This is a genomic window from Bacillus sp. R45 (genome assembly GCF_021729365.1).
GTDB classification, from domain to species: domain Bacteria; phylum Bacillota; class Bacilli; order Bacillales; family Bacillaceae; genus Bacillus; species Bacillus velezensis.
In genome coordinates, this window is record NZ_CP091421.1 from 633333 (window position 1) to 691003 (window position 57671).

Genomic DNA, 57671 nt, shown 5'->3' on the forward strand with positions numbered 1-57671 from the left:
GTGGTCAGAAACATTGCCGCCGGAAGCATGTCGAAACGTCTCGGCATCCCGGAAGGAACAGAGCTCCCGCAGCCGATTATCGAATTTTACTACAAGGATGACGCACTCGGAGATCCGCTCATCACAGAAGATCATATCCGGCTCTTAAAAGCGGCGGCTCCTGAGCATGTCGAAACGATCAAATCGATTACAAACCAGGTGAATCAAGAACTTCAGCATATTTTTGAAGACTGCGGCGTCAGATTAATAGATTTTAAGCTGGAATTCGGCTTAGACGCAGAGGGACGGGTGCTTTTAGCGGATGAAATTTCTCCTGACACGTGCCGTCTGTGGGACAAAGACACAAACGAAAAGCTCGATAAAGATTTGTTCAGACGGAATCTGGGAAGCTTAACCGACGCATATGAAGAGATTTTCAAAAGACTGGGAGGCATTTCATAATGTATAAAGTGAAAGTTTATGTCAGCTTAAAAGAAAGTGTGCTCGATCCTCAAGGAAGCGCGGTGCAGCATGCATTGCACAGCATGACCTACAATGAAGTGCAGGATGTGCGCATCGGAAAATACATGGAGCTGACGATCGAAAAATCTGACCGCGATCTTGACGCGCTCGTGAAAGAAATGTGTGAAAAGCTCCTTGCCAATACAGTCATTGAAGACTACCGATATGAAGTTGAGGAGGTTGTCGCACAGTGAAATTTGCGGTGATTGTGTTACCCGGCTCCAACTGTGATATTGATATGTTTCACGCCGTAAAGGACGAACTCGGCGAAGAAGTCGAGTATGTCTGGCACGAGGAAACAAGCCTTGACGGATTTGACGGCGTGCTCATCCCCGGCGGGTTTTCATACGGCGACTACTTGAGATGCGGCGCCATCGCCAGATTCGCAAACATCATGCCGGCCGTGAAAAAAGCGGCTGCCGAAGGAAAACCGGTTCTCGGCGTCTGCAACGGATTCCAGATTCTGCAGGAGCTCGGACTTCTGCCCGGCGCCATGAGACGCAACAAAGATTTAAAGTTCATCTGCCGCCCGGTTGAATTAATCGTACAGAACGGCGATACGTTATTCACATCTTCCTATGAAAAAGGACAATCGATTACGATTCCGGTTGCCCACGGCGAAGGCAATTTCTACTGTGATGACGAAACGCTTGAAAGATTAAAAGAAAACAATCAAATCGCCTTCACATACGGCGGCGATATTAACGGAAGCGTCAGCGGCATTGCCGGCGTCGTGAATGAGAAAGGCAACGTATTAGGCATGATGCCTCACCCTGAGCGCGCAGTCGATGAACTGCTCGGCAGCGCAGACGGTCTTACATTGTTCCGGTCTATCGTGAAAAATTGGAGGGAAACTCATGTCGCTACTGCTTGAACCAAGTAAAGAACAAATAAAAGAAGAGAAACTCTATCAGCAAATGGGTGTCAGTGATGACGAGTTCGCACTCATTGAATCTATTATCGGAAGATTGCCGAACTACACGGAAATCGGGATTTTTTCCGTGATGTGGTCAGAGCACTGCAGCTATAAAAACTCAAAACCGGTTTTACGCAAATTCCCGACTAGCGGCGAACGCGTGCTGCAGGGTCCCGGAGAAGGCGCGGGAATCGTTGACATCGGTGACAATCAGGCGGTCGTGTTCAAAATTGAATCTCATAACCACCCGTCAGCGCTTGAGCCATACCAAGGTGCTGCGACGGGAGTGGGCGGCATTATCCGTGACGTTTTCTCAATGGGCGCCCGTCCGATAGCTGTATTAAACTCTCTTCGATTTGGTGAACTCACTTCACCTCGTGTGAAGTACTTGTTTGAAGAAGTAGTGGCGGGAATCGCGGGATACGGAAACTGTATCGGTATTCCGACGGTCGGCGGAGAAGTGCAGTTTGACGCAAGCTATGAGGGCAATCCGCTTGTCAATGCAATGTGCGTCGGCTTGATTGATCATAAAGATATTAAAAAAGGCCAGGCGAAAGGTGTCGGCAACACGGTCATGTACGTCGGCGCTAAAACGGGCCGCGACGGCATACACGGCGCTACTTTCGCATCAGAAGAAATGTCAGATTCATCTGAAGAAAAACGTTCCGCGGTGCAGGTCGGCGATCCTTTCATGGAAAAACTTCTCCTGGAAGCATGCCTTGAAGTCATCCAATGCGACGCCTTAGTCGGCATTCAGGATATGGGGGCGGCCGGTCTGACAAGTTCGAGTGCTGAAATGGCAAGCAAAGCCGGCTCCGGCATTGAAATGAACCTTGATCTCATTCCGCAGCGGGAAACGGGTATGACCGCTTACGAAATGATGCTTTCCGAGTCTCAGGAACGCATGCTTCTCGTCATTGAACGCGGACGTGAACAGGAAATTGTCGATATTTTTGATAAATATGACCTTGAAGCGGTTTCCGTAGGTCATGTGACGGATGATAAAATGCTCCGCCTCCGCCATAACGGAGAGGTTGTTTGCGAACTTCCGGTCGACGCACTGGCGGAAGAAGCGCCTGTATACCACAAACCGTCAGCAGAACCCGCGTACTACCGCGAGTTTCAGGAAACAGAAGTTCCCGCGCCTAAAGTAAAAGATGGGACAGAGACGCTTTTTGCCCTGCTGCAGCAGCCGACAATTGCCAGCAAAGAGTGGGTGTATGATCAATATGACTACATGGTGCGCACAAATACGGTGGTCGCTCCGGGCTCTGACGCGGGAGTGCTCAGAATCCGCGGCACGAAAAAAGCGCTGGCGATGACGACGGATTGCAACGCCCGTTATTTATATCTTGATCCAGAAGAAGGCGGAAAAATCGCCGTTGCCGAAGCGGCGCGCAACATCGTATGCTCCGGCGCCGAACCGCTTGCGGTCACGGATAATCTGAATTTCGGAAACCCGGAAAAACCTGAAATTTTCTGGCAGATCGAAAAAGCGGCCGACGGCATCAGCGAGGCGTGCAACGTTCTCAGCACACCCGTCATCGGCGGTAACGTATCACTTTATAATGAATCGAACGGAACGGCCATCTACCCGACGCCTGTTATCGGCATGGTCGGCTTAATTGAAGATACCGCTCATATTACGACACAGCATTTCAAACAAGCGGGAGATCTTGTATACGTGATCGGCGAAACAAAACCTGAGTTTGCCGGAAGCGAACTGCAAAAAATGACAGAAGGCCGCATTTACGGCAAAGCGCCGCAAATCGATCTTGATATAGAGCTGTCACGCCAAAAAGCATTGCTTGACGCGATTAAAAAAGGCTTCGTTCAATCCGCGCATGACGTATCTGAAGGCGGCTTAGGCGTAGCGATTGCAGAAAGTGTCATGACGACGGAAAACCTTGGCGCCAACGTGACTGTTGAAGGGGAAGCGGCATTATTATTCTCTGAATCTCAATCACGCTTCGTCGTTTCGGTCAAAAAAGAACACCAAGCGGCGTTTGAAGCGGCTGCGGCAGATGCCATTCATATCGGTGAAGTGACAGGAGACGGACAGCTGACGATCCGAAGCCAAGAAGGACAACAATTGGTTCACGCGCAAACGAAAGAACTTGAGCGCGCGTGGAAAGGAGCTATTCCATGCTTGCTGAAATCAAAGGCCTGAATGAAGAATGCGGTGTGTTTGGCATCTGGGGACATGAAGAAGCCCCGCAAATTACGTATTACGGTCTCCACAGCCTCCAGCACAGAGGACAGGAAGGCGCGGGAATTGTCGCGACTGACGGCGAAAAACTGACGGCTCACAAAGGCCAAGGGCTGATCACTGAAGTATTTCAAAACGGCGAGCTCAGCAAAGTAAAGGGAAAAGGCGCGATCGGGCATGTTCGTTACGCAACGGCTGGAGGAGGCGGATATGAAAATGTTCAGCCGCTCCTGTTCCGTTCGCAAAACAACGGCAGCCTCGCGCTCGCCCATAACGGAAACTTGGTCAACGCCACACAGCTGAAGCAGCAGCTTGAAAACCAAGGGAGCATTTTTCAGACTTCCTCCGATACGGAAGTGCTGGCTCATCTGATTAAACGCAGCGGACACTTTTCGTTGAAGGATCAAATCAAAAATTCGCTATCTATGCTGAAAGGCGCTTATGCCTTTTTAATCATGACTGAAACAGAGATGATCGTAGCGCTTGACCCGAACGGACTCAGACCGCTGTCAATCGGCATCATGGGCGATGCTTATGTGGTCGCTTCAGAAACGTGCGCATTTGATGTTGTCGGCGCAACGTACCTTCGTGAGGTAGAGCCGGGCGAAATGCTGATCATCAACGATGAAGGCTTGAAATCAGAGCGTTTTTCCATGAATATCAACCGTTCCATCTGCAGCATGGAGTACATTTATTTCTCAAGACCTGACAGCAATATCGACGGCATTAACGTGCACAGCGCCCGGAAAAACCTCGGGAAAATGCTTGCCCGGGAGTCCGCGGTTGAAGCGGATGTCGTCACAGGCGTGCCTGATTCCAGTATTTCTGCGGCCATCGGCTATGCCGAGGCGACGGGCATCCCGTACGAACTCGGTCTCATTAAAAACCGTTATGTCGGCAGAACGTTTATCCAGCCGTCACAGGCTCTCCGTGAGCAAGGCGTCAGAATGAAGCTGTCCGCCGTCCGCGGTGTTGTCGAAGGAAAACGGGTCGTCATGGTTGATGATTCCATCGTGCGCGGGACGACAAGCCGCCGGATTGTCACAATGCTCAGAGAAGCGGGGGCGACAGAGGTGCACGTCAAGATCAGTTCACCGCCGATCGCTCATCCGTGCTTCTACGGTATCGACACATCAACCCATGAGGAGCTGATCGCTTCTTCTCATTCCGTGGAAGAAATCCGCCAGATCATCGGTGCCGACACGCTTTCTTTCTTAAGTGTAGACGGATTGTTAAAAGGAGTCGGCCGAAAATTTGAAGACACCAATTGCGGACAATGCCTCGCTTGTTTTACGGGCAAATATCCGACGGAAATTTATCAGGATACAGTGCTTCCTCACGTAAAAGAAGCGGTGCTGACAAAATAAAATGTGAAAATGACATAAAGGCAGCGGGAATTCAGGCTGCCTTTCTCTTTCTGCCTTTTTAGGAGAAACGAATTGACAAGGAGTGATAGGGATGTCTGATGCTTATAAAAATGCCGGAGTTGACATCGAAGCCGGATACGAAGCCGTCAAACGAATGAAAAAACACGTGGAGCGCACGAAAAGGCTCGGCGTTATGGGAAGCCTGGGCGGTTTTGGCGGAATGTTTGATCTGTCAGAGCTTCCGTATCAAAAGCCTGTTTTAATTTCCGGAACAGACGGTGTCGGCACCAAACTGAAACTCGCATTTTCAATGGATAAGCATGACACGATCGGCGTCGATGCGGTCGCGATGTGTGTAAACGATGTGCTTGCCCAGGGAGCGGAGCCGCTGTTTTTCCTTGATTATTTGGCGGTCGGCAAGGCCGATCCGGTGAAAATTGAGCAGATCGTTCAGGGTGTGGCGGACGGATGCGAGCAGTCAGGATCAGCGCTTATCGGCGGTGAGACGGCGGAAATGCCGGGGCTGTATACGTCTGATGAATACGATATTGCGGGCTTTTCAGTCGGCGTCGCGGAAAAAGACGAAATCGTCACCGGTGAACATATCGAAGAGGGGCATCTCTTAATCGGACTTACTTCAAGCGGCCTTCACAGCAACGGATTTTCCCTGGTGAGAAAAGTGCTTCTTGATGACGGCGGACTTGATTTGGATACTGTCTATGAACCGTTTGCGCGTCCTCTCGGAGAAGAATTGCTGGAACCGACGAGAATATACGTGAAGCCGGTGCTCAAGGCGGTGAAAAGCGGTAAGGTGGACGGCATGGCGCATGTGACAGGCGGAGGATTCATCGAGAATATCCCGCGGATGCTGCCGGACGGATTGAGCGCGGAAATTGATCACGGATCATGGCCGATCCCGCCGATTTTTCCGTTTCTGCAGGAGCACGGCAAGCTGAAAGAAGAAGAAATGTTCAATGTCTTTAATATGGGCATCGGTTTTGTCCTTGCCGTTAAAGAAGAAAACCTGACAGACGTCATCGGCACGCTTGAAGCTCAGGGCGAGAAGGCTTATCTGATCGGCCGGGTCAAGCGGGGCGAAGGCATTTCTTTCGGCGGTGCGGCTCTTTCATGAAAAAGTTTGCGGTATTTGCTTCAGGAAACGGATCGAACTTCGAGGCCATTGCCAAACGCATGAGAGAAGAGAAGTGGGATGCGGAGCTCTCGCTTCTCGTGACGGATAAGCCTCAGGCAAAGGCGGCGGAAAGGGCGGAGGCTTTACATATCCCGTCATTCGCCTTTGAACCGTCATCTTTTGAAAACAAAGCGGCCTTTGAACGGGCCATTATTGAACAGCTGCGCCTGCACGGGGCGGAATTAATCGTTCTCGCCGGCTATATGAGACTGATTGGAGATACGCTGCTTGAAGCATACGGAGGACGCATTATTAATATACATCCCTCGCTTCTTCCGGCATTCCCTGGGATTGACGCTGTCGGACAGGCGTATCGGGCCGGTGTGAAAGTGGCGGGCATTACCGTTCATTACGTCGACGAAGGCATGGACACCGGACCGATTATCGCGCAAAAAGCATTCGAAATACAGGAAAACGATACGCTTGAAGACATAGAGCATACAATACACGAGCTTGAGCACAAATGGTATCCGAGTGTTGTGAAACGGCTGCTGGGACTAAATAACAGAGGTGAAAAGGCATGACAATCAAACGCGCACTAATCAGTGTTTCTGATAAAACAAATCTCGTACCTTTCGTAAAGGAACTGACAGAGCTCGGCGTCGAAGTCATTTCGACCGGAGGAACAAAAAAACTTCTTCAGGAAAACGGTGTGGATGTCATCGGCATTTCAGAAGTGACCGGATTTCCTGAAATTATGGACGGACGGTTAAAAACACTCCATCCTAATATTCACGGCGGTCTGCTTGCCGTAAGAGACAATAAAGAGCATATGGCGCAGATCAATGAGCATGGCATTGCACCGATTGACCTTGTGGTCGTCAACCTTTATCCGTTTAAAGAAACGATTTCAAAAGAAGACGTAACATACGATGAAGCGATAGAAAACATTGATATCGGCGGTCCCGGCATGCTGCGCGCCGCATCGAAAAACCATCAGGATGTGACGGTCATCACAGATCCGGCCGATTACAGCTCCGTGCTCAATGAGATGAAAGAACACGGCGGCGTTTCGCTCAAAAGAAAACGCGAGCTTGCGGCCAAAGTATTCCGCCATACCGCGGCATACGACGCATTAATCGCTGATTACTTAACACGCGAGGCCGGTGAGAAAGACCCTGAGCAATTCACTGTTACTTTTGAGAAAAAACAGTCGCTCCGCTACGGTGAAAACCCTCACCAAGAGGCGGTTTTCTACCAAAGCGCACTTCCTGTCTCCGGTTCCATCGCGGCGGCAAAACAGCTTCACGGCAAAGAGCTTTCTTATAACAATATTAAGGACGCGGATGCGGCCGTTCAAATCGTCCGGGAATTTACAGAACCCGCAGCTGTTGCCGTTAAACATATGAATCCATGCGGAGTCGGTACGGGAGCTTCAATTGAGGAAGCATTCAATAAAGCGTATGAAGCTGATAAAACCTCCATTTTCGGCGGCATCATCGCGCTGAACCGTGAAGTTGATCAGGCAACGGCTGAAGCCCTTCACGGCATCTTTTTAGAAATCATTATCGCCCCTTCTTTCAGTGAAGAAGCGCTGAACGTGCTGACGGCGAAGAAAAACCTTCGTCTGCTCACGCTTGACGTGACCGCATCAGGAAAGAAAGAAAAACAGCTGACTTCCGTACAGGGCGGTCTTTTGATTCAAGATTTAGACGTCCATGGATTTGATGACGCCGACATCAGCATCCCGACAAAAAGAGAGCCGAGCGAGCAGGAATGGGAAGATTTGAAGCTGGCCTGGAAAGTCGTCAAACACGTGAAATCCAATGCGATCGTCCTTGCAAAAGACCATATGACGGTCGGTGTGGGCGCAGGACAGATGAATCGCGTCGGTTCAGCCAAAATCGCCATTGAGCAGGCCGGAGAAAAAGCAAAAGGCAGCGCGCTCGGATCAGACGCGTTTTTCCCGATGCCGGATACAGTCGAAGAAGCCGCAAAAGCCGGTGTCACGGCGATTATCCAGCCCGGCGGATCGGTCCGCGATGAAGATTCGATTAAAAAAGCGGATGAATACGGAATCGCCATGGTATTCACCGGCATCAGACATTTCAAACATTAAGGGGGGAACGAAGCGTGAATGTATTGATTATCGGAAAAGGCGGCAGAGAGCATACATTGGCTTGGAAAGCGGCGCAAAGCCCGCTTGTTGACACGGTGTACGCCGCGCCCGGAAATGACGGTATGACAGACTGCGCGACGCTGGTCAACATTGGAGAAAGCGATCATGCCGCACTCATTGCGTTTGCGAAAGAACATCATGTCGGCCTGACGATTATCGGCCCCGAAGTTCCTCTGATTGAAGGGATAGCCGACGAGTTTGAAAAAGCCGGACTGCTTGTTTTCGGACCGTCTGAAAAAGCGGCTATTATTGAAGGAAGCAAACAGTTTGCCAAGGATTTAATGAAAAAATACGGCATTCCGACGGCGGAGTATGAGACGTTTACTTCATTTGAAGAGGCGAAAGCATATGTACTGCAAAAAGGCGCGCCGATTGTCATTAAAGCGGACGGGCTTGCCGCCGGAAAAGGTGTCACGGTCGCGATGACGGAAGAAGAAGCGATTGAATGTCTGCACGATTTTCTTGAGGATGAGAAATTCGGGGAGGCGAGCGCATCTGTTGTCATTGAAGAGTTTCTCGCCGGCGAAGAATTTTCTTTAATGGCGTTTGTAAAAGGGGAGACCGTCTATCCGATGGTCATCGCTCAAGATCATAAACGCGCCTTCGATGGAGACAAAGGGCCGAATACGGGCGGAATGGGAGCCTACTCACCGGTGCCGCACATTTCCGATGATATCGTCAGAAGCGCAGTCGAAACGATTGTGAAGCCGGCGGCAAAAGCAATGGTGAAAGAGGGGCGCTCCTTCACGGGCGTGCTGTACGCGGGGCTGATTCTGACGGAAAACGGATCAAAGGTCATTGAATTCAACGCGCGCTTCGGAGATCCGGAAACACAGGTCGTCGTGCCGAGAATGGAATCTGACCTCATTCAGGTGCTCTTAGATCTTCTGCATGAGAAAGATGTTGACCTAAGATGGAAGGATACGGCCGCGGTCTGCGTTGTCCTGGCTTCTGAAGGCTATCCGGAAGGCTATGCGAAAGGGACGCCGATCGGCAGTTTGACGTCCGCTGAAGACGGGATCGCCGTTTTTCATGCCGGAACGAAAAAAGACGGCGGACAATTTGTTACGAACGGCGGCCGGGTCGCCAATGTCACGGCATTTGCTGAGACATTTGAAGCGGCGAGGGATAAAGTGTACAGCGCCGTTTCAGGGCTGACAAAACCCGGACTGTTTTACAGAAGCGATATCGGCGCCCGTGCGCTGAAAGCATCGCAGCGATAAAGAGGAAACCCCCGCGTCTTAAAAGATGCGGGTTTTCTTCTGAATGACGACTAAGATTGTCATGCAGTCTTGAATTCTGTCCCGGCTTTTGTGATGCCGGGATCGCCGGCAGATTCTTCTCATACTCGCGGGACAGGAGAAAAAAATAACAAGCCGAAACGGCTTGTTATTTTTCTTGCTGATGGATGTCATCCTGATTCATTCCGGCTTGGAACATATATGTCACCGGACAGAAGCGGAGGATGCCGGACGCCGCTTTCATCGCGCCCATCATCATACAGAAGAGATGCATCTTGCACCAAGGTTTTCTCGTGTATTTCGCTGAAGCGGCAGACAAAATGGTGAGGCCGCAAGTGATGCGCATAACGGCGTTTAATAAACTGATATTCGGTTTCATCATTTCAGCTCCCTTAGAAAAAGTTTTTCATTCATCTTCAATAATTTGTAACGTTTTAGCCGTGCGATAATTGTGCGGATGTGATACGATGGGTCTAATATAAGCGAAGGAGAGTATGTGAATGTCCGAGCGTACCTTTAACTGGAAAAATAAAGACATCAGATCACAGGCGGATGTTGTAGACTCAAAGCTGCTTCCAACGCTACTTTTACGGGATGCTCTCGTATTAAATCCTTTTTTAAAACAATGGCTGAAAAAGAACGTCTGGATTTACGGAGACCGAATTGTATATGTTGGTCATGAGCTTCCTGATGCAGCAGAGCACATTCATACCATAAATTGTGAAGGAAAATACATTGTGCCAGGTTACATTGAACCGCATACACATCCTTTTCAAATATATAATCCCCAAACGCTCGCCGAATATGTGTCTCAATTCGGAACAACGACGTTTGTTAATGATAACTTGTTTTTTCTTTTGCACAGCGGTAAAAAGAAAGCGCTTACTATATTGGAAGAACTAAAAAAACAGCCGGTGCAATATTTCTGGTGGTCCAGATATGATCTGCAGACTGAAGTGCTGAATGAGGACCAGCTCCTTTCTTTTGATGTCCGCAAGCAATGGATTGAGCATCCGGATGTCATTCAAGGCGGAGAATTGACCGGATGGCCGCGCCTCATGGACGGCGATGACTTGATGCTTCATTGCATGCAGGCGACAAAGAAACTGCGCAAGCGGATAGAAGGGCATTTTCCCGGAGCTTCTGAAAAAACACTGACGAAGATGAAACTGTTCGGGGCTGATTCTGACCACGAGGCGATGAATGGCGACGAGGTGATGAGACGGCTTGAATTGGGTTACTATGTTTCGCTCAGACATTCATCCATCCGCCCTGATTTGAGAACGATTTTGCAGGATCTCCATCAAAAAGGCTTCCGGCATTATGATCATTTCTTTTACACGACGGATGGAGCGACGCCGCATTTTTATAAAGGCGGCATGACGAATGAATTAATCAAAATCGCTTTGGAGGAAGGGGTTCCGGCGATTGACGCCTACAATATGGCCTCCTTTAATATCGCGAAATATTATCAGATGGATGACTTTCTCGGTGTGATCGGTCCGGGCCGGCTTGCTTCATTGAACATTCTCGATGACCCGATGAATCCGGACCCGGTCACGGTGATCTCCAAAGGCATCCTGCTGAGGGAAGACGGCCGAAATATGAATGCGTTTACAGAAACGGATTGGAAAAAGGGCGGTCTTGTCCCTCTTGAGCTTTCATATGATATGACGATGGATGATTTACAGTTTTCAATGCCGATGGGTGTGATAATGCGCAACGCCGTCATTATGGAGCCGTATATGATTGCGATTGATAATTCTGTTGACCAGCTTTCTTTTGATCATGATGAATGCTATCTCACGCTTCTCGATAAGCATGGAAAATGGCGGGTCAATACAATGCTGAAAGGTTTTGCCGATCGGGTGCAGGGCTTTGTCAGTTCCTACACGACAACCGGAGATATTATCGCTGCCGGAAAAAATAAAGAAGATATCCTGCTCGCTTTCTCACGGATGAAAGAAATCGGCGGCGGAATCGTGCTTGCCGAAAACGGGAAGATTCTTCATGAGATTCCCCTCGCTTTAAACGGTTCTGCATCCGCGGAGAATTATGAAGAAGTGCTTGAGAAAGAGCAAAAACTGAGGACGCTGCTGGAGGAGCGGGGCTACCGATTCTGCGATCCGATCTATACGCTGCTTTTTTTGCAGAGCACACACCTGCCTTATATCCGCATTACGCCGAGAGGAATATTCGACGTGATGAAAAAAACTGTACTCTTTCCATCGATAATGCGTTAAAATATAAAAGCAGGGAGCCGACATATGAAAAGATGGAAAACCGTTTGTATGCTTTGTTTTGCGTTTTTGCTGCTTGCCGCCTGCCGGCAGAACAATGCCGATCAGGTGCAGCCGAAAGAAGCGGAAGCTCCTTTAACGGGGCTGAAAACTGAGCAGAAGCTTGCAGAACGCCGTCCGATTGCAGTCGCAGTGAACAATCATCCGAAGGCGAGGCCCCAATCCGGGCTGTCAAAGGCGGATGTTGTCATCGAAGCGCTCGCGGAGGGCCGGATTACGCGGTTTCTCGCGATTTTTCAAAGTGAGATGCCGGAAACGGTCGGGCCTGTGCGGAGCGCGAGGGAATATTTTGTCACGCTCAGCAGCGGGTTTAACAGCATATTTGTCCATCATGGCTGGAGTCCCGGCGCTAAAAAGCAGCTGGAGTCCGGAACTTACGATTATATAAACGGTTTGAATTTCGACGGCAGCCTGTTTTGGAGAGCCGATTTCAGCAAGCCGCCCCACAATTCCTACACGTCTTATGACAATATCAGGAAGGCGGCGGAACAAAAAGGATACAAGCTGAACGGAAAAACAGAACCGCTCCCATTTCAGACATCAGATGCAAAACCCGGAAACGAAACCTACAATATTCGGATAGATTATGGAACACAAAATGTTACAAATCTTGTCGAATACGATTATGATAAAAAAGCTGATGCTTATACAAGAAGCTCTGATGGTGTGAAAGCGACAGACCGGGAGACCGGAAAGCCTTTAGCCATGCACAACATTTTTATTGTTGAAGCCGGCCATCGCATGACAGACAAAGATGGAAGGCGGGCCATCGATATTCAGTCAGGGGGGAAGGGCCTCCTGCTTCAGCACGGCGATGTTATGGAGTCAGACTGGGAATATAAAGACGGCCGTATTCTGCCCGTAAAAGGCGGTGAGATTCTTCCGTTTGTGCCAGGAAAGACATGGATTAATATCGTGCCTGATCTCGATGCAGCTTCCATTAGTAAAGGAGAAGGTGTTTGACGATGCAAATCGATAAATTACGCGGAAAAGAACTGGACCAGTTATTTTTATCTATTTTATCGCTGAAAGATCTGGAGGAATGCTATCGTTTCTTTGACGATCTTTGTACGATTAATGAAATCCAATCGCTGGCGCAGCGTTTGGAAGTGGCGAGAATGCTCCGCGAAGGAAATACGTATCACAAAATTGAAAGCGAAACGGGTGCTTCCACAGCGACGATTTCCCGGGTGAAGCGCTGCTTAAATTACGGTAACGACGCCTATGAAATGGCGCTTGACCGCGTAAACAAAGGAGAATCCTCCTCAGCTACGTAAAAAACCGCTCTGCCGATGACGGCAGGCGGTTTTTTTATGCGTGCTGATTCAAAAGGCCGGGAAGTTCCCTCAGGCTTCCGTCTTCCTCCCGGTATACGATGTGTTCAGCTGAGAAATGAATCGGCGAGCTGATACCCGCCGCCGCGGCAAGGTGAAACAGCCCTTCACGCAACGAGAGCACGTAGTTGCAGACGCGATGCTGTTTATCCTCGATACTGAGCGCGCGCTGAAGTTTTGGATCGGTTGTCGCTACTCCGACAGGACAATGATTGGTGTGGCATACTTGAGCGCGGATACAGCCGACTGAAAACATCATTCCCCGGGCAATATTGACAAAATCCGCGCCTAAGGCGAGGGCAACGGCAATCTTATCGGGAGTGAGCAGCTTTCCGGATGCGAAAATTTTCAGCCTATCTCTTATACCGTATGTCTTCAAAAGGCCGTCAACAAGGGGGAGACCGGTCAGAATCGGCAGGCCGACGGAATCCGCCAGCTCATGGAAAGAAGCTCCCGTTCCCCCTTCACTGCCGTCAATCGTAATAAAGTCGGGAAGTTTGCCTGATGAACTCATACAGGAAATAAGGTCTTCAAGGTCTTTGCGGCTGCCCGGGACAATTTTGATGCCGACCGGTTTTTCACCGACAGTTCTTAATTTCTCAATGAAATCAAGCATGTCCGGAACATTTGAGAACTCGTTGAAGCGGTTTGGACTGTCAATGGATTGTCCGGGCTGCACATTTCTGATGGCGGCAATTTCTTCGGTCACCTTTGAACCGTCAATATGACCGCCTCTAGCTTTCGCCCCTTGCGCAAGCTTTAATTCAAAGGCTTTAATCTGCTCGAGGCGGCTTTTTTTCTTAAATTCTTCCCATGAAAATTCTCCATCTTCAGTGCGCACGCCGAACAGCCCGGGGCCGATTTGGCAGATAATATCCGCGCCGCCTTTCAAGTGATACTCAGACAGGCCGCCTTCGCCTGTATTCATCCATGTGCCGCCGGCCTGGTGCAGCCCTTTTGACAGGGCGGTGATTGCCCGGTCGCCAAGTGAGCCGTAGCTCATCGCTGATTGTCCGATTAACCCTTTTACATAAAACGGTTTCTTGCATGTGTCGCGGCCGATCACTTGCACATCGTCCGGATGCAGGTAATAAGGGTCCGCTTTTGCTTTTTCGCGGTGTTCGCTGCGTTTCAGCAGGTTGTCTTTGTCAATCTTGTATACCATCGTGTCGATCTTCGGCGTCTGATCTGTGCGCAGCTCCTCCCTTTGTTTCGGGAAGAGGGCGTTACGGATATAATAGCCCGGCTGATCGAAATCCCGTTCTGAGCCGAAGCCCATCATTCTGCTTTTATACTTTCCCGACATGACCGTCTGTTCATATTCTCTCCGGGAAAACGGCTGTTCTTCGTTATCATTGCTGAATAAATACTGCCGCAGCTCAGGTCCGATTTTTTCAAATATATAGCGCAGTTTTCCCGCTGCGGGATAATTGCGCAGCACTGAATGTTCTTCCTGCTTTTCGTCTCTTATGTAAATCCAGAGAAACAATGCGGCGGGAACTAAAATAATAAAAATCAATATACAAATCAGTACGATAATGGCTTGTTCCATTGAGATCAGACTCCTTGCCTTTTTTCTCTTTGACATTCCACATTTTGTCTGTTTTCAAACATAGCCGTTTCCCGTCCGGCGGAGCGCAATCTTTTTTTGTGAATCAGGTGAATGACGTCTTTTTCCGTTTTTCCGGGCCAAACGAATTTGTTATAATGTTTAAATGGCAAGAAACGAATGGAGGAACGAAAACGCATGTACGATGTTAACGAGTGGAAGCATGTTTTTAAACTCGATCCGAATAAAGATTTACCGGATGAACAGCTGGAACGGCTTTGTGAATCAGGGACTGACGCCATTGTGATCGGAGGAAGCGACAATATCACCGAGGACAATGTGCTGAGACTGATGTCAAAGGTGCGGCGGTTTTTAGTGCCGTGCGTACTTGAGGTGTCGACGATTGATTCCATTGTGCCCGGGTTTGATCTTTATTTCATTCCGAGTGTGCTCAACAGCAAAAAGGCGGACTGGATTGTCGGCATGCATCATCAGGCGATGAAAGAATACGGAGAGCTCATGTCAATGGAGGAAATCGTGACGGAGGGCTACTGCATCGTCAACCCTGATTGTAAGGCGGCCGCTTTGACGGAGGCGGATACACATATAGAAACAGAAGATATTCTCGCCTATGCGCGGGTCGCGGAACATTTGCTTCATCTCCCGATTTTTTATCTGGAATACAGCGGGATGCTGGCGGACATAGAAACGGTGGAGAAAACGAAGGCTGTGCTGGACAAGTCCGTCCTGTTTTACGGAGGCGGCATTAAAGACGCGGAAACGGCGGAACGGTTCGGCCGTCATGCCGATGTCATCGTTGTCGGAAATGCCGTATATGAAGATTTTGATCAGGCGCTCAAAACGGTGGCGGCTGTAAAGACAAAGTAGCCAAGCGGACGAAATTGATTTATGATAGAACATATGTTTGATAGGCGGTGAACGGATATGAATTACATTAGCAATCAATTATTAAGCGGATTAAATCCCGTTCAGCAGGAAGCGGTCAAGACGACGGACGGTCCGCTGCTTCTGATGGCGGGCGCGGGAAGCGGAAAAACACGTGTGCTGACGCACAGAATCGCATACTTAATGGCGGAAAAACACGTGGCGCCATGGAACATTCTGGCGATTACATTTACAAATAAAGCCGCCAGAGAAATGAAGGAGCGGGTGGAGAGCATTCTCGGACCCGGCGCGGATGAAATCTGGATTTCCACCTTCCACAGCATGTGCGTGCGGATTCTGCGCAGGGATATTGACAGAATCGGCATCAACCGAAACTTCTCCATTCTTGATACGGCTGATCAGCTTTCCGTTATTAAAGGGATTTTGAAAGAGCGGAATATCGATCCGAAAAAGTTTGATCCGAGAAGTATTTTAGGCTCCATCAGCAGCGCAAAAAACGAGCTGATCGAACCTGAGGAATTCGCAAAAACGGCCGGCGGCTACTACGATCAGGTCACGAGTGACGTGTATACCGATTATCAGAAAAAACTGCTGAAAAACCAATCGCTCGATTTTGATGATTTAATCATGACGACGATTAAGCTTTTTGAGCGTGTGCCGGAAGTGCTTGAGTTTTATCAGCGCAAATTTCAGTACATTCACGTAGACGAGTATCAGGATACGAACAGGGCGCAATACCTCCTTGTGAAGCAGCTTGCGGCCCGTCTTGAAAATATCTGCGTCGTCGGTGACTCCGACCAGTCCATTTACAGATGGCGCGGAGCGGATATCGCGAATATCCTTTCCTTTGAAAAAGATTATCCGAGCGCAAACGTGATTCTGCTCGAGCAAAACTACCGCTCAACAAAGCGGATTCTGCAAGCGGCTAACGAAGTGATCAAAAACAACTCAAACCGCAAGCCGAAAAACCTGTGGACGGAAAATGACGAAGGCATCAAGCTTTCTTATTACAGCGGCGACAATGAATTCGGCGAAGGCCAATTCGTCGCGGGCAAAATTTATGAGCTGCACAGCTCGGGCCGGCGGAAGCTTTCCGATATCGCGATTTTATACCGGACAAACGCCCAGTCGCGCGTCATTGAGGAAACCCTTTTAAAATCCGGACTGAACTACAATATCGTCGGCGGAACCAAGTTCTACGACAGGAAAGAAATTAAAGACATTCTCGCATACCTGCGCCTTGTGTCAAACCCGGACGACGACATCAGTTTTACGCGGATCGTCAATGTGCCGAAGCGGGGCGTCGGCGCCACTTCGCTAGAAAAAATCGCTTCATATGCGGCGATGAACGGAATGTCAATGTTCCAGGCGATCAAACAGGTTGATTTCATCGGTGTCAGCGCGAAAGCGGCAAACGCGCTTGACGGCTTTGGCGCGATGATTGAAAATCTGACGAACATGCAGGATTACCTGTCCATTACGGAACTCACGGAAGAAATTCTCGAAAAAACGGAATACAGAGAAATGCTGAAGGCCGAAAAATCAATCGAAGCCCAAAGCCGCCTTGAAAATATCGACGAGTTTCTTTCCGTGACGAAAAACTTCGAACAAAAAAGCGAAGACAAGTCTCTCGTCGCGTTTCTGACTGATTTGGCGTTGATTGCGGATATTGACCAGCTCGACCAGAAGGAAGAGGAATCAGGCGGAAAGGATGCCGTCACTTTAATGACACTGCACGCCGCTAAGGGGCTTGAATTTCCTGTCGTGTTCTTAATGGGCATGGAAGAAGGCGTGTTCCCGCACAGCCGCTCCCTGATGGAAGAAGCCGAGATGGAAGAAGAACGCAGGCTCGCATATGTAGGCATTACGAGGGCGGAAGAAGAACTGTATTTAACGAATGCCAAAATGCGCACCTTATTCGGCCGCACCAATATGAATCCGGAATCCCGCTTTATCAGGGAAATACCTGGCGATTTATTGGAGAACCTAAATGAGAAGAAAACACCTCGCATGCAGCCGGGACGAAAAGTGCAGCCGAAACGCGGGCCCGTATCCCGTCCCGTTTCCTATGCGAACAAAACAGGCGGCGACTCGCTCAGCTGGGCGGTCGGCGATAAAGCGGGCCATAAAAAATGGGGCACCGGAACGGTTGTCAGCGTAAAAGGAGAAGGCGAAAGCACCGAGCTTGATATCGCATTCCCGAGCCCAGTCGGCGTGAAGCGTCTGCTTGCAGCTTTTGCGCCGATTGAAAAGCAGTAACCTGAAGAGGAAAGGAAGAACATGATGGACAAAGAAACAGCGAAACACCGGGCAGAAGAATTGCGCCGCACCATCGATCAGTACAGTTATGAATATTACACCTTAGATGAACCGAGTGTGCCGGATTCCGAGTACGACAGACTGATGCAGGAGCTGATTGCCATAGAGGAAGAGCACCCGGAGCTCAGAACGCCTGATTCGCCCACACAGCGGGTCGGGGGAGCGGTGCTTGAATCTTTTCAAAAGGTGCAGCACGGCACGCCGATGCTCAGTCTCGGCAACGCATTTAACGATGATGATCTCCGCGATTTTGACCGCCGCGTCCGTCAGGCTGTCGGTGACGGCGTCGCTTATAATGTGGAGCTGAAAATAGACGGTCTTGCTGTTTCTCTCCGTTATGAAGACGGCTATTTCGTCAGAGGCGCGACAAGAGGAGACGGAACGACGGGCGAAGATATCACCGAAAACTTAAAAACGATCCGCAACATTCCGCTGAAAATGAAACGTAATCTTTCCATAGAAGTGCGCGGAGAGGCGTACATGCCGAAACAGTCATTTGAAGCGCTCAATGAGGAAAGGCTGAAACATGAAGAGGAGCCGTTCGCCAATCCCCGGAACGCGGCTGCGGGCTCACTCAGACAGCTCGATCCGAAAATTGCAGCGAAACGAAATCTTGACATCTTCGTCTACAGTATAGCGGAGCTTGACGAGATGGGTGTGGAAACACAGAGTCAGGGCCTGGATTTTCTGGATGAGCTCGGTTTTAAAACAAACCAGGAACGGAAAAAATGCGACACGATAGATGAAGTCATTGAAATGATCGAAGAGCTGCAGGCGAAGCGGGCCGATCTCCCTTATGAAATTGACGGAATCGTCATCAAAGTCGATTCGCTCGACCAGCAGGAAGAACTCGGGTATACGGCAAAAAGCCCGCGCTGGGCGATTGCTTACAAATTCCCGGCTGAAGAGGTCGTGACAAAACTGCTCGATATCGAACTGAATGTCGGAAGAACGGGCGTTATTACGCCGACCGCCGTTCTGGAACCGGTAAAAGTCGCGGGAACGACGGTCTCAAGAGCATCCCTTCATAACGAAGATTTAATTAAAGAGAAGGATATCCGCATTCTCGATAAAGTGGTCGTCAAAAAAGCGGGCGACATCATCCCTGAGGTCGTCAATGTCTTAATTGAACAGCGGACCGGAGAAGAAAAAGAATTCAATATGCCGACCAGCTGCCCTGAGTGCGAAAGCGAACTTGTCCGCATTGAAGGGGAAGTCGCGCTGCGCTGCATCAATCCGGAATGTCCGGCGCAGATCAGAGAAGGCCTGATTCACTTTGTCTCACGCAACGCGATGAATATTGACGGACTCGGAGAACGTGTCATCACACAGCTTTTCCGTGAACATCTCGTCCGTAATGTCGCTGATTTGTATAAGCTGACGAAAGAACAAGTCATCCGGCTTGAGCGGATGGGGGAAAAATCAACTGACAATCTGATCAGCTCCATCCAAAAGTCGAAAGAGAATTCGCTGGAACGCCTGCTGTTCGGTCTCGGCATCCGTTTTATCGGCTCAAAAGCGGCCAAAACACTGGCCATGCATTTTGAAAGCCTGGAAAATCTGAAACAAGCCACGGAAGAAGAGCTGCTTGCGGTAGATGAAATCGGCGAAAAGATGGCCGATGCCGTTATCACCTATTTCCGCAAAGAGGAAATGCTTGAGCTTTTGAATGAACTTGAGGAACTCGGTGTGAACACACTCTACAAAGGCCCGAAAAAAGTAAAAGCGGAGGACAGCGACTCTTATTTTGCCGGCAAAACCATCGTGTTAACCGGAAAGCTTGAAGAGCTGTCCAGAAATGAAGCCAAGGCGCAGATTGAAGCGCTCGGCGGAAAGCTGACGGGATCTGTCAGCAAAAAAACAGACTTGCTGATTGCCGGAGAAGCGGCCGGAAGCAAGCTGACAAAAGCGCAGGAATTAAACATTGAAGTATGGAATGAAGCACAGCTATTGGGAGAGCTAAAGAAATAAGAGGAGTGTTTTCTATTGAAAAAGATGTTGGCATTGGCGGCGACGGCAACGGCGGCAGTACTCATGCTGTCGGCCTGTTCGCCGAGTTTCGGGGGAAAAAAAGAGGAAGAGATCACGCAGAAAACGGCAAAGTCTTCTGAAAAAGCGATCATACCGAAATATAATATCTCTGATTCCTACTATAAAATGGTGCTCCCGTTTAAGGCCGGAAAAGCGCGCGGCCTGACCGCGGACCGGCTGAACACGAGGCTGGACATCGATGAATTCGAGACTGGGCTGATGCGGCTCGCTCAAGACACGTTCCCGACGGATGACTATTTGTATCAGGAAGGCCAGTATTTAGATGAGGACACGGTTCTCAGCTGGCTTGACCGCAAAAAAGAGGGCAGTGATCTGAAAAAGGCGAAAAAGGCAGACGCCAATTTCCAGAATCTCGGCTTAAACCCGGTGCTGCCAAGCTCGGGATCAGCAAAAGAGAAAAACGAAAACAGCCCGATTTACTTAGCGTCCATGCTTGAGCAGGATTACTTAGTAAGAAAAGATAAAAATTCCATCCAGCTTGGCGGTGTCATGATCGGTCTCGCTCTCAACTCTGTATACTATTACCGCGAAAACACAGGTGATCCGCAGCAGGAAGTGGAGCTCAGCGACAAAACGATCCGCAGCCACGGCGAAGAAATCGCACAGGAAGTCGTTAACCGCCTTCGGAAAATGGATAACCTGAAAAATGTGCCGATTACCGTCGCCCTTTATAAACAAGCGCCGAAAACATCAATCGTACCGGGGAATTACATTGCGAAAACAGAAGTCAAGGCCGGCTCATCCACCATTTCAAACTGGGATGATGTCAAAGAAAAGTACGTCTTCTATCCGGCGGATACAGACACGGCAAAGAAATACCCTGATGATTCCGAAGTGTTTAAACGCTTCAAAAACGCCATCGACAGCTACTTCCCGAATTACACCGGAGTTGTCGGAACGGCAATGTACGAAAACGATGAAATGAGAAAAATGAAGATTGAAATCCCGATGCAATTTTACGGGAAAAGCGAAGTCATCGCCTTCACCCAATACTTAACAGGTGAGCTGATGGATTATTATTCAAAAGGCTCAGTTGATGTCGAAATTAACATTACCTCGTCTGACGGGCAGGAAGCGCTGATCGTCCGCAATGCGGGTGACAAAGAACCGACCGTCCATATTTACGATTAACCAAGATGCCCTTGTTCATTTCTGTATGAGCAAGGGTTTTTTAGTGTGAATATCGTTGGAGAGAGGAATGAGATATGTTAAGATATTTGTATAATTAGGAATTAACAGGAAAACACATTTCATTTCTGAGCGGATGTTACGAATCTGCTGTGAAAAAAGAAGGGCAGGAATGTTGATGAATGACATTTGCTGAGTACACACACCGCCTACAAATGTTATGAAAAGGGTGAATCAGCATGCATAAAGATATTAAAGCGATTTTTGAGGAAGATAAGGTGCTGGCTGAAGCCGGTGAAATATACGGATTTACCAAGTTTCAATTTATTGCGGACGCAGAGAACTACGTATATGAAATTGTGAAAGATAACGAACCGTATATCTTAAAAATTACGCATACGATCAGAAGAACGCCGGAATATATTCTCGGAGAAATGGAATGGCTTCATCATCTGGCAAAGGGAGGGCTTTCAGTAGCAAAGCCGATTCCTTCATTAAATGGCAAAGATGTCGAAGAAGTGCCCGACGGAAAAGGCGGAGCGTTTTTATTAAGAGTCTATGAAAAAGCGCCCGGACGCAAAGTGGAGGAATCAGACTGGAACGGAACTCTGTTTTACCAGCTTGGAAAGTACACGGGGAACATGCACCGGCTGACGAAAAGCTACCGTCTGAGCGATCCGGCATATAAAAGGCAGGAATGGGATGAAGAGGAGCAGCTGAAGCTGAGAAAATACGTGCCCGCAGATCAGCATCTCGTATTTGAGCGGGCGGATGCTCTAATGGAAAAACTGCGCCGTTTGCCGAAGAATCCTGAAAACTACGGCCTTGTGCACGCCGATCTGCATCATGGCAATTTTAATTGGGACAACGGAAAAATCACTGCATTTGATTTTGATGATATCGGCTACAATTGGTTTGTGAATGATATCAGTATTCTGCTGTACAACATGTTGTGGTATCCGGTCATCCCGTATGAAGACAACAAGGCCGCGTTTACGGGTGAATTCATGACTCACTTTATGAAAGGCTACAGGGAAGAAAATGACCTTGATTCCGCATGGTTTGAACACATCCCGGATTTCCTCCGGCTGCGCCATATGCTGATCTACGGATTATTGCATCAGGCGTTTGACCTCAATTCACTCGGGGACGAGGAACTCGGGATGCTGAAAGCCTTCAGGCGCGATATCGAAAATGAAACACCGATTACGGAGTATCAATTTTCTGCATTCGTATAAATAGAAAAACGCCGGCTGAATCCAGCCCGGCGTTTTTTATAACGTATCACATTTCACTCCGACGACGCCCTGAATTTCTTTAATATCATAATAGACGTCAGTGGTGTAGCGGTTTTTATGAACACTGACTTTCACTTCCATAATCGGAAATTCTTTTTCACCCAGGTCATCAATCCGGACGGAGTGAATGCGGAGCTGTTTGCTTTTCATTTCCTTTAAAATCTCGGTCATTTTGTCTTTATCGGAAAGAGACATTCTCACGCGGATATCCTTTTCCTTCAAGCGGTTGGGACCGATTTTTCTGATCAGCCACGGAAGAAATTCGACACTGATCAGGATAAACAAGAGGCTTGCGAACGCCTCTTTATAAAAGCCGGCGCCTGTAGCCAGACCCAGCCCGGCCGCGCCCCAGATGATAGCCGATGTCGTCAGGCCGGATATGACGTCATTGCTTTTACGCAGGATCACGCCCGCGCCGATAAAACCGACGCCGGAAATGATTTGGGCGGGAAGGCGGAGCGGATCCATCATGATACGGTAATATTTCGGGAAATGATATGCCGCATTAATGCTGACGATCGTCAGCATACAGGAGCTGACGGCGATGACGATACAGGTTTTCAGTCCGAGCGGTTTGTTTTTCAGTTCGCGTTCAAGACCGATGATCATGCCGATCAGCGTGGCAATGCCCAGCTTTAATAAAATGTCTGGTTCGATAGGCCAGCTCAATTTGCACAGCACCTCCGCAATTTTTCTTATAATAAATTGATATGATTTTCTCACAGTATTTATAGCAGGACAAGTGCGGAAGAAAAAAGCCGTCAGGGATAAAATCTGACGGCTTTTTGTCTATTTCTTGTTTTTCAAAAGAGCTTCCATCCGGCTGAACAGCTGATAAGAAGCATCGGCCGGTTTTTTGGTCAGCAGGCTGACGGCAATACCGGCAATCAGACTGAGGAAGAACCCTGGAATGATTTCGTATACCCCGGTTGAAGCGGCAAGCCCTGTCGTAATCCAGATTAAAACGGCCGCGGCCCCGGTAATCATCGCCGCAAGCGCTCCCCATTCATTCATCCGTTTCCAGTACAGACTGAGCAAGAGCGCCGGGCCGATAGCCGAACCGAAGCCTGCCCACGCATACCCGACCAGATCAAGAATGGTGCTGTTCGGATTCATGGATAGCAGGATGGCGATAACGGCCACGATCAATACCGAAAGGCGTCCGGTCATGACCAATTCTTTATCGCTCGCTTCCCGTCTGAAAAAGGCGCGGTATAAATCTTCCGTAATGGCGCTTGCCGTTACGAGAAGCTGTGAGGAAATGGAACTCATGATCGCCGCTAAAATGGCGGACAGCAAGAAGCCCGTAATCAGCGGATGGAACAAGATTTTAGAAAAAATAATGAAAATCGTTTCCGGATCTTTTACGGAGACCCCGAAGTGATGAGAATACGCAACCCCGATAATCCCGGTCAGCAATGAGCCGACAACTGAAATAAACATCCAGCTCATCCCGATTCTGCGGGCGGGTTTTAAATCTTTCACTTCTTTAATCGCCATAAATCGTACGATGATATGAGGCTGGCCGTAATAGCCGAGTCCCCATGCCAAATAAGAAATAATGCTAATGACGCTCGCGCCTTTAAAGATATCCAATAGTTTCGGGTTAACGGCGTTGATCGAATCAATCGTCGTTGAAACGCTCCCGAGCTGGGTAAAAGCAACGATCGGCACAAGCACTAATGCCGCAAACATGATCGCTCCCTGTACAAAGTCAGTCAGACTGACAGCGAGGAAACCGCCAAACAGCGTATAAAGCACAACTACACCCGCCGTTAAAAACAAACCGAATTTGTAGTCGGCGCCGAATGCCGATTCAAATAACCTGCCTCCGGATACCATCCCGGACGATGTGTACAGTGTGAAAAAGATCATAATAATCACGGCGGAAACAATTTTCAGCAATGATGACGAGTGGCGGAATCGTTTATCGAAAAAATCGGGAATCGTAATCGCATCATCCGCAACTTCCGTGTAAGCGCGCAGCCTCGGAGCAAGCAGCAGATAATTTGAATACGCGCCGATCGTCAAACCGAGCGCCAGCCATAAGGTCGATAACCCCGTTGCGAACATTGCGCCGGGAACTCCCATCAGCATCCATGCGCTCATATCCGCCGCACCTGCGGACAGCGCCGTTACGAACGGACCGAGTCCTCTTCCGCCCAGCATGTAATCATTAATATTCGTTGTCTTTCTGAATGCGTACCAGCCGATTAACAGCATGGCGGCAAAGTAAATGCCAAGAGATATAATTAATTCAATACTCACGTTTTTGGACCCTCTCTTCTTTCATGTAAATGTTGCATCACCTCTGTAGATTAGTAGTGCCGGCGATCCAGCCTGCCTTTAGTCATCTTTCGATGGGGATCGCATGATTTAGTGCCGGCTATGGTTACTAAACCTAACAAAGTATCCCCGATCAATCAACTCTCGAAACCTGGCCCGCTCAAGGAAAAAATCCCCGCCAACCTAGAACAGCTTAAAGAAGAAAGCGCTACCAATAAATTATAAAAGTAAAAATTTTCTGACATATAATTCGTTTCTCTTTCTCCCCGATTTAGGATAAAATAGAGAGGGTTTCATCATGCCTCAGAAGGCGGCGTTTTGTTGCTTTAGAGGGCTCGTTTTTGATATGATCAGTATTATATGACGAAACGGAGAATTATGCGGAGGTGGATCTTATGTCACGAATTTCTATAGAAGAAGTAAAGCATGTCGCTCATTTGGCGAGACTCGCCATTACGGATGAAGAAGCTGAAATGTTCACAGAACAGCTTGACAGCATCATCTCGTTTGCCGAGGAGCTTAATGAAGTGGACACGGATAACGTGGAACCGACAACACACGTGCTGAAAATGAAAAACGTAATGAGAGAAGATGAAGCGGGTAAAGGCCTTCCGGTCGAGGATGTCATGAAAAATGCTCCCGATCATAAAGACGGCTATGTCCGTGTGCCATCTATTCTGGATTAAAGGAGGGAGACAGTATGTCATTATTTGATCACAAAATCACAGAACTGAAACAAATGATACATAAAAAAGAAATCAAGATTTCCGATCTTGTTGATGAATCTTACAAACGGATCGCATCCGTGGATGATAAGGTGCAGGCGTTTTTACAGCTTGATGAAGAAAGAGCCCGCGCTTACGCGAAAGAACTTGACGAAGCGGTTGACGGACGGTCTGAACACGGTCTTCTCTTCGGAATGCCGATCGGCGTCAAAGACAACATCGTGACCAAAGGGCTTCGCACAACATGCTCAAGCAAAATCCTCGAAAACTTCGATCCGATTTACGATGCGACGGTTGTGGAGCGTCTTCAAGCCGCTGAAGCCGTCACGATCGGAAAGCTGAATATGGACGAGTTCGCGATGGGTTCTTCTACTGAAAACTCCGCGTACAAAGCGACGAAAAACCCTTGGAATCTCGATACGGTTCCCGGCGGATCAAGCGGCGGTTCCGCAGCTGCGGTTGCAGCGGGCGAAGTGCCGTTTTCACTCGGATCTGATACGGGCGGCTCCATCCGTCAGCCGGCTTCTTTCTGCGGCGTCGTCGGATTAAAGCCTACATACGGACGCGTGTCACGTTACGGTTTGGTCGCTTTTGCGTCTTCACTTGACCAGATCGGACCGATCACAAGAAACGTAGAAGATAACGCATTCCTGCTTCAGGCGATTTCAGGCCCGGACAAAATGGACTCTACGAGCGCCAATGTCGAAGTGCCGGACTTTCTTTCTTCATTAACTGGCGATATTAAAGGCTTAAAAATCGCCGTGCCGAAAGAATATCTCGGAGAAGGCGTCGGCAAAGAAGCGAAAGAATCGGTTTTAGCCGCTTTAAAAGTGCTTGAAGACCTCGGAGCGACATGGGAAGAAGTATCTCTGCCGCACAGCAAATACGCGCTTGCGACGTATTATCTGCTGTCTTCTTCCGAAGCGTCTGCAAACCTTGCGCGCTTTGACGGCATCCGCTACGGCTACCGCTCAGACAATGCGGACAACCTGATTGACCTTTATAAACAGACACGCTCTGAAGGCTTCGGCAACGAAGTAAAGCGCCGCATCATGCTCGGCACCTTCGCGCTCAGCTCCGGCTACTATGACGCGTATTACAAAAAAGCGCAAAAAGTGCGCACGCTTATTAAAAAAGATTTTGAAGACGTATTTGAGAAATACGATGTCATCGTCGGACCGACAACGCCGACACCGGCATTCAAAATCGGCGAAAAAACCAGCGATCCGCTCACAATGTACGCCAACGATATTTTAACGATCCCTGTCAACCTCGCGGGTGTGCCGGGAATCAGCGTGCCGTGCGGATTTGCGGACGGACTGCCGCTCGGATTGCAAATCATCGGAAAACACTTCGATGAAGGCACTGTATACCGCGTCGCTCATGCTTTTGAGCAGGCAACAGATCATCATAAAGCGAAACCTGAACTGTAAGGGGTGAAATGAAGTGAACTTTGAAACGGTAATCGGACTTGAAGTCCATGTGGAATTAAAAACAAAATCTAAAATTTTCTCAAGCTCACCGACGCCATTCGGCGCGGAAGCGAATACCCAAACAAGCGTCATCGACCTCGGCTATCCCGGCGTGCTGCCCGTTTTGAACAAAGAAGCGGTCGAATTCGCGATGAAAGCCGCAATGGCTTTGAACTGTGAAATCGCAACGGATACGAAGTTTGACCGAAAAAACTATTTCTACCCGGACAACCCGAAGGCATATCAAATATCTCAATTTGACAAGCCGATCGGCGAAAACGGCTGGATTGAAATCGAAGTCGGCGGAAAAACGAAAAAAATTGGCATTACCCGTCTTCACCTTGAAGAAGATGCGGGAAAACTGACGCATACGGGCGACGGCTATTCCCTCGTTGACTTCAACCGCCAGGGCACGCCGCTTGTCGAGATTGTATCTGAGCCGGATATCCGCACACCTGAGGAAGCTTACGCATATCTCGAAAAGCTGAAATCAATTATCCAATACACAGGTGTTTCCGACTGTAAAATGGAAGAAGGTTCACTGCGCTGTGACGCCAACATTTCCCTCCGTCCGATCGGCCAGGAGAAATTCGGCACAAAAACGGAGCTGAAAAACCTGAATTCCTTCGCGTTCGTGCAAAAAGGACTTGAGCATGAAGAGAAACGCCAAGAGCAGGTGCTTCTGTCAGGCGGAGTCATTCAGCAGGAGACGCGCCGCTACGATGAAGCGACGAAAAAAACCATTTTGATGCGTGTCAAAGAAGGTTCGGACGACTATCGTTATTTCCCTGAGCCTGACCTTGTCGAGCTCTGCATTGATGACGAATGGAAAGAACGCGTAAGAGCAACCATTCCTGAGCTTCCGGACGAGCGCCGCAAGCGTTATATCGAAGAGCTCGGTCTGCCGGCTTATGACGCAATGGTTCTGACGCTGACGAAAGAAATGGCTGATTTCTTCGAAGAAACGGTCAATAAAGGCGCGGAAGCCAAGCAGGCATCAAACTGGCTGATGGGTGAAGTGTCAGCTTACCTGAATGCCGAACAAAAAGAGCTTGAGGATGTCGCACTGACTCCTGAAGGCCTTGCCGGCATGATTAAGCTGATTGAAAAAGGAACCATCTCGTCCAAAATCGCGAAGAAAGTCTTTAAAGAATTAATTGAAAAAGGCGGCGACGCAGAAAAAATCGTTAAAGAAAAAGGCCTCGTGCAGATTTCTGACGAAAGCGTGCTTCTGAAGCTGGTAACAGATGCGCTTGACAGCAACCCGCAGTCAATTGAAGACTTCAAAAACGGAAAAGACCGCGCGATCGGCTTCCTTGTCGGGCAGATTATGAAAGCCTCAAAAGGACAGGCCAACCCGCCGATGGTCAACAAAATCTTACTTGAAGAAATCAAAAAACGATAAAAAAAGCAGCCGCCTGAAAGGGCGCTGCTGATACGGAGACCGGTAAGCGCCGGTCTCTTTTTTTATAAGCTGAAATAGGTTTCAATGGAAGACCGCAGCGTTTCAATCTGCTCATTTCCGCTGCCTGCCAAGTTGGATAGCATTCCTTTAATAATCGGTTTTCGCGGCTCTTCCTTTGCGTATTCCTCTTCAATGACTTCAAGCGATACGAGGACGTCCTCAGGCAGCCCCTGCTGTGCTTTTATCTTTTGAATATCCGCAAGCAGCCTTTCTCTGTCCGCCGCGGGCTGAGTGAAGATATCCTCCGGCAGCAGCGGATCGGGATTGTCTCTTATCAGTCCCGTAATCAGATCATCGATTCTGGCAATCAGAAAGGCCGCCACGTTTTCCGTCCGGAATGCCGTATGTTCATTAAAAATCAAGAAATGAATATAGGAGCTCACTATTCCTTGCGCCATAACGGACGCATCCGCTATAAACGGTATGACGGCATCTCCGTAAACGGAGAGCAACGCATCCCGATACAGCATGTTAAATTGAATATTGGCCTCATGAAAATACTGTTTGACCTTTTGATTTTCAGGAATGACCTTTTCGCTCAGCAAGAGAATGATAAAATCCTTGTGCTCCATAAATTCCTGGAATTGATAAGCGATTTGTTTTCGGAATACGTCCTTAGGCGGTTTATGCTGATGTTCTGTTTTGATTTTCTTTATTTCTTCCATAGACATGCCGATGTAATACTCACATGCTGACAGCAAAAGGTCTTCTTTTGATTTGAAATGGAGATAGAAGGCTCCTTTTGAAATTCCGCATTCACCGGCGATTTCCTGAATGGTTGTTGAAGAAAACCCTTTTTTGGCAAATAAATGGATGCCTGTTTTTATGATTTTCTCTTTTTTTTCGTTCATGACGTGCTTCCCCTTAATCCTGAAAAATTTAGAAAAATTTACTGCCTTATTAGTTGACGATGTTGAGTTATACCGTTTAGTATTATATAGAATGACCAGTCAGTCAATAAAAATTAACGGAGGACATGATGAACCACATTATTAACTTTGTACTGAAGAACAAATTCGCAGTTTGGCTGATGACGATTATCGTTACTGTAGCAGGGCTGTATGCCGGTATGAATATGAAGCAGGAATCCATACCGGACGTCAACATGCCTTACCTCTCAGTAAATACGACTTATCCCGGAGCTGCTCCGAGTCAAGTTGCGGATGACGTGACAAAACCGATCGAGCAGGCGGTGCAGAATTTAGAAGGAGTGAGCGTCGTAACGTCCACATCCTCTGAAAACGTCTCATCGGTTATGATTGAATATGATTACAACAAGGATATGGACAAGGCGAAAACCGAAGTCGCTGAAGCGCTGGACAGTGTCAGCCTTCCTGATGACGCGAAAAAACCTGACATTTCCCGTTACAGCCTCAACTCTTTCCCGATTTTGACGCTCAGTGTGACAAGCGGCAAAAGCTCGCTTGAAGATCTGACCAAAAATGTGGAAAACACTCTCGTTCCTAAGCTTGAAGGCATTCAGGGCGTTGCGTCCGTACAAGTTTCCGGACAGCAGGAAGAGCAGGTGGAATTCTCTTTCAAAGACAAAAAAATGAAAGAGTACGGACTTGATGAAGATACCGTCAAGAAAGTGATCCAAGGCTCTGACGTCAATACGCCGCTTGGATTGTACACATTCGGCAACAAAGAAAAATCAGTTGTCGTTAACGGAAATATTACGTCAATTAAAGATCTGAAAGAGATGAGAATTCCGGTCACATCTTCTTCTGCCGCTCAAGGTCAAGCGGGCGGAGCCGGTGCGGCATCTGCGGCGGACGCTCAGGCTATGCAGCAGGCACAGCAAAGCGCATCAGCAGGGGTGCCGACAGTCAAGCTTTCTGACATTGCCGACATTAAAGATGTGAAAAAAGCTGAATCCATTTCCCGCACGAACGGAAAGGACAGTATCGGAATTAATATCGTAAAAGCCAATGACGCCAACACGGTAGAAGTGGCCGATGCGATTAAAGATGAACTGAATCAATACAAACAAGACCACAAAGGGTTCAAGTACAGCTCGACTCTTGATATGGCAGAGCCGATTACAGAGTCAGTGGATACGATGTTAAGCAAAGCGATTTTCGGCGCGATTTTTGCGGTCGTGATCATTCTCTTATTCTTAAGAGATATTAAATCAACGATGATTTCTATCGTTTCCATCCCGCTGTCACTGCTGATTGCGCTTCTTGTGCTGAATCAGCTTGATGTCACATTGAACATAATGACGCTCGGTGCGATGACGGTCGCCATCGGACGGGTAGTTGACGACTCGATTGTCGTGATCGAAAACATTTACCGCCGCATGAGGCTGAAAGATGAACCTTTACGCGGGAAGCAATTGGTGCGTGAAGCGACGAAAGAAATGTTTAAACCGATCATGTCATCAACGATCGTAACCATTGCCGTATTCCTGCCGCTTGCCATGGTCGGCGGACAGATCGGCGAACTGTTTATGCCGTTTGCATTAACAATCGTCTTCGCGCTTGCCGCATCACTGTTGATTTCGATCACACTGGTGCCGATGCTTGCGCACAGCTTATTCAGAAAATCGCTCACAGGCGCACCTGTTAAAGCGAAAGAGCATAAGCCGGGCAGATTGGCTAATTTCTATAAAAAAGTGCTGAATTGGTCATTAAGACATAAATGGATTACATCTATCATCGCGGTTCTGATGCTTGTCGGCAGTTTGTTCCTCGTACCTCTGATCGGCGCGAGCTACCTGCCAGCGCAAGCGGACAAAACGATGCAGCTCACATACACGCCTGAACCGGGCGAAACGAAAAGCGAAGCTGAAAAAGCTGCGCAAAAAGCGGAAGACATGCTGCTTAAACGCAAACATGTCGATACCGTTCAGTATTCTTTAGGCTCGCAAAGTCCGCTCGGCGGAAGTTCAAACGGCGCATTGTTCTACGTGAAATACGAGGATGACACGCCTGATTTTGACAAAGAAAAAGACAATGTCTTAAAAGAAATCAAAAAAACATCCAGCCGCGGCGAATGGAAATCACAAAATTTCAGTTCGTCAGGCAACAACAACGAATTAACGTACTATGTGTACGGAGATTCAGAGTCTGATATTAAAGGCACGGTCAAAGACATCGAAGGCATTATGAAAAAGCAGAAGGATCTGAAAGACATCAACTCAGGCCTTTCCAGCACATATGATGAGTACACGTTCGTCGCGGACCAGGAGAAACTCAGCAAGCAGGGTCTGACGGCTTCGCAAATCTCCCAAGCCCTGATGTCCCAAACATCACAGTCTCCTTTGACAACGGTGAAAAAAGACGGCAAAGAGCTTGACGTCAACATCAAAACAGAAAAAGATCAGTATAAGAGTGTAAAAGAATTAGAGGATAAAACCATCACATCGCCTGCAGGTCAAGAAGTAAAAATCGGCGATGTGGCGAAAGTGAAAAACGGCACGACATCCGATACCATTTCCAAACGCGACGGCAAAGTGTATGCTGACGTAACGGCAACCGTCACTTCTGACAACGTCACGAAGGTGTCATCAGCCGTTCAAAAGAAAGTTGACAAACTGGATAAACCGGACAATGTCTCCATTGATACCGGCGGTGTATCAGCGGATATTGCTGATTCCTTTACGAAACTCGGCTTAGCGATGCTTGCCGCAATCGCTATAGTATACCTCGTTCTTGTGATCACGTTCGGCGGAGCATTAGCGCCGTTTGCGATTCTGTTCTCGCTTCCGTTTACAGTCATCGGCGCATTAGCCGGACTGTATGTATCCGGAGAGACGATCAGTCTGAACGCCATGATCGGTATGCTGATGCTGATCGGAATCGTCGTCACAAACGCGATTGTCTTAATTGACCGCGTCATCCATAAAGAAGCGGAAGGCCTATCGACGAGAGAAGCGCTCCTGGAAGCCGGCTCTACGAGATTGCGTCCGATTCTGATGACGGCGATCGCGACAATCGGCGCCCTGCTTCCATTGGCATTGGGCTTTGAAGGCGGAAGCCAGGTCATTTCTAAAGGACTCGGTGTCACCGTTATCGGCGGTTTAATCAGTTCGACTCTGCTGACTCTTCTGATTGTGCCGATCGTATATGAAGTATTAGCGAAATTCCGTAAGAAAAAACCTGGAACGGAAGAAGAGTAAGACAGCGGGCCTTGGCTCCTTAAACGGAGCCGGGGCCTTTTTTCTTCTGGCAATTCCTGTACATATTGTTGCGATTTTCTCAAGTCATAGTATAATTAAAGGTTGTTAGTGTTAATAATGGATCGGATACTCTTAAGTAGGATGATGAGATAATGAAACGTGCACGCATAATATACAATCCGACTTCAGGACGGGAGCTTTTTAAGAAAAATCTTGCCCAGGTCCTGCAAAAATTTGAACAAGCCGGTTATGAAACCTCCACCCATGCCACCACATGCGCGGGGGATGCCACCCACGCCGCAACAGAAGCCGCTTTGCGGGAGTTTGACCTGATTATCGCAGCCGGCGGAGACGGAACGATTAATGAAGTCGTCAACGGCCTCGCGCCGTTAGACAAACGCCCGACACTCGGCATCATTCCGGTCGGCACAACAAATGACTTCGCCAGAGCGCTGGGCATTCCGAGAGAGAATATACTGAATGCCGCTGATACCGTCATTAACGGCGTAGCCCGCCCGATCGACATCGGACAGGTGAACGGTCAGTACTTTATCAACATCGCCGGCGGAGGCCGTCTGACGGAGCTGACGTATGATGTGCCAAGCAAACTGAAAACGATGCTCGGCCAGCTTGCTTATTATTTAAAGGGAATGGAAATGCTGCCTTCACTTCGACCGACAGAAGTCGAGATTGAATATGACGGCAAGCTGTTTCAAGGGGAAATTATGCTGTTTTTAGTGACGCTGACCAACTCGGTCGGCGGATTCGAGAAGCTGGCCCCTGATTCCAGCCTGAATGACGGCATGTTTGATTTAATTATTTTGAAAAAAGCCAATCTCGCGGAATTTATCAGAGTCGCGAGCATGGCGCTCAGAGGCGATCATATTAACGATCAGCACATTATTTACACAAAAGCGAACCGCGTGAAAGTCAATGTATCGGAAAAGATGCAGCTGAACCTGGACGGCGAATACGGCGGCATGCTGCCCGGCGAATTCGTGAATCTGTACCGTCATATTCACGTCATCATGCCGAAGGAGAAAGCGGAACAGCTGGATGACTAATACGCGGACAAAATCCTAAAACAGTATTCGTTTTAGGATTTTGTCATCTTTTCAGCGTGATCGGAAACCTTTGAAGGCTGACATTGAATTTGAAGGTTTGCCAGCACGCTGAAACAAGGCTTTTGGTAAAACGAGAGGTGATTATAGATGAAAATGAAACCCCCGATAGAAAAAAATGAATACTATGACGTGACATTTGAGGATTTGACGCATGAAGGAGCAGGCGTCGCAAAGGTTCAGGGCTTCCCGATCTTCGTGCCGAACGCCCTGCCTGAGGAAAAAGCGCAAATCAAAGTGACACGCGTCAAAAAAGGCTTCGCTTTCGGCCGCTTGATTGAGCTGAAGGAAGAAAGCCCGCACAGAACGGATGCCCCGTGTCCGATCTACAAACAATGCGGCGGCTGCCAGCTTCAGCACATGACCTATGAAGGCCAGCTCTTGTTTAAACAGAAACAAGTCAAAGATGTCTTAGAACGGATCGGCAAGCTGGACCTCTCAAACGTCACCGTGCACCCGACGCTCGGCATGGAAGACCCGTGGAACTACAGAAACAAAGCGCAGGTGCCGGTAGGAGAAAGAGAAGGCGGACTCGTCGCCGGATTCTATCAGCAAAGAAGCCATGACATCATCGACATGAGCGCCTGCCTGATTCAGCAATCCAAAAACGACGAAGCCGTCCAAGCCGTCAAAGACATCTGCGCAGCATACGGTGTCAAAGCCTACAACGAAGAACGCCACAAAGGCTGGCTCCGTCACATCATGGTCAGATATGGCGTCGTCACGGGCGAAATGATGATCGTCTTCATCACAAGAACAGGCGATTTTCCGCACAAAGCGAAGATCATCGAAGACATCACAGCGCAATTCCCGCACGTCAAATCCATCGTGCAGAACATCAATCCAAACAAAACAAACGTGATCTTTGGGGACGAAACAAACGTCATCTGGGGCGAAGAATACATCTACGACCTCATCGGAGACGTCAAATTCGCCATCTCCGCCAGATCGTTCTATCAGGTCAACCCGGAACAGACAAAAGTGCTCTACGACAAAGCGCTTGAGTACGCGGAGCTGCAAGGAGAAGAAACCGTCATCGACGCCTACTGCGGCATCGGAACCATTTCTCTCTTCTTAGCGAAGCAGGCGAAAAAAGTGTACGGCGTCGAAATCGTGCCGGAAGCCATCGGGGATGCGAAACGCAACGCTGAGCTGAATGGCATCACAAACGCGGAATTCGCAGTCGGAGAAGCGGAAACCGTCATTCCGAAATGGTATGAAGAAGGCATCACGGCAGATACGCTAGTCGTCGACCCGCCAAGAAAAGGCTGCGACGAAGCCCTCCTGCGGACGATCATCGACATGAAACCGAAGCGGGTGGTGTACGTGTCCTGTAATCCAGGAACGCTTGCAAGAGACCTGAGGGTGCTTGAGGATGGCGGATATCAGACGCTCGAAGTGCAGCCTGTGGATATGTTCCCGCATACGAATCATGTGGAGTGTGTGGCTGTGCTGGAATTAAGAGAAGGCAACTAACCCTTAGGGATGGTTGCCTTTTTTAATCCGCATTTTTTTTTGCATTCAGGACGAACTCGTGACATGAGAGGAGTGCCAGAAGATGTTTGGTTAACGTCTATAATATAGCTTTCTATACATCTCTTTATTAATATTCACTTTAGAGGGGCAGCTTTTTTAATACACTTTCATATCTTGTTTTTTCTCCTTACTAATCATTACTTTTTCTAAATAACTCTTAAGAAATACATTATCTATCCTATCCGGGATGTAACCCAGACGTTTATTTAATATATTCTCTATGATATACATTTTCTTTGTGTAATATTGGTAATTATCCGTTGCGATTTGAACACTTTCTGATTCATTTCCCTTTTCTGATTCAAGTCGAGATTTATATAGCTGATCATACTTCTGTTTGCGTATTTTTCTTGAGAGCCGCAGTAAATGAAATAATTCAATTGTTGGCAGAGTCATTAGTTCTGGTGTAGACTTATCCAAATCTAATTCAGAAGTATGCTCACGATATTCTATGATTTCACGTTTGCCATCTCTCTGAACATTATGTATGTACATTAAGCAAAAACTACAGTAATACTGATTATCCTTTTGAATTGAAGTTGCACAATAAGGGCATGTTTCCATTATGTTCTCCTTTCTTAATGTTCTAAGATAGTATGTATTTCGGTTGTAAACAGGAATTTTAAATAGTATTGAAATTCTTAACCAATAAAAAACCCTTTTAATGATAAAAAGTTTATTGAATATAGCATGTATAAATTTCCTGCAAAATCAATAGTGATCCCCTTGTATAGAAAATCCACCGATCCCTAAATCCAATAACAAAACCCGAAAATAATAAATTATATCGTTATAATCAAGATAATTATTTATAAAAAGATAATAAAGTTGGATAAAAATGAGAAAATCCTGGCGGGAATGACGATATAAAGTTAGTGAACAACGGTATAGAATCTTATTTTTCGAGGTGAACAGAATGGGAGAAGAACAAGACATTATTACAGTAACCGATCTGCGCAAAAAATATGGATCATTTGAAGCAGTGAAAGGGGTATCCTTTTCTGTCAAACGCGGCGAGCTGTTTGCATTTCTGGGAACGAACGGTGCAGGGAAATCGACCACTATCGATATTCTCTGTACGCTGATTAAAAAGACATCCGGAAAAGTGGTAATAGATGGTTATACGCTTGGTGAGGGGAAAGAGAATAATCATATCCGCAAAAAGATCGGAGTTGTTTTCCAAGAGAGCATTTTGGATGAACGATTGACCGTTTATGAAAATATCATGAACCGCGGACAATATTATCATTTAAGCAAGGCACAAGTGCAAGAGAACTATCAGTTTGTAACAGACTATTTAAAATTGGATGATATTAAGGAGAAAAAATACAGCGATTTGTCAGGAGGACAAAGAAGAAGAGCGGATATTGCCCGTGCCATCATCCATAAACCGACTATATTATTTTTAGATGAGCCTACTACAGGTCTTGATCCGCAAACGAGAGTATTTGTTTGGAATGCGATTAAAAGGCTGCAGGAAGAAACAAACATGACGATCTTTTTAACGACCCATTACATGGAGGAGGCCGCTGTGGCTGATAACGTTGTGGTCATCAAAGAAGGACGCCTGATCGCAGAGGGTACACCGAGTCAGCTGAAAGATCAATATGCGTTTGACAGTCTGCATATGATGTTTAAGCAAGGCGTTGATCCGACGGCATGGTTTGAAAATAAACAACTGGATTTTACGGTTAAAAACTCTATTTATTCCCTTCGTGTAGAGTCCACTCTCCAAGCGTTTGACATTTTGAAAGGTCTTGAAGGAAAAATTGAATCTTTCGAAGTGATTAAAGGAAATATGGATGATGTGTTTATCCATATTATCGAAGAACAAGGAAGCAGTTTGCCAGTAAAGGGGAGCATTGCATAAATGAAGTCTTTATCCAGTTTAATCAGCAGAAATATAAAAATATACTTCCGTGATCGAACGCTTTTGCTTCTCTCTTTGCTGTCAGTATTTATCGTCATTCTGTTATATGCCGTGTTCTTACAGCAGACACAGCTGGACGCCATTAAGGCCCTGGTCGGTTCGACAGATGATTCCAAAGAAATGGTGAACGAATGGATGGTGGCGGGATTGCTGTCCATTACAGCTGTGACAACGACTTTAGGCGCTTTCGGAATTATGGTGAAAGATAAAGAAAGCAAGAGAACGTATGACTTTTTAACAGCTCCTTTATCAAGGGCGACCATCCAATTGAGCTATGTCATTCATTCATTTGTCATCGGCTTGATCTTTTCTTTCATCGCCTTTTTAGGCTGTGAAATTTTTCTCGTTTCAACAGGCAGTAAGCTTTTAAGCGGTACAGATATACTTGAAGTATTGGGGATCATTATTCTTTCAGTTGCACTCTCGAGTTCCATAAATTTATTTTTAACGCTGTTTATTCACACACAAAATGCATTTTCGACGTTAAGTACGATTGTCGGAACAGCCATCGGTTTTTTATGCGGAGTATATGTACCGATCGGGGGCGTACCGGTGTTTGTGCAGAAGATTATTATGTATTTCCCTATCAGCCACACCGCCGTTCTGTTCAGAAAAGCGTTTATGACAGACTCAGTTGATAAAGTGTTTAAACATGCTTCTGCGGACCAAATACAGGAATATGAAAAGCATTACGGGATCGTCTACAAGTTAAACGGCCATTTTATCAGTACGGCTGCGAGCTTGTGGGTCATTGTCATTACAGCCATCATATTTACCGTCATATCTATTTTCATATTTAAAAAACAAAATAAATGACTTCTTCAGACGATACATAACGATGTAACAGGCAGCATCCGTTTACTGGATGCTGCCTGTTTTGTTTATCATTATTCTTTTTGTGCTCAATTCTTAATTCCTCAAAAAGTTCTCGGATTTCTCTTAAAAAAGTATTGAAGATGTCTTTATTTACACTGTATCAGGCTGGTAGATCTTGCGAATAAATCAGTTGACATTTTTCTGGTGTCTTGAAGTGAAAGAGAACCATGGTAGAGTCATCTAATACTTCTGCATAAAGATATATTTTTGCCCATTCACAAGGTATGATGTCATTTAATTTATCACAAATAATCTGGTACAAATCTTGCATTTTTTTAGTTTCCAACCTTTTAAACTCCTATTGTCGAGAGATCTTAGTTATAAAAAATAGCCCAGCAAAGAAGTGCTGAGCCATTATTGATTTATAGACCGAAGTAGTTTATTACAAATTCTTTATCGTCCTCATCTTTAGGCAAAATCCCCAAGTTTTGATATTCCCATACCACTTGCCGTTGTGTTCCGTTTAAGTCTGAGGCGATGACATCGGTGTAATCGTAGTCAATTGAGAATTTACCGCTTCGTTCGAGATGCAAAGTGAGGTTTGTCCATAAGTCCTCGTTGTTTGTTTTAAATTGATCCCGTAACTCTTCAAAGTAATCTTGCAATTCATATAGAAGTTCGTCATATATATCTTCATCAACATTAAAATGTTCAGGAATATCGTGTGAATATATATATTCCTAATTTTGTGGAGTACTAAAGAAGAAGTAAACTTCTGAAGAATCATCTAAAATTTCGGCATAAAGAGCAACCTTCTCCCACTCAGAGGGGATAATTTCATTTATTTGCTCAGCGATTTTTTGATATAGTTCGCCCATTTTTTCAGTTTCCACAATATCAGAATCCTTTTTAATTTTTTTTAGCCGTTTGAAAGCTTATTATATGTTTAGATACTCTTCTATGAATTTTCTATCGTCCTCATCTTTAGGCAAAATCCCTAAATTTTGATATTTCCAAACATCTCGTCTTTGAAGGTCATCAAGTTCAGACAATAAAACATCATCATCGTTATAATCAATTGAAAACTTTCCGGTGTTTTCTAATTTTAAAGTGAGATTAGTCCAAATATCTTGGTTGCCTAGTTTAAATTCTTCTTTTAGTTCTTCAAATAGCTCTTGAAGTTCAATCAGCAGTTGATCGTAAATCTCTTCGCTTACATTAAATTGTTCAGGTATATAATGAGAATATAAGTAATCACCATTAGTTGGTGTTGTAAAATAAAAGTATATATCCGCTGAGTCATCAAGTATTTCAGCATATAAAACGATCTTTTCCCATTGAGATGGAATCATTTCATTTAGATGTTCAGCAATCTTTTGATATAGTTGTTCCATTTTTTCAGCTACCATTAATGATCCTCTACCTTTGTTGATAGCATTATTTAATATTTAGATAATCCTTAACAAATTCTTTGTCCTCTTCGTCTTCAGGGAAAATCCCCAAGTTATTGAACTCCCAAATCATTTGTCTTTCGTATTCGTCCAAATCAGATTCAATAACATCTTCATAATCATAATCAATTGAGAACGTTCCATCGCTTTCAAGATTCAGTGTCAAATTTGTCCATGTTTTGGGGTTATTTTCTTTAAATTCAGTGTGTAACTGCATAAACAACTCTTGGAGGTCTAGTAGTAGTCCGGTATAAATTTTTTTACTGACCTGAAATTGTTCTGGTATGTCATGAGAGTATATATATTCATCGTTTTCGGGTGTTTGAAAGAAAAAATAAACTTCTCTGGAACCGTCTAGTATTTCTGCATACAGAACAACTTTGCTCCATTCAGAAGGAATTATTTTTCCTAGGACATCAGTTATTTTTAGATAAGCTTTTTCTAACATCATTATCCCAACTTTATTAAATTGGATTTTCAGGATATTCATCTAAATATTTTTTTATTAATTTTTGTAATGATGGATCCTTAGGTTCTTCCCTTAAATATTTGAATTTCCAGATGATAAGCTGATCACTGATACTATAATCTGTCTTAAACCAATCTGTATAATCAAAGTTGACAGTTAATTTCCCTGATCTTTCAAGGCTAAGAGTGAAAGAATAAAATAATTCTTGATCATGATCTTTGAAAACATCTCTCATTTTTTCGCTTAGTTTAAATAATTCCATCTCATACTGATCGAATTCATTTTCCAAAAAGAATTCACTCCCAGCCGTAGCTATTTTGGACAAAGTTCTATCAAGTCATGAAATAAGGAAGTTCTACCGTGGTTTTGGGACCGAATAAAGGCTCTGTTTTTATATAAAGATCACAAATGACTTCGTTCATTTCTTGATAATCAAGTTCGTTGTATCCTATTTCTTTAAAATTTGAATTCACTTTTGTGCCTATTCTGTTGATTCATAGAATAAGTCTCTGTGCTGAAACCATCTAAAGTTGAAGTTGACCTAAGGAGATCAACATTTTTTATTTTGAACCTGTGCTATAGATAATAAACAGGAGCTAATTTCTAAATCATAAGTTTTCCAGAGTAATTTACATGAAACTCATTACTTCTCGTATTGAGGAAATTCAAAGTAAAATGAAGCAGAGGTCCAGATTTCACCCATGCTTATATCTCAAATTGTATCTCCATTGTTTTTACAAATGTTTTATTCTTTGGGGAGTGTATAGCTGTTACATAATGATAGATAATTGTTCTGAGAAAGGTTAGCCTCATTATAGAGTTAATTTATTTTATATAGAAAACATTTAAATCTATGGTTTATAAAAAATAGCCCAGCAGAGTAGGGCTGAGCTATTTTTTAATTATAGACCGAGGTAACTAATTACAAATTCTTTATCATCCTCATCTTCAGGCAAAATACCAAGGTTTTTATATTCCCATATTGCGATTCTTTCATATCCATCTAATTCTGATGTTAAAATATCATCATAATTATAATCTAATTGGAATTCTCCGCTGCTCTCCAATGTTAGTGTAAGGTTCGTCCAAACATCATTGTTATTATTTCTGTGTTCAGTTCTTAATTTTTCAAAAAGTTCTCTTAGCTCTCTTAACAACGTCTTGAAGATATCCTTGCTTACGTTGTAATGGCTAAGTATATCTTGTGAATAAATAATTTGACTATTTTCTGGTGTTCTGAAGTGAAAAAGAACCATTGTGGAATCATCTAATACTTCTGCATAAAGATAAATTTTTGTCCATTCACAAGGTATGATGTCATTCAATTTCTGACTAATAAGCTGATACAAATCTTGCATTTTCCTAGTTTCCAATCTTTTCACCTTCAATCGTCGAGAAATCTTAGTTATCAAAAATAGCCCAGCATTGAAGGCTGAGCTATTTTTGATTATTGTAAAATAGATTATTCTTCTTCCGAATTGAGATAGTGTTCCAAGAACTCCCTGTTTTTCTTACTAGTAGGAGCCAAACCTAAATGTTTATATTCCCAAACTATTTGACGTTGAGTACCGTTTAGTTCTGAAGCAATAACATCATCATAATTATAGTCAATTGAAAACTTTCCGGTATGCTCTAGCTTGAGTGTAAGGTTAGTCCAGACGTCTGAGTTATTCGCTTTCCATTCATTTCTTAGTTCATCAAATAAATCTTGTAGTTCGATTAACAGGTCATCATAAATTTGTTCACTTACTTGATAATGTTCCGGAATGTCATGCGAATAAATGAACTCTTCACTATTTTTTGTATTAAAGAAAAAGTATACTTCTCTAGAATCGTCTAAAATCTCTGCGTATAGAGCAACTTTATTCCATTCTGCTGGAATCATTTCATTAATTTGTTCTGCTATTTTTTGATATAATTGGCCCATTTTTTCTGTCTCCATAATATCAACCTCCTGCTTGGTTTCTTATTGTCATATTTTTATATCTGCCGTCACCAACTTTATACTTTACTTTAAATAAAGTTGGTCTTAGTGAATCGCCTTGATAAACATTTTCTATTTGCACACTAACTGTTTCGGGAGGTTCTTCTTTAAGAGCTTTTGCCCACTCCTGCTCTATCTCATACCATTTCCCGCCGCTCCTATTAATCTGAGAATTCATTGGCACGATGTTGTCGAATTGGCCTGAGCCTTTGAATTGGGTGGCGATTAGGTGGCCTCCGTCGTCATCTGTCAGACGGTCTGGTTTGCCTGCTTTTGACTGTGCATATTGGTTGCGTTTTGCTTCTCCCAGCTGCAAGTCTGCTTTGACACTTGTAATTCTACCATAGTTGTCAGTGGTGTACGTGTAGCCTTCTTTTGTTTTATAGATGACATTCGGCTTCAATACTTTCTTTCTGGTCCATTTCGCAAAATGCTCGCCGTATTTGACCGTTACCGGCGGTACATGCGGTGCCGGTGTCCGTCTGCCGCTTGCGGAGGTTCCGTACGGTTTCGGCAGGATGACCTTGGCGAATTTCTGAAGTCCTTCTTTAAGTGTGACCCCGTTGACTGCGTTGTAAGGAACGCCCGCCGGCACTACGTCGTGACGCGGATGATACGGGAGAATATCACCCAGGGTGAGATCTCCGATTTGATGTAACTTGGTTTTGACACGTTTTTTTGATACTTCTATGCCTGTGTTTACTTTTTGTTTGATGTGATCAACGGTTTGTTTTGAGACCGTTATCGCTTTTTGTGCTGCGGCGGATTTGCGTGCTGCTGTTTTGACTTTGGTTGTCACTTTGGCGGCTGTGCCTGTTTTTGAGACGGCGCCGACGCCTTTTGTGCCGACGACTGATGTCACAACGGTGCCCACTGCATATGACACCCATCTTGCTCTTGAGTAGGTGTCGCCATTCACCATGTCTTTTTGGTACGATTCTTCGATTGCCGCTGAAATGGCTTCATACGTCTTGATCGGGTGAGCCACCGCTCCTGTAATGGCTTCAACCGTTCCGCCCGGATCTGTGACCATATCCCATAGGCCTGTGACCGCGTCTTTTCCGGAATCATAAAGGCCGACGGCAACGCCTTTGAAACCGTCTGTAAGTTCACGCGTGTTTTCAATCTGAGTGAAGTAGCGCTGCTGTTCTTTTGTCAGGTTTTTATAGCCGATCGTTTTGGCCATTGAGTAGAATTCATCAGCATTCGCATAATCGTAGTTTTTCAGTCTTTCTTTCAGTTTTTCAATCTCTCGTTCCTTCGCTTCCTCTTTCTTCATCTTCAAATAAGCATCCGAATGTCTTGCGATATCGCCTTTTTTCTTATGGATGTCGCTTTCTCGGTATGCCTTGGCGTTGTAGTGAAGCGGCGTGGCGCTTTTTCCTTTGCCCGTGGCGTTTTGAAGCTGCTGGAAGTCAGCTTGGATGAACTGTTCGTTTGCTTTGGTTTCTGCGTATTCTTTCGTTAGATCGTGATCAAGCTTGCCGAGCTTATGTATCGTTTCGCTTCTTTTTTTGTCAGCTGAGGAAAGCTTTTGATCTGTGCTTTCCGTTGAAAACAGATCAAGCGAGATGATGTCTTCAATCTCTCCGAGGATGGAGCGCATGTCCTTTTTTTGCTCTTCCATAATCGCCTTTGATTTGCTGAGGGCGTGGGTGAGTTCATGTTCCAGAAATGATTCCTCCACATGCGAATTGGAAAGTCCGGCATCTTCGACCTTGCCGGGAAGGCTTGTGAGAAATGCGATTTTCATGTCGATCAGATCAAGCCAGCTGTCTGTGACGCCGGCGTGGTCTTTGAAAAAGGCTTTGATGTTGTCAGCGCCCCGGCCTGAGAAATCATTGTCACCAAGATCAGCCATACCTTGAAACGCTTTTTTCAGATTGACCATCTGGCCGCGCAGTTTTTTGTATTCACCCGCGCGCTGTTTGGCGGCGGCCAGGAGGGTGGTTGCTTCGAAAACTTTCATGACCATATCCTTTCTTTTGTTCGATATCAAAATTTTACCACGGGAGTCAGGATATACAGTGTAGGAAATAGGTAATAAGAATAAAATGAATCTTTTGGCTTGCGACTTCCTTCCTGTATGAAGGGAGGCTTTTTATGTTTTGTACAATAATCCTCAAATTCGGCTTACTGCGCTCCGGTGATTTTAAGCGTGCCTGTTTTTTCTAATGTCTTACACTCGAAACAACCCAACCGCTGAGGTATAATAGAAGCAGAGTATTTATCATACAGATTCAATTCGTGAAAGAGAGTGGAACAAAATGGGCCGTAAGTGGAACAATATTAAAGAAAAGAAAGCATCAAAGGACGCAAATACGAGCCGGATTTACGCGAAGTTCGGCCGTGAGATTTATGTGGCGGCAAAACAAGGCGAGCCAGATCCGGAATCGAACCAGGCGTTAAAAGTGGTGCTTGAGCGCGCGAAGACGTACAGTGTGCCGAAAAATATTATTGAGCGTGCGATTGAAAAGGCGAAAGGCGGCGCGGAGGAGAACTTTGACGAGCTGCGTTACGAAGGTTTCGGGCCGAACGGTTCAATGATCATCGTTGATGCGTTAACGAATAATGTAAACCGCACGGCGCCTGAAGTGCGCGCCGCATTCGGGAAAAACGGCGGAAATATGGGTGTGAGCGGGTCTGTCGCTTACATGTTTGATGCGACCGCCGTTATCGGCGTTGAAGGCAAGACGGCGGATGAAGCGCTGGAATTGCTGATGGAAGCTGATGTGGACGTGCGCGATATTTTAGAAGAGGATGACAGTGTTATCGTGTATGCTGAGCCTGATCAATTCCATGCCGTGCAGGAGGCATTCAAAAATGCCGGCGTTGAAGAGTTCACGGTTGCGGAGCTGACGATGCTTGCGCAAAATGAAGTCGAGCTTCCGGAAGATGCGAAAGCTCAATTCGAAAAGCTGATCGATGTGCTGGAAGACCTCGAAGACGTACAGCAGGTTTATCACAATGTAGATTTAGGCGAATAAAGACAAAAAGGCCGGGGCGGCATAAGTTCCGGCCTTTTTATTTTGCTTATGCGGCCGGCCTGTATCGTATTTCTCCGTAAGCAATTATTGATTATTTCGCCAAAACTGGGCGGATGCCCATACGTTTCCTTCCGCATGTCATAAACTGGACTGTAACCTATGTGAAGGAGCGATAAATCATGAATGAAAGAAGACCGATTTACGGCGGAGGCTATGGCGGCTACGGAGGCTACCCGGGGTACGGTTTTGGCGGCTACGGCGGCTACGGTGGCTACGGCGGCTTCGGAGGATATCCGGGATACGGTTTCGGCGGAGGCTACGGCTACCCGGGGTACGGTTTTGGCGGTTACGGCGGTTACGGCGGTTTTGGCGGCTACGGCGGCTTCGGAGGATATCCGGGGTACGGTTTTGGCGGCTATGGCGGAGGCTACGGCGGCTACCCGTTCCATCACCATCATCATCGGGACAGCCAATATATCTGACCATTCGGGAAAAGCACTCTTGGAACAGCAAGAGTGCTCTTCTCATGTTCTTGCAGCTGTGGTACGATTGGAGCAAAATCATCAAGTACATATGACTTTTCTGTAAATCATGAGCAAGTTGTTTATAAACTGAAAAGCATGATCTGTAAAAATCTCTTTATCGGGAGGTTTTACATGTGAGAAGTGAAGACGAAATGATGAAATTGATTCTTGATATTGCGATGAAGGACGAGAGAATCCGTCTTGTCACTTTAGAGGGATCAAGAACCAATAAAAATGTACCGCGAGACAAATTTCAAGACTATGATATTTCTTATTTTGTGACCGATATGGACTCTTTTATATCTGATGAAAGCTGGCTGGATCAGTTTGGCGAAAGAATGATGATGCAAAAACCTGAAGATATGGAACTTTTCCCTCCGGAACTCGGAGACTGGTTCTCCTATCTCATGCTTTTTAAAGATCATCATAAAATCGACTTAACTTTGATCCCTCTGAGTCAAACAGAGGATTATTTTACACAGAGTGATGGTTTGGCGGAAATATTATTAGACAAGGATGACCGAATCAACAGTAAGATGATTGCGAGTGATGAACAATATCATATAAAGAAACCGACCCCCGGAGAGTTTGATGATTGCTGCAATGAATTTTGGATGGTTTCAACCTATGTGATTAAAGGATTAATGCGCAAAGAAATACTGTTTGCGCTGGATCATATGAATGACATTTTAAGGCCTAATGTTTTGCGTATGATTGCGTGGAATATCGGGATAGAGCATCAGTTTTCATTAAGTGTAGGGAAGAATTATAAGTATATTCAACATTACATGAATGCGAAAGCTTGGGAAATTCTGCTGAATACTTATGTCGGCAATACTTATGAAAGCGTGTGGAAGGCATTGTTTGACTGCCAAGGTCTCTTCAGAGCATATTCAAAGTCAGTGGCTGTTTTATTGAGATATGAATATCCTGAATATGATCAGCAAATTACGGAATATACATTGAAACATTATCAGTGCTTTCAATCAGATTTTTCATTATGATTTTTTCACTTCAAATTCCAGATGAGCTGCATGGAGTCCGTTTTTAACGGGCTTTTTTATTTTCTTACAGGGCATAAATGCCGATACGGATTCATACCTATTAAGGTCATGTGTTTAGGAAAGGAGGATCGTAATGAAAGAAAATCAGCCGTTTACACCGGTCAAATCCTATAAACCCTTCCACAGCCGGTTTGATCCCTGCCCGCCGATCGGGAGAAAATACTACAGAACGCCGCCGCATCTTTATATGCGGTTTCAGCCTTATCACTTGGAGCAGTTTTCTCCGATGGAGGCATTAAGAAAAGGGACCCTTTGGAAGGATCTTTACGATTTCTATGATAATCCTTATCGGGGGGGAATCGAATATGGCGAAAAAGATTGATGATGAATACTATCGGCTGCTGGAGCAAATTCAGGCGGCGGACTTTGTCTTGGTGGAGCTGACGCTTTATCTGGATACGCATCCCCATGACCGTCTCGCGCTTCAGCAGTTTCATGAATATTCCCGGTACTCAAGGCAGCTGAGAAAACGGTTTGAGCCTGAGTACGGACCGCTTCTGCAATTCGGCGTGAGTCAGGCCGGCGCTCAATGGGACTGGGGCCGCGGTCCTTGGCCATGGCAAGTATAAGGAGGGATCTGTAAATGTGGGTATATGAAAAAAAGCTGCAGTATCCGGTTAAAGTGAGTACGTGCAACCCGATGCTGGCTAAGTTTCTCATTGAACAATACGGCGGGGCGGACGGCGAATTGGCCGCAGCGCTCCGGTACTTAAACCAGCGCTACACGATTCCTGACAAGGTGATCGGCCTGCTGACGGATATCGGCACGGAGGAGTTTGCGCATTTAGAAATGATTGCGACGATGATTTATAAGCTGACAAAAGATGCGACACCGGAGCAGCTGCGTGATGCAGGGCTCAGTGATCATTACGTCAACCATGACAGCGCGCTGTTTTATCACAATGCGGCCGGCGTTCCGTTCACAGCGTCTTACATACAGGCGAAGGGAGATCCGATTGCTGATTTATATGAGGATATTGCGGCTGAAGAAAAGGCGAGAGCGACGTATCAATGGATTATTGATATTTCCGATGATCCTGACCTGAATGATTCACTCCGTTTTCTGCGTGAGCGTGAAATCGTTCACTCTATGCGTTTCAGGGAAGCGGTTGAGATTTTAAAAGAAGAACGTGATAAGAAGAAAATTTTTTAAACGGCCCTCAAACATGACGGCTGTTTTTTTCCTTTCTGCGTTTGGTCTATAATAAAGGTGTCGAATATTCTGATTACAGGAGGATTTTATGACACCATTTACGATTACGGAGGAGAAGGCGGGGGCATTCCGGGTCACCTCCGCCCGGAAGGATGATGAAGAAGAGGTCATGGATCTGCTCGTGCAGGCGGCAGAATGGCTTCGCGATAAAGGGTCGAACCAGTGGAGCGGCCTTCTGCAAGGGGAAGATCCCCACAATATGCGGGAGGCGATCGCCAAAGGGTATGTTTTTTTATTCAGGCAGAATGAAGAGCTGGCCGGCGTCGTCATGCTGCTTCCCGAAGCAAGCGGGTGGGACAGACGTCTATGGGGCGATGAAGGACATGAGGAGTCCGTATATCTCCACCGGCTGGCGATTAACAGGCGGTTTGCAGGGGCGGGGCTCGGCCGGACAATCATGACTTGGGCGGAGACGGGTGTGTCTTGTCCGGGAAAAACGAAAATCCGGCTCGACTGCGTGTTCGGAAACAAGGCGCTTCAGTCGTTTTACAGCAGAATGGGGTACGAATCAAAAGGAATCGCGCCGGGTTATCATTTGTTTGAAAAAAAGGTGAGCAAATAAAAAGCTCCTCATGACGGAGGTGCAAAAGACATGGGGTTTTTTTATCTGATCTGTCTGGCCGCATTTTGTCTTAACTTTGCCGTATCGGCTGTGCTCCGTAAGAAATGGCCGAAAAAGATGTGGCCTGAGTGGCTTTTGGCGGTGCTGGGCCTGACTGCTTTCGGTACGGTTGTTTACAGCATTTTCGGTGTCGGCGGCTGGGAAGGCATGGGCTTGGGGCTTGCCGCGATGTTTGCGGGTTCCGGAGCGGCCGCCGGTTATGCCGCTGAGGTATGCTTACGGGTCGTCAGATCGAATCAAAAACAGTAAGCAGAAGTGAAAAAAACGCAGCCTCGGCTGCGTTTTTTTGTGTATTGCCGGCCGCTGTATAGAAAACAGGCGAATGTCCATAATGGTAATGACTTTTAAGAAGAAGGTGCAAATATGGGACATTTACTTACAGTGGCTTGGGAGTTAGTATGCGGCTTGGGTATTTTATTTGTGATTTTAAAATTGCTTGGAAAAACTCAATTCTCGCAAATTACGCCGTTTGATTTTATTTCCGCGCTCATCCTCGGCGAACTGGTCGGAAATGCGGTGTATGATAAAGGCGTCAGGATTATTGAAATCATTTTTGCTTCTCTGTTATGGGGGGTTTTAATTTATCTCATCGAACTGATTACGCAGAAAGTAAAAAGCTCCAGAAAGCTGTTGGAGGGCGAGCCGAGTATTATCATACATAAAGGAAAACTGAAATATGATGTGCTGAAAAAGAATAAGCTGGACATTAATCAATTGCAAAGCCTTCTCAGACAGGCGAATTGCTTTTCTATACAGGAAGCGGAGTACGCAATTTTAGAAACAAACGGGATGGTCAGCGTCCTGCCGAAATTTCAATATGACACGACGAAGAACGGCGACATGCAAATAAAGCCGAAGCAGGTCTCTTTGCCGGTCACGCTGATTATTGACGGCGAAGTGCTGTATGAAAATCTGAAAGAAGCCGGGCTGGAAGAAAAGCAGCTGAATCAGGAGCTGAAAAAGCTGAACATCAAAAAAACGGAGGACGTGCTGTATGCGGAATGGAAGCCCGATAAACCGCTGTTTGTCCTGCCGTTTGAGGAGAAAAAATAAAAAGAGCATTGCCCTGGGGCAAATGCTCTTTATTATTTTTCGTGTACGCCTGTTTTAACGGCTCTGACATGATACATACCGACATCCGTCCCAAGCATATAATCAGGTTTCGGCTTGCCTTGGTTTGCTTTGTGGGCCGCGATGTGGTCTTCGCTTTTTTCCCATTGTTTCCAATGGTCTTCTGACTCCCAGCGGATTAACACGACGACTTCTTCATCACCGCGGCGGACTTTTTTTTCCAGGATCGTTACGTCTATCAAACCTTCCTGCTTTTCAATCACGCCTTCTGAACTGAAGCGTTCGATTACTTTGTCGGCATGTCCTTCTTTTACGGTCATTTTTCTGATTTGCACAAACATCTGGCAGCTCTCCAATCCTTTTTACGCTTTATCCAACATTTTAAATGAAAATGATTCTCAAAGTCAATTAAGATGCCTGACGGATTACGATTTCAGGAGAAAGACATGACCATCCTCATCTTTAAATTGCACGAAGCTGCCCCATTCCATTTGTTTCGGTTCATCTAAAAAGGTGATGCCGTTCCTTTTCATCTGTTCATATGCGGCAAAGACATCTTCACACTCAAATACGATAGAAGCCTTCATATGCTCGGCGCCTTTCATCATCGATTTCGGATAAATAACCAAATGAGTGGCGGCCCCTTTGGGCGCTACCTCAAGCCAGAAGGCGCCCGGTCCCATCGGATGCTCGGCGACGGTTTCAAACCCCGCTTTTTCCGTCCAGAATGTTTTCGCTTTTTGCTGATCATCAGTGTATACGGCGACTGTCGCGATTTTTTTGATCATCATACTGACCTCCTGTTTCATTTCTTTTATAGTGTATCCTCCTGCCGAAAAAAGCAATCAAAAGCTTTAATGTGCAGGTTTTTTTAATTTCTCTAGTGCGATCGGCGATTCCGATTTATAATTTAGACAAAAGTACATATTCTTGAAAGAGGAGACGGCAGTGAACAAAGACCAATTACTTCATGATTATATTATTACACATTCGGCAGAGCTGACGGAAAAATGGCTCAAGCTGAGACGGAAGCTGAGAGGGCGTTTTTATTCTGCGGATCAATTAAGTGAGGAAATGAAACGGCTGCTGATCGAGCAGCATACCTTTACAAACACGGTCATCGCAAGCGCTTTTTTGGAAGATCCGGCCGTTTTTCAGCATAACAAAGAAAAATGGGCCGCTCAGGTAGCGAAAAGCAGAGTGGAGCAAGACGCGGAGGTTCATGAGGTCGTTGAGGCGATCGGCAATTCAAGAACCGTCTTTTGGGAGGCGGTCACCCGTTTTATGGATGAGCATCAGGACATTGTAACAAATGAGGATGCCCGCCGCTGGAATTACCTTGTCAACGGCTCGTTTGATCAGCTGATGACGGATTTTACTGAACAGTTTCAGAAATTAATGATCGCGAGGCTGTCATCTCAGCAGGAGCTTATTTCCGAATTGAGCTGTCCGGTTATTTTGATCGCGGATACGATCGGCACTCTGCCGCTCATCGGCGCGATTGATACGAGACGGGCGCGTGTGATTTTGGAGTCGGTGCCGGAAAACTGTGTCGCCAAACGGATCACAAACCTTGTAATTGATCTGTCCGGTGTGCCCATTGTCGATACGATGGTGGCGCAGCAATTATATATGCTGTCGAAAACGTTATTTCTCCTCGGCATCAGAACCGTGTTTTCCGGCATTCGGCCTGATGTGGCACAGACTTCTATCCAATTGGGACTTGATTTTTCAGAGTATCAAACTTACGGCTCTCTGGAGCAGGCGCTCGCCAGCATGGGTGTCACATGTGTTATCGAGGAAGCAAAAGCATAGAAAAAAGGTGCTCCGTCCAGAGGCGGGGCGCTTTTTTTGTCAGCGGAAAACAATTTAAACATGTCGGAACGTGAAGATTGCGTTCTTAAAAACAGCAATATGACGCCTTGGGGGCGGGCGTCGGCGACACGGTTTATGTCAAAGCGAAGGAAGTGAAAGTTTTCGCAAAGAAAACATATCCGAAAATTGTGTAAATGCTGTTGATTTCTGAATGAAAACATAATAGTATAATTATATATTTCTTATCAGAATAGTATGAATTAAAACACTCATTGTCAAAAGACGAACGTCCAGACATAAAGGGGGAGCATGATGACGTCCAAAGGAAACGTAGATCCGCATGTGATCGAAAAGATTATCAGTGCGCTGGAAACGCTCGATTTCGGGACTGTTCAGATTACGGTTCATAATTCCCAAGTGACACAAATTGATAAGGTGGAGAAATATCGATTTTCCCTGAAGAGCAAAGAAGTAAAACAATCCTAAAAAACAGCCAATGACAGGAGGCGGTACATATGAAGCATTCAACTGTTCCTTTCCGGGAGAGCCGGTATCTGCACCTGCCCGAAGTGCGCTTTCTGCATTGGTGCACGAAGCAATACGGCATAAATAAAGGCGTGCTCAATACAATTGACGGCTGGTTTTATGATGCGGGCGTCATTCCGATTCCCGTCAGGCGTCTTTATGTGCTGGCATTCCTTGATTTCGTGAAAACGCCGGGGCAGAAGGGGAATATCCGATTCGGGCACGGCGGATTGACGAAAAAACTGCATGATTTCATGGATATGCAGGAGTGCGCAGCAAAACGTCAGGCCTGACATCCTTAAAATCTTCTTAAAATCATGCGAATTTCTCCCATTTTATTTATAATAGACCTATCACGATCATTTTTTGGGAGGACTTTTGACATGCAAACTGCTGCTTATGAGAGCAAACAATCTATTATGCAGCGCATTATCACGGTATTTGTGTTTACACTGTTAGTTGCGACAATCGGCCTGTATACGGGCCAGTTCATTCCGCCGGCATTGATGCTGCCGCTGTCGATCTTGGAGGTCGTCATGATCATCGCCGCATTTTGGCTGCGCCGAAAAAAAGCCGTCGGATATGTGTTTGTCTTTTCATTCGCTTTTATTTCCGGAATGACGCTGTTTCCGATCATCAGCCATTATGCGTCCGCAGCCGGAGCCTATGTCGTATTGGAGGCATTCGGTTCTTCGTTTGTGATTTTTGCGGTGCTCGGTACGATCGGCGCTAAGACGAAAAAGGACTTGTCGTTTTTATGGTCCTTCTTGCTTGTCGCTGTTATCGCGCTTCTCGCAGTGGGGATCTTTAATATTTTCAGCCCGCTGAATTCCGCCGCCATGATGGCGTATTCCGTCATCGGAACAATTGTGTTTTCAATGTACATCTTATACGATCTGAACCAGATCAAGCACCGGGACATCACGGCTGACCTGATTCCTTTGATGGCATTGACGCTTTATATCGACTTTATCAACTTGTTTATCAACCTGCTTCGGTTTTTCGGGATTTTAAACAGTGATGATTAATCGCGCGAAAAAGGCGCCCTGCTAAGAGGGGCGCCTTTTTATGTTCTGTCTCCGGAAAATAGCAGAAGCTTATCAAATAAAACTTCAAGCATTTTTGTCAATTCCGCTTTTTCTCCAGCGGTGAAGCTTTCCATGACTCCTGAAATGTTGGAGAAGTGGCCGGGAAGAAACAGCATCAGCTTTTCTTTTCCTTCCCTTGTAAGTTCGATGCTGATTTTTCGTCTGTCACCGGTATGCCGGCTGCGGTTTACAAAGCCGTCCCGTGCGAGTCCGTCGATCAATCCGGTGATGGTCGCTTTGGTGACATTGGATTTTTTCGCCAGCTCCGTCGGACTCAGGCTATGGCCGGGTTCGTCAAACAGAAACATTAAAATTTTGAATTTCCCTTCGGACAATCCGTGACTTGAGAAATAATGCTCCATGACCTGATTCATTTTTTTAGACATATCAAATAACGTCAAAAATGTTTTCAATGATTCAGCATCCATATCGGCGTAAATCTCAGCGCGTCCGGCAATCTGCGAGTAATCCGGCAAATGTCTCAATTCCATTTTGTAAGCCTCCGTACCATTTTAGTGATTCAAAGTATAAGCTTGCCGGATTCAAAAGGCAACCTATAAAGATTGACAGTTTTTCAGCCAATATAGTAAGGTGGCTAATAGTTAACAAATGATAAATAAATTGAGAAGGCGGTATCGTGATGAACCATGAAGTGAAAAAGATCATCATAGCGGGCGGAGGGATCGGCGGCCTGTCCGCAGCGATTTCTCTCGGCAGAGCGGGTTTTGAAGTGACCCTTTGCGAGGCGGCGTCCGACATGCGAAAAAGCGGAGCGGGCATTCTCCAGCCTCAAAATGCGCTGCGGGTGCTGCAGGAAATCGGTGTGTATGATGAATGCTGTCAACACGGCTTTCAAACGGAATGGCTGAAGCAGCATGATGAAAACGGAACGCTGCAGTTTAAAGTGAGTGAGGCGTTTTTAGATGATTCATTGCCGGGGCGGAATAATATATTGCGTCAAACGTTAAACGATATCCTCAGGAAGCATGCTGAGGCGGCGGGGGTCACGATTCTGCCCGGTAAAAAAGTCGTGTCTTACGAAGAAACGGCAGATGAAATAACGGTGCATTGTGCAGACGGAACCGCGATGACGGCTGACATCCTCGCCGGCTTTGACGGCATCCGCTCCGCTGTCCGCGATCACATGCTGCAAAGGGAAGTGAAAACAGAGTATCTCGGCATGGGAGCGCACAGATTTTACATTTCTTTTCCCGAGCCGGTTTTTCATGATTCGGCACTGATGTATAAAAAGGGGCAGACGCAGGTCGGGGTCGTGCCGCTCTCTGAAAAAACAGGATACGTATTTATCATCCGGCCGTATGACGCTGACTTCAGGGATGACGAGGACACACGTTTTGAACGGGTGAGAGACTTGCTGCGCGGAATTCCGGGAGTGAAGTTTGTGACAGAGAATATGTCAAAGGAATATCCCGTTTTGTTTCATAAGATTGAGCAGATGGCGGTCAAAGAACCGTGGCACAGAGGCCGCGTCGTTCTGGGCGGGGATGCCGTCCATGCAGGAGCGCCGACATTGGCGCAGGGAGCGGCGATGGCGATTGAAGACGCGATTGTGCTTAGTAAAGAACTGCAAAAACACGAAAACCATGAAACTGCATGTCAAGCATACTTCGAAAGACGGGCGGAGCGGGCATTACAGGTGCAGAATCTCTCATCTGAAATCGTCCGCCGCGAGATAAAGGGAACGCCCGGCGTCCAAGACATCATCGGTGAATGCTATCGATTGCTCAAAGAGCCTTATTAAATACAGAAAGTCCAGAACATGGCGTCTGGACTTTTGTCAGTCTTGTTCAGATTTATTCCGTATCCGCTCAATCACCTCATGCAGCCCCTCAGGCTTGTGAAACTCCACCGGCGAACTGCCTTTTTCAAACGAGATCGTCTCCGCCTCAATGAGCGCGACATAGCGCCCGTTCACTTTTGCGAGATGGATGGATTCGCCGAAATCAGCCAGTAATCCTTTAATCTCTGTTTCTCCGACTTTCATTTTCAGCTCGGCTTCCGGCGTGTGTTCAATGATCTGCGCGGATGCCTCGATGACTTGATGGGTGTCGAGGCGCTCCTGAATTTCCCGCTTTTCACTCGCTTCCCAAATTTCAATGTCGTGCTCAAACTGCTGAAGCTCTTCGCTGTTTTCTTCAAAAGTTTCATACACGTGCTCCTGCACCATGTTCATGACTTGGTTTTTCATGATTTCCGGCATCGATTCGCCATATTCGACAAATTTGAGAAAATCTTCGAAATAACGGGCGTGCGAGGCCTGGTGGATTTTCAGCTCATGCTCTTCCGTCATGCCTTCTTCCGGCATATACGGATATTGAATGCTTTTCATGTTTTTTGTCGTGATGGCCATTTCGACCTTTTTAATGAGAGACGAGGCGTCTGAGATGCGGGCGACCTTCGGCTCGAAATCGCATTTCATCATAAAGACGAATTTGTCCTCAAAATATTTGCGCGGAACGGCCGAAGCCACGATAAAAACACCGCCGCGCACGGCGCTCGTGTCAAGATAAGTACGGACGAACTGTTCGCTTGCCTCGATAAATGCTTCCTTCGTATCCGCAAGTCTGGCGCGGTTGAAAAGGTTGTAATTCGGATTTGAATCAAGCTCATGGCCCGGCTCCGTGATAAAATGGCCGATTTTTGTGGGGACCTGCTCGGATTGCGGATGCCGTTCAGCTTTCCGTTTGACGATTTTCTTCAATTCCCCGTCAAGAAAATCCTTCAGCTCGCTTTCTTCAAATTCGTCTGTGTCAAGGGTCTGGAAATGTTTGAACTGTTTGTTTGCCTGTTCGTCTTTTCCTTCCACTTGAATGACATAAAACGATAAAAACTTGATTTCAAAATCCATATGTGAACTCACCTTATTTCTGTATTTAACAAGCCTCTCCAGTATAGAAAAAACCGTTATCAATCGTCAATCCGGGGATTGATCCGTAACGGCGGATAATTGGCCGGTGAAAAGGGCACTGTAGTTGGAAGGAACGCATCAATGTGTAAGAAAGGGTGTTATTCATGAAGGAAACAGGTCCGATTCCGCAGCCGAAGACATTCGGTCCTCTCGGCAATCTTCCTTTGCTTGATAAAGACAAGCCTACAATGTCGCTGATCAAACTGGCAAACGAGCAGGGGCCTATTTTTCAGCTGCATACCCCGGCGGGCGCCATTATCGTCGTGTCCGGACATGAACTGGTGAAAGAGGTATGTGATGAAGAGCGGTTCGATAAAAGCATTGAAGGTGCTTTGGAGAAAGTCCGGGCGTTTTCCGGTGACGGGCTGTTTACAAGCTGGACGCATGAGCCTAACTGGCGAAAGGCGCATAATATTCTGATGCCGACCTTCAGCCAGCGCGCGATGAAAGATTATCATGCGATGATGACTGATATCGCGGTGCAGCTGATTCAAAAATGGGCTAGGCTGAACCCGGATGAGGCCGTTGATGTGCCTGCCGATATGACCCGCCTGACGCTCGATACGATCGGGCTTTGCGGCTTTAACTATCGGTTTAACAGCTATTACAGGGAAACGCCTCATCCGTTTATCAACAGCATGGTGCGCGCCCTTGATGAAGCGATGCACCAAATGCAGCGCCTTGATGTTCAGGATAAGCTCATGATCAGGACGAAGCGCCAATTTCATCATGACATTCAGGCGATGTTTTCGTTAGTAGACAGTATTATCGCAGAGCGCCGGTCAGGCGGACGGGATGAAAAGGATCTGCTGGCCAGAATGCTGAATGTGGAAGACCCGGAAACGGGCGAAAAACTTGATGATGAAAATATCCGGTTTCAAATCATCACGTTTTTAATTGCCGGCCACGAAACGACCAGCGGCCTGCTTTCCTTTGCCATCTATTTTCTGCTGAAACATCCCCGTGTTTTGGAAAAAGCCTATGAAGAAGCCGATCGGGTTTTGACCGATCCCGTTCCTTCTTATAAACAAGTACTGGAGCTTAGTTATATCCGAATGATTTTGCAGGAGTCATTGCGCTTATGGCCGACCGCGCCTGCGTTCAGCCTTTATGCGAAAGAGGATACGGTGATCGGCGGGAAATATCCGATCACGCCGAAAGACAGAATTTCCGTCTTAATTCCCCAGCTTCACCGTGATAAAGACGCGTGGGGAGACAATGCGGAGGAATTTTATCCGGAGCGGTTTGAACATCCTGATCTAGTGCCTCACCATGCGTATAAGCCTTTCGGAAACGGGCAGAGGGCGTGTATCGGTATGCAGTTCGCCCTGCATGAAGCAACTCTTGTTCTGGGGATGATTCTGCAGCATTTTACCTTTATCGATCACACCGATTATGAGCTCGATATTAAACAGACACTGACGATTAAGCCCGGCGACTTTCATATCCGGGTGCGGCCGAGAAACAAAGGAGCCGTTGCGGCAGCTCTCCCGGCGGCTGAAAAAGCGGCGGAAGACGTCGAAAAAGAAAAACGGGAAACAAAAGGCGCATCCATTATCGGGCTTGATAACCGACCGCTTCTGATTTTGTACGGCTCAGATACGGGAACCGCAGAAGGCGTGGCGCGGGAACTTGCCGATACTGCCGGGATGCACGGCGTCCGGACTGAAACGGCGCCTTTAAATGACCGGATCGGAAAACTGCCGAAAGAAGGAGCTCTCTTGATCATTACGTCCTCTTATAACGGAAAGCCTCCGAGCAACGCGGGACAATTCGTTCAATGGCTTGAAGAAGTCAAACCCGGGGAGCTGGAAGGTGTCCGATATGCCGTCTTCGGCTGCGGTGATCATAACTGGGCGGCGACATATCAGGCTGTGCCGAGACTGATTGATGAGAAGCTTGCCGAAAAAGGGGCGGAACGCTTTTCTGCCCGAGGCGAAGGGGACGTCAGCGGGGATTTTGAAGGAAAGCTTGATGAATGGAAAAAAAGCATGTGGACGGACGCCATGAAGGCATTCGGTCTT

Annotated in this window: 56 protein-coding genes and 2 pseudogenes (2 of these 58 cut by a window edge); 40 read left to right on the top strand and 18 right to left on the bottom strand. The window is 46.6% G+C overall.

Features of this window, described 5'->3' with window-relative positions; all coding sequences use genetic code 11:
* The 9 genes from purC to purD form a co-directional block, all read left to right on the top strand.
* Window positions 1-441 carry the 3' portion of a phosphoribosylaminoimidazolesuccinocarboxamide synthase gene (gene purC, locus L3V45_RS03315; RefSeq protein WP_003155762.1) on the top strand. It extends 279 nt beyond the left edge of the window, so only the last 441 of its 720 coding nucleotides appear in the window; its start codon lies beyond the left edge, outside the window; the stop codon is at window positions 439-441.
* The gene (gene purS / locus L3V45_RS03320) at window positions 441-695 is read left to right on the top strand and encodes a phosphoribosylformylglycinamidine synthase subunit PurS (RefSeq protein ID WP_003155758.1); all 255 of its coding nucleotides are present in this window, start codon (window positions 441-443) and stop codon (window positions 693-695) included. Before purC ends, purS begins: the two co-directional genes overlap by 1 nt.
* The gene (gene purQ / locus L3V45_RS03325; RefSeq protein ID WP_015388591.1) at window positions 692-1375 is read left to right on the top strand and encodes a phosphoribosylformylglycinamidine synthase subunit PurQ; all 684 of its coding nucleotides are present in this window, start codon (window positions 692-694) and stop codon (window positions 1373-1375) included. Before purS ends, purQ begins: the two co-directional genes overlap by 4 nt.
* Window positions 1359-3587 carry a phosphoribosylformylglycinamidine synthase subunit PurL gene (gene purL / locus L3V45_RS03330; protein ID WP_236837252.1) on the top strand — a complete coding sequence of 743 codons (2229 nt, stop codon included), beginning with the start codon at window positions 1359-1361 and terminating at the stop codon, window positions 3585-3587. Before purQ ends, purL begins: the two co-directional genes overlap by 17 nt.
* Window positions 3563-4993, top strand: coding sequence for an amidophosphoribosyltransferase (gene purF, locus L3V45_RS03335; RefSeq protein WP_003155754.1), 1431 nt, complete (start codon window positions 3563-3565; stop codon window positions 4991-4993). The genes purL and purF overlap by 25 nt, the downstream gene beginning before the upstream one ends.
* Window positions 4994-5084: 91 nt before the next feature.
* Window positions 5085-6125: a phosphoribosylformylglycinamidine cyclo-ligase gene (purM, locus tag L3V45_RS03340; protein ID WP_003155753.1), complete on the top strand. Its 1041-nt coding sequence runs from the start codon at window positions 5085-5087 to the stop codon at window positions 6123-6125.
* On the top strand, window positions 6122-6709 hold the full coding sequence (gene purN / locus L3V45_RS03345; protein WP_003155752.1) for a phosphoribosylglycinamide formyltransferase: 588 nt from the start codon (window positions 6122-6124) through the stop codon (window positions 6707-6709). The genes purM and purN overlap by 4 nt, the downstream gene beginning before the upstream one ends.
* Window positions 6706-8244 carry a bifunctional phosphoribosylaminoimidazolecarboxamide formyltransferase/IMP cyclohydrolase gene (gene purH, locus L3V45_RS03350; protein WP_043866892.1) on the top strand — a complete coding sequence of 513 codons (1539 nt, stop codon included), beginning with the start codon at window positions 6706-6708 and terminating at the stop codon, window positions 8242-8244. The genes purN and purH overlap by 4 nt, the downstream gene beginning before the upstream one ends.
* A 14-nt stretch (window positions 8245-8258) precedes the next feature.
* Window positions 8259-9527, top strand: coding sequence for a phosphoribosylamine--glycine ligase (gene purD, locus L3V45_RS03355; protein WP_236837253.1), 1269 nt, complete (start codon window positions 8259-8261; stop codon window positions 9525-9527).
* A 166-nt stretch (window positions 9528-9693) separates the two neighbouring features.
* Here purD and L3V45_RS03360 read toward each other — a convergent pair whose 3' ends face one another.
* Window positions 9694-9924, bottom strand: coding sequence for a YgaP family membrane protein (locus tag L3V45_RS03360; protein WP_046559408.1), 231 nt, complete (start codon window positions 9922-9924; stop codon window positions 9694-9696).
* Between the two features lie 121 nt (window positions 9925-10045).
* Between L3V45_RS03360 and L3V45_RS03365 the strand changes: the two genes are divergently transcribed.
* From L3V45_RS03365 to L3V45_RS03375, 3 genes are read left to right on the top strand one after another with little or no spacing between them, the layout of a single operon-like run.
* On the top strand, window positions 10046-11788 hold the full coding sequence (locus L3V45_RS03365; RefSeq protein WP_003155748.1) for an adenine deaminase: 1743 nt from the start codon (window positions 10046-10048) through the stop codon (window positions 11786-11788).
* Between the two features lie 24 nt (window positions 11789-11812).
* Complete coding sequence (locus L3V45_RS03370; protein WP_003155747.1) at window positions 11813-12808, top strand: DUF3048 domain-containing protein; 996 nt, start codon at window positions 11813-11815, stop codon at window positions 12806-12808.
* 2 nt (window positions 12809-12810) lie between these two features.
* Window positions 12811-13122, top strand: a complete 312-nt coding sequence (locus L3V45_RS03375) for a YerC/YecD family TrpR-related protein (protein WP_003155745.1) — start codon at window positions 12811-12813, stop codon at window positions 13120-13122.
* 34 nt (window positions 13123-13156) lie between these two features.
* Here L3V45_RS03375 and L3V45_RS03380 read toward each other — a convergent pair whose 3' ends face one another.
* Window positions 13157-14731 (bottom strand): FMN-binding glutamate synthase family protein, encoded by a 1575-nt coding sequence (locus L3V45_RS03380; RefSeq protein WP_003155744.1) that lies wholly within the window; start codon window positions 14729-14731, stop codon window positions 13157-13159.
* Between the two features lie 195 nt (window positions 14732-14926).
* Here L3V45_RS03380 and L3V45_RS03385 point away from each other — a divergent pair, with 195 nt between their 5' ends.
* The 5 genes from L3V45_RS03385 (at window position 14927) to L3V45_RS03405 (ending at window position 22371) form a co-directional block, all read left to right on the top strand.
* Entirely contained in the window at window positions 14927-15616 is a 690-nt protein-coding gene (locus tag L3V45_RS03385) for a heptaprenylglyceryl phosphate synthase (protein WP_003155740.1), read from the top strand.
* A 57-nt stretch (window positions 15617-15673) separates the two neighbouring features.
* Entirely contained in the window at window positions 15674-17893 is a 2220-nt protein-coding gene (gene pcrA, locus L3V45_RS03390; RefSeq protein ID WP_007408910.1) for a DNA helicase PcrA, read from the top strand.
* A gap of 24 nt (window positions 17894-17917) precedes the next feature.
* Window positions 17918-19924, top strand: a complete 2007-nt coding sequence (gene ligA, locus L3V45_RS03395; protein ID WP_003155738.1) for an NAD-dependent DNA ligase LigA — start codon at window positions 17918-17920, stop codon at window positions 19922-19924.
* Window positions 19925-19939: 15 nt separating this feature from the next.
* Window positions 19940-21136, top strand: coding sequence for a CamS family sex pheromone protein (locus tag L3V45_RS03400; RefSeq protein ID WP_003155737.1), 1197 nt, complete (start codon window positions 19940-19942; stop codon window positions 21134-21136).
* A gap of 236 nt (window positions 21137-21372) precedes the next feature.
* A complete protein-coding gene (locus L3V45_RS03405; RefSeq protein ID WP_069473181.1) occupies window positions 21373-22371 on the top strand; it encodes a phosphotransferase enzyme family protein in 999 nt (332 codons plus the stop codon).
* Window positions 22372-22407: 36 nt separating this feature from the next.
* On the opposite strand, the gene L3V45_RS03410 is transcribed toward L3V45_RS03405, so the two are convergent.
* Together L3V45_RS03410 and putP are read right to left on the bottom strand one after the other, a co-directional pair.
* A complete protein-coding gene (locus tag L3V45_RS03410) occupies window positions 22408-23100 on the bottom strand; it encodes an MgtC/SapB family protein (RefSeq protein WP_003155735.1) in 693 nt (230 codons plus the stop codon).
* 120 nt (window positions 23101-23220) lie between these two features.
* Window positions 23221-24699, bottom strand: coding sequence for a sodium/proline symporter PutP (gene putP, locus L3V45_RS03415; protein ID WP_003155733.1), 1479 nt, complete (start codon window positions 24697-24699; stop codon window positions 23221-23223).
* Between the two features lie 413 nt (window positions 24700-25112).
* Here putP and gatC point away from each other — a divergent pair, with 413 nt between their 5' ends.
* Genes gatC through gatB form a run of 3 tightly spaced genes read left to right on the top strand, consistent with a single transcriptional unit; the run spans window position 25113 to window position 28319 of the window.
* Entirely contained in the window at window positions 25113-25403 is a 291-nt protein-coding gene (gene gatC, locus L3V45_RS03420; RefSeq protein WP_003155732.1) for an Asp-tRNA(Asn)/Glu-tRNA(Gln) amidotransferase subunit GatC, read from the top strand.
* A gap of 14 nt (window positions 25404-25417) precedes the next feature.
* Window positions 25418-26875 (top strand): Asp-tRNA(Asn)/Glu-tRNA(Gln) amidotransferase subunit GatA, encoded by a 1458-nt coding sequence (gatA, locus tag L3V45_RS03425; RefSeq protein ID WP_007609878.1) that lies wholly within the window; start codon window positions 25418-25420, stop codon window positions 26873-26875.
* A gap of 13 nt (window positions 26876-26888) precedes the next feature.
* Window positions 26889-28319, top strand: coding sequence for an Asp-tRNA(Asn)/Glu-tRNA(Gln) amidotransferase subunit GatB (gene gatB, locus L3V45_RS03430; protein ID WP_015388583.1), 1431 nt, complete (start codon window positions 26889-26891; stop codon window positions 28317-28319).
* Window positions 28320-28381: 62 nt separating this feature from the next.
* Here the strand turns inward: gatB and L3V45_RS03435 are convergent, their stop codons facing one another.
* On the bottom strand, window positions 28382-29230 hold the full coding sequence (locus L3V45_RS03435) for a TetR/AcrR family transcriptional regulator (protein ID WP_117614508.1): 849 nt from the start codon (window positions 29228-29230) through the stop codon (window positions 28382-28384).
* Between the two features lie 128 nt (window positions 29231-29358).
* Here L3V45_RS03435 and L3V45_RS03440 point away from each other — a divergent pair, with 128 nt between their 5' ends.
* The 3 genes from L3V45_RS03440 to rlmD all read left to right on the top strand — a co-directional run bounded on the left by L3V45_RS03440 (window position 29359) and on the right by rlmD (window position 35099).
* Window positions 29359-32502: an efflux RND transporter permease subunit gene (locus L3V45_RS03440; protein WP_160249084.1), complete on the top strand. Its 3144-nt coding sequence runs from the start codon at window positions 29359-29361 to the stop codon at window positions 32500-32502.
* 152 nt (window positions 32503-32654) lie between these two features.
* Window positions 32655-33566: a diacylglycerol kinase gene (locus tag L3V45_RS03445; RefSeq protein ID WP_007609891.1), complete on the top strand. Its 912-nt coding sequence runs from the start codon at window positions 32655-32657 to the stop codon at window positions 33564-33566.
* Window positions 33567-33713: 147 nt separating this feature from the next.
* On the top strand, window positions 33714-35099 hold the full coding sequence (gene rlmD, locus L3V45_RS03450; RefSeq protein ID WP_024084978.1) for a 23S rRNA (uracil(1939)-C(5))-methyltransferase RlmD: 1386 nt from the start codon (window positions 33714-33716) through the stop codon (window positions 35097-35099).
* 156 nt (window positions 35100-35255) lie between these two features.
* Here the strand turns inward: rlmD and L3V45_RS03455 are convergent, their stop codons facing one another.
* A complete protein-coding gene (locus L3V45_RS03455) occupies window positions 35256-35723 on the bottom strand; it encodes a hypothetical protein (protein WP_015388579.1) in 468 nt (155 codons plus the stop codon).
* Window positions 35724-36075: 352 nt separating this feature from the next.
* On the opposite strand from L3V45_RS03455, the gene L3V45_RS03460 reads away from it, so the two are divergent.
* Both L3V45_RS03460 and L3V45_RS03465 read left to right on the top strand, forming a co-directional pair.
* Window positions 36076-37029, top strand: a complete 954-nt coding sequence (locus L3V45_RS03460) for an ABC transporter ATP-binding protein (protein ID WP_003155721.1) — start codon at window positions 36076-36078, stop codon at window positions 37027-37029.
* On the top strand, window positions 37030-37905 hold the full coding sequence (locus L3V45_RS03465) for an ABC transporter permease (protein ID WP_236837254.1): 876 nt from the start codon (window positions 37030-37032) through the stop codon (window positions 37903-37905).
* A 67-nt stretch (window positions 37906-37972) separates the two neighbouring features.
* Here the strand turns inward: L3V45_RS03465 and L3V45_RS03470 are convergent.
* The 8 genes and pseudogenes from L3V45_RS03470 to L3V45_RS03505 all read right to left on the bottom strand — a co-directional run.
* A pseudogene (locus L3V45_RS03470) lies at window positions 37973-38251 on the bottom strand (TIGR01741 family protein); the annotation flags it as partial.
* A 76-nt stretch (window positions 38252-38327) separates the two neighbouring features.
* Window positions 38328-38798 (bottom strand): annotated as a pseudogene (locus L3V45_RS03475) (antitoxin YezG family protein).
* Window positions 38799-38843: 45 nt separating this feature from the next.
* The gene (locus L3V45_RS03480) at window positions 38844-39314 is read right to left on the bottom strand and encodes a TIGR01741 family protein (RefSeq protein WP_208558042.1); all 471 of its coding nucleotides are present in this window, start codon (window positions 39312-39314) and stop codon (window positions 38844-38846) included.
* A 28-nt stretch (window positions 39315-39342) separates the two neighbouring features.
* Entirely contained in the window at window positions 39343-39804 is a 462-nt protein-coding gene (locus tag L3V45_RS03485) for an antitoxin YezG family protein (protein WP_208558043.1), read from the bottom strand.
* A 16-nt stretch (window positions 39805-39820) separates the two neighbouring features.
* A complete protein-coding gene (locus tag L3V45_RS03490; protein ID WP_234949590.1) occupies window positions 39821-40114 on the bottom strand; it encodes an immunity protein YezG family protein in 294 nt (97 codons plus the stop codon).
* Between the two features lie 613 nt (window positions 40115-40727).
* Window positions 40728-41198: a TIGR01741 family protein gene (locus L3V45_RS03495; RefSeq protein WP_268821222.1), complete on the bottom strand. Its 471-nt coding sequence runs from the start codon at window positions 41196-41198 to the stop codon at window positions 40728-40730.
* 89 nt (window positions 41199-41287) lie between these two features.
* Window positions 41288-41767, bottom strand: coding sequence for an antitoxin YezG family protein (locus tag L3V45_RS03500; RefSeq protein ID WP_234949591.1), 480 nt, complete (start codon window positions 41765-41767; stop codon window positions 41288-41290).
* 4 nt (window positions 41768-41771) lie between these two features.
* Window positions 41772-43778: a T7SS effector LXG polymorphic toxin gene (locus tag L3V45_RS03505; protein WP_069448600.1), complete on the bottom strand. Its 2007-nt coding sequence runs from the start codon at window positions 43776-43778 to the stop codon at window positions 41772-41774.
* A 298-nt stretch (window positions 43779-44076) separates the two neighbouring features.
* Between L3V45_RS03505 and L3V45_RS03510 the strand changes: the two genes are divergently transcribed.
* The 9 genes from L3V45_RS03510 to L3V45_RS03550 all read left to right on the top strand — a co-directional run bounded on the left by L3V45_RS03510 (window position 44077) and on the right by L3V45_RS03550 (window position 49272).
* The gene (locus L3V45_RS03510) at window positions 44077-44796 is read left to right on the top strand and encodes a YebC/PmpR family DNA-binding transcriptional regulator (RefSeq protein WP_003155709.1); all 720 of its coding nucleotides are present in this window, start codon (window positions 44077-44079) and stop codon (window positions 44794-44796) included.
* Window positions 44797-44975: 179 nt separating this feature from the next.
* Window positions 44976-45278: a hypothetical protein gene (locus tag L3V45_RS03515; protein ID WP_024084982.1), complete on the top strand. Its 303-nt coding sequence runs from the start codon at window positions 44976-44978 to the stop codon at window positions 45276-45278.
* A gap of 176 nt (window positions 45279-45454) precedes the next feature.
* On the top strand, window positions 45455-46324 hold the full coding sequence (gene ant(6) / locus L3V45_RS03520) for an aminoglycoside 6-adenylyltransferase (RefSeq protein ID WP_236837255.1): 870 nt from the start codon (window positions 45455-45457) through the stop codon (window positions 46322-46324).
* A gap of 133 nt (window positions 46325-46457) precedes the next feature.
* A complete protein-coding gene (cotJA, locus tag L3V45_RS03525; RefSeq protein ID WP_003155704.1) occupies window positions 46458-46706 on the top strand; it encodes a spore coat-associated protein CotJA in 249 nt (82 codons plus the stop codon).
* On the top strand, window positions 46690-46953 hold the full coding sequence (gene cotJB, locus L3V45_RS03530) for a spore coat protein CotJB (RefSeq protein WP_003155702.1): 264 nt from the start codon (window positions 46690-46692) through the stop codon (window positions 46951-46953). Before cotJA ends, cotJB begins: the two co-directional genes overlap by 17 nt.
* A gap of 14 nt (window positions 46954-46967) precedes the next feature.
* Window positions 46968-47537 (top strand): spore coat protein CotJC, encoded by a 570-nt coding sequence (gene cotJC / locus L3V45_RS03535; RefSeq protein ID WP_003155700.1) that lies wholly within the window; start codon window positions 46968-46970, stop codon window positions 47535-47537.
* An 88-nt stretch (window positions 47538-47625) separates the two neighbouring features.
* A complete protein-coding gene (locus L3V45_RS03540) occupies window positions 47626-48159 on the top strand; it encodes a GNAT family N-acetyltransferase (RefSeq protein ID WP_043866897.1) in 534 nt (177 codons plus the stop codon).
* Window positions 48160-48189: 30 nt separating this feature from the next.
* Window positions 48190-48468, top strand: coding sequence for a YesK-like family protein (locus tag L3V45_RS03545; RefSeq protein WP_003155698.1), 279 nt, complete (start codon window positions 48190-48192; stop codon window positions 48466-48468).
* Window positions 48469-48582: 114 nt separating this feature from the next.
* Complete coding sequence (locus L3V45_RS03550) at window positions 48583-49272, top strand: YetF domain-containing protein (protein WP_003155697.1); 690 nt, start codon at window positions 48583-48585, stop codon at window positions 49270-49272.
* 32 nt (window positions 49273-49304) lie between these two features.
* On the opposite strand, the gene hmoA is transcribed toward L3V45_RS03550, so the two are convergent.
* Window positions 49305-49631 (bottom strand): heme-degrading oxygenase HmoA, encoded by a 327-nt coding sequence (gene hmoA / locus L3V45_RS03555; RefSeq protein ID WP_015388574.1) that lies wholly within the window; start codon window positions 49629-49631, stop codon window positions 49305-49307.
* A gap of 84 nt (window positions 49632-49715) precedes the next feature.
* Window positions 49716-50078, bottom strand: coding sequence for a VOC family protein (locus tag L3V45_RS03560; protein ID WP_003155695.1), 363 nt, complete (start codon window positions 50076-50078; stop codon window positions 49716-49718).
* A gap of 160 nt (window positions 50079-50238) precedes the next feature.
* On the opposite strand from L3V45_RS03560, the gene L3V45_RS03565 reads away from it, so the two are divergent.
* The 4 genes from L3V45_RS03565 to L3V45_RS03580 all read left to right on the top strand — a co-directional run bounded on the left by L3V45_RS03565 (window position 50239) and on the right by L3V45_RS03580 (window position 52658).
* The gene (locus tag L3V45_RS03565; RefSeq protein WP_014304568.1) at window positions 50239-51105 is read left to right on the top strand and encodes an STAS domain-containing protein; all 867 of its coding nucleotides are present in this window, start codon (window positions 50239-50241) and stop codon (window positions 51103-51105) included.
* Between the two features lie 312 nt (window positions 51106-51417).
* Window positions 51418-51591: a YezD family protein gene (locus L3V45_RS03570; RefSeq protein ID WP_003155693.1), complete on the top strand. Its 174-nt coding sequence runs from the start codon at window positions 51418-51420 to the stop codon at window positions 51589-51591.
* Between the two features lie 29 nt (window positions 51592-51620).
* A complete protein-coding gene (locus L3V45_RS03575; protein ID WP_003155691.1) occupies window positions 51621-51923 on the top strand; it encodes an FMN riboswitch-binding regulator RibR in 303 nt (100 codons plus the stop codon).
* Between the two features lie 90 nt (window positions 51924-52013).
* Window positions 52014-52658: a Bax inhibitor-1/YccA family protein gene (locus tag L3V45_RS03580; protein ID WP_012117028.1), complete on the top strand. Its 645-nt coding sequence runs from the start codon at window positions 52014-52016 to the stop codon at window positions 52656-52658.
* Window positions 52659-52696: 38 nt separating this feature from the next.
* Here the strand turns inward: L3V45_RS03580 and L3V45_RS03585 are convergent, their stop codons facing one another.
* Window positions 52697-53209, bottom strand: a complete 513-nt coding sequence (locus tag L3V45_RS03585) for a MarR family winged helix-turn-helix transcriptional regulator (protein WP_003155687.1) — start codon at window positions 53207-53209, stop codon at window positions 52697-52699.
* A gap of 149 nt (window positions 53210-53358) precedes the next feature.
* On the opposite strand from L3V45_RS03585, the gene L3V45_RS03590 reads away from it, so the two are divergent.
* Window positions 53359-54480 carry an FAD-dependent oxidoreductase gene (locus L3V45_RS03590; protein WP_236837423.1) on the top strand — a complete coding sequence of 374 codons (1122 nt, stop codon included), beginning with the start codon at window positions 53359-53361 and terminating at the stop codon, window positions 54478-54480.
* 36 nt (window positions 54481-54516) lie between these two features.
* Here L3V45_RS03590 and L3V45_RS03595 read toward each other — a convergent pair whose 3' ends face one another.
* A complete protein-coding gene (locus L3V45_RS03595; protein ID WP_003155683.1) occupies window positions 54517-55587 on the bottom strand; it encodes a DUF3900 domain-containing protein in 1071 nt (356 codons plus the stop codon).
* 164 nt (window positions 55588-55751) lie between these two features.
* Between L3V45_RS03595 and L3V45_RS03600 the strand changes: the two genes are divergently transcribed.
* A protein-coding gene (locus L3V45_RS03600; protein WP_236837256.1) for a bifunctional cytochrome P450/NADPH--P450 reductase crosses the window boundary here: on the top strand, window positions 55752-57671 show its 5' portion. The gene runs 1263 nt beyond the window's last position; the window shows 1920 of its 3183 coding nt (coding positions 1-1920); the start codon lies at window positions 55752-55754; the stop codon falls past the right edge of the window.

Bases quoted from the DNA above. Each gene is read 5' to 3' on its own strand.
- purS (WP_003155758.1), top strand. From the start codon at position 441: ATGTATAAAGTGAAAGTTTATGTCAGCTTAAAAGAAAGTGTGCTCGAT.
- purL (WP_236837252.1), top strand. From the start codon at position 1,359: ATGTCGCTACTGCTTGAACCAAGTAAAGAACAAATAAAAGAAGAGAAA.
- purF (WP_003155754.1), top strand. From the start codon at position 3,563: ATGCTTGCTGAAATCAAAGGCCTGAATGAAGAATGCGGTGTGTTTGGC.
- purM (WP_003155753.1), top strand. From the start codon at position 5,085: ATGTCTGATGCTTATAAAAATGCCGGAGTTGACATCGAAGCCGGATAC.
- purN (WP_003155752.1), top strand. From the start codon at position 6,122: ATGAAAAAGTTTGCGGTATTTGCTTCAGGAAACGGATCGAACTTCGAG.
- purH (WP_043866892.1), top strand. From the start codon at position 6,706: ATGACAATCAAACGCGCACTAATCAGTGTTTCTGATAAAACAAATCTC.
- L3V45_RS03360 (WP_046559408.1), bottom strand. From the start codon at position 9,924: ATGAAACCGAATATCAGTTTATTAAACGCCGTTATGCGCATCACTTGC.
- L3V45_RS03365 (WP_003155748.1), top strand. From the start codon at position 10,046: ATGTCCGAGCGTACCTTTAACTGGAAAAATAAAGACATCAGATCACAG.
- L3V45_RS03370 (WP_003155747.1), top strand. From the start codon at position 11,813: ATGAAAAGATGGAAAACCGTTTGTATGCTTTGTTTTGCGTTTTTGCTG.
- L3V45_RS03375 (WP_003155745.1), top strand. From the start codon at position 12,811: ATGCAAATCGATAAATTACGCGGAAAAGAACTGGACCAGTTATTTTTA.
- L3V45_RS03380 (WP_003155744.1), bottom strand. From the start codon at position 14,731: ATGGAACAAGCCATTATCGTACTGATTTGTATATTGATTTTTATTATT.
- L3V45_RS03385 (WP_003155740.1), top strand. From the start codon at position 14,927: ATGTACGATGTTAACGAGTGGAAGCATGTTTTTAAACTCGATCCGAAT.
- pcrA (WP_007408910.1), top strand. From the start codon at position 15,674: ATGAATTACATTAGCAATCAATTATTAAGCGGATTAAATCCCGTTCAG.
- ligA (WP_003155738.1), top strand. From the start codon at position 17,918: ATGGACAAAGAAACAGCGAAACACCGGGCAGAAGAATTGCGCCGCACC.
- L3V45_RS03405 (WP_069473181.1), top strand. From the start codon at position 21,373: ATGCATAAAGATATTAAAGCGATTTTTGAGGAAGATAAGGTGCTGGCT.
- gatC (WP_003155732.1), top strand. From the start codon at position 25,113: ATGTCACGAATTTCTATAGAAGAAGTAAAGCATGTCGCTCATTTGGCG.
- gatA (WP_007609878.1), top strand. From the start codon at position 25,418: ATGTCATTATTTGATCACAAAATCACAGAACTGAAACAAATGATACAT.
- L3V45_RS03435 (WP_117614508.1), bottom strand. From the start codon at position 29,230: ATGAACGAAAAAAAAGAGAAAATCATAAAAACAGGCATCCATTTATTT.
- L3V45_RS03440 (WP_160249084.1), top strand. From the start codon at position 29,359: ATGAACCACATTATTAACTTTGTACTGAAGAACAAATTCGCAGTTTGG.
- L3V45_RS03445 (WP_007609891.1), top strand. From the start codon at position 32,655: ATGAAACGTGCACGCATAATATACAATCCGACTTCAGGACGGGAGCTT.
- rlmD (WP_024084978.1), top strand. From the start codon at position 33,714: ATGAAAATGAAACCCCCGATAGAAAAAAATGAATACTATGACGTGACA.
- L3V45_RS03455 (WP_015388579.1), bottom strand. From the start codon at position 35,723: ATGGAAACATGCCCTTATTGTGCAACTTCAATTCAAAAGGATAATCAG.
- L3V45_RS03460 (WP_003155721.1), top strand. From the start codon at position 36,076: ATGGGAGAAGAACAAGACATTATTACAGTAACCGATCTGCGCAAAAAA.
- L3V45_RS03465 (WP_236837254.1), top strand. From the start codon at position 37,030: ATGAAGTCTTTATCCAGTTTAATCAGCAGAAATATAAAAATATACTTC.
- L3V45_RS03480 (WP_208558042.1), bottom strand. From the start codon at position 39,314: ATGGTAGCTGAAAAAATGGAACAACTATATCAAAAGATTGCTGAACAT.
- L3V45_RS03485 (WP_208558043.1), bottom strand. From the start codon at position 39,804: ATGTTAGAAAAAGCTTATCTAAAAATAACTGATGTCCTAGGAAAAATA.
- L3V45_RS03500 (WP_234949591.1), bottom strand. From the start codon at position 41,767: ATGGAGACAGAAAAAATGGGCCAATTATATCAAAAAATAGCAGAACAA.
- L3V45_RS03505 (WP_069448600.1), bottom strand. From the start codon at position 43,778: ATGAAAGTTTTCGAAGCAACCACCCTCCTGGCCGCCGCCAAACAGCGC.
- L3V45_RS03510 (WP_003155709.1), top strand. From the start codon at position 44,077: ATGGGCCGTAAGTGGAACAATATTAAAGAAAAGAAAGCATCAAAGGAC.
- L3V45_RS03515 (WP_024084982.1), top strand. From the start codon at position 44,976: ATGAATGAAAGAAGACCGATTTACGGCGGAGGCTATGGCGGCTACGGA.
- cotJA (WP_003155704.1), top strand. From the start codon at position 46,458: ATGAAAGAAAATCAGCCGTTTACACCGGTCAAATCCTATAAACCCTTC.
- cotJB (WP_003155702.1), top strand. From the start codon at position 46,690: ATGGCGAAAAAGATTGATGATGAATACTATCGGCTGCTGGAGCAAATT.
- cotJC (WP_003155700.1), top strand. From the start codon at position 46,968: ATGTGGGTATATGAAAAAAAGCTGCAGTATCCGGTTAAAGTGAGTACG.
- L3V45_RS03540 (WP_043866897.1), top strand. From the start codon at position 47,626: ATGACACCATTTACGATTACGGAGGAGAAGGCGGGGGCATTCCGGGTC.
- L3V45_RS03545 (WP_003155698.1), top strand. From the start codon at position 48,190: ATGGGGTTTTTTTATCTGATCTGTCTGGCCGCATTTTGTCTTAACTTT.
- L3V45_RS03550 (WP_003155697.1), top strand. From the start codon at position 48,583: ATGGGACATTTACTTACAGTGGCTTGGGAGTTAGTATGCGGCTTGGGT.
- hmoA (WP_015388574.1), bottom strand. From the start codon at position 49,631: ATGTTTGTGCAAATCAGAAAAATGACCGTAAAAGAAGGACATGCCGAC.
- L3V45_RS03560 (WP_003155695.1), bottom strand. From the start codon at position 50,078: ATGATCAAAAAAATCGCGACAGTCGCCGTATACACTGATGATCAGCAA.
- L3V45_RS03570 (WP_003155693.1), top strand. From the start codon at position 51,418: ATGACGTCCAAAGGAAACGTAGATCCGCATGTGATCGAAAAGATTATC.
- L3V45_RS03575 (WP_003155691.1), top strand. From the start codon at position 51,621: ATGAAGCATTCAACTGTTCCTTTCCGGGAGAGCCGGTATCTGCACCTG.
- L3V45_RS03580 (WP_012117028.1), top strand. From the start codon at position 52,014: ATGCAAACTGCTGCTTATGAGAGCAAACAATCTATTATGCAGCGCATT.
- L3V45_RS03585 (WP_003155687.1), bottom strand. From the start codon at position 53,209: ATGGAATTGAGACATTTGCCGGATTACTCGCAGATTGCCGGACGCGCT.
- L3V45_RS03590 (WP_236837423.1), top strand. From the start codon at position 53,359: ATGAACCATGAAGTGAAAAAGATCATCATAGCGGGCGGAGGGATCGGC.
- L3V45_RS03595 (WP_003155683.1), bottom strand. From the start codon at position 55,587: ATGGATTTTGAAATCAAGTTTTTATCGTTTTATGTCATTCAAGTGGAA.